This is a genomic window from Pleomorphomonas sp. PLEO, assembly GCF_041320595.1.
Classification (GTDB): Bacteria; Pseudomonadota; Alphaproteobacteria; order Rhizobiales; family Pleomorphomonadaceae; genus Pleomorphomonas.
Genome location: NZ_CP166625.1, coordinates 5054103 through 5111773, shown reverse-complemented (window position 1 = coordinate 5111773; position 57671 = coordinate 5054103). Strand labels below are relative to the sequence as shown.

Annotated in this window: 52 protein-coding genes (2 of these 52 cut by a window edge); 16 read left to right on the top strand and 36 right to left on the bottom strand. The window is 62.2% G+C overall.

The window, feature by feature from the left end; genetic code table 11:
• Positions 1-508, bottom strand: partial view of a hypothetical protein gene (locus AB6N07_RS23625; protein ID WP_370675482.1) — the start only. Its footprint begins 1181 nt before the window's first position; 508 of the gene's 1689 nt are visible here — the first part of the coding sequence; the start codon lies at positions 506-508; its stop codon lies beyond the left edge, outside the window.
• 184 nt (positions 509-692) lie between these two features.
• Between AB6N07_RS23625 and AB6N07_RS23620 the strand changes: the two genes are divergently transcribed.
• Complete coding sequence (locus AB6N07_RS23620) at positions 693-1685, top strand: LacI family DNA-binding transcriptional regulator (RefSeq protein ID WP_370675481.1); 993 nt, start codon at positions 693-695, stop codon at positions 1683-1685.
• A gap of 126 nt (positions 1686-1811) precedes the next feature.
• On the opposite strand, the gene AB6N07_RS23615 is transcribed toward AB6N07_RS23620, so the two are convergent.
• From AB6N07_RS23615 to AB6N07_RS23580, 8 genes are all read right to left on the bottom strand, one after another.
• Positions 1812-2609, bottom strand: a complete 798-nt coding sequence (locus AB6N07_RS23615) for a transporter substrate-binding domain-containing protein (protein ID WP_370675480.1) — start codon at positions 2607-2609, stop codon at positions 1812-1814.
• Between the two features lie 16 nt (positions 2610-2625).
• On the bottom strand, positions 2626-3543 hold the full coding sequence (locus AB6N07_RS23610; protein ID WP_370675479.1) for an isoaspartyl peptidase/L-asparaginase: 918 nt from the start codon (positions 3541-3543) through the stop codon (positions 2626-2628).
• A 3-nt stretch (positions 3544-3546) separates the two neighbouring features.
• Positions 3547-4281 (bottom strand): amino acid ABC transporter ATP-binding protein, encoded by a 735-nt coding sequence (locus AB6N07_RS23605; RefSeq protein WP_370675478.1) that lies wholly within the window; start codon positions 4279-4281, stop codon positions 3547-3549.
• Positions 4281-4952, bottom strand: a complete 672-nt coding sequence (locus tag AB6N07_RS23600) for an amino acid ABC transporter permease (protein WP_370675477.1) — start codon at positions 4950-4952, stop codon at positions 4281-4283. Before AB6N07_RS23600 ends, AB6N07_RS23605 begins: the two co-directional genes overlap by 1 nt.
• Positions 4952-5614 carry an amino acid ABC transporter permease gene (locus tag AB6N07_RS23595; protein WP_370675476.1) on the bottom strand — a complete coding sequence of 221 codons (663 nt, stop codon included), beginning with the start codon at positions 5612-5614 and terminating at the stop codon, positions 4952-4954. The genes AB6N07_RS23600 and AB6N07_RS23595 overlap by 1 nt, the downstream gene beginning before the upstream one ends.
• A gap of 283 nt (positions 5615-5897) precedes the next feature.
• Complete coding sequence (locus AB6N07_RS23590) at positions 5898-8978, bottom strand: efflux RND transporter permease subunit (RefSeq protein ID WP_370675475.1); 3081 nt, start codon at positions 8976-8978, stop codon at positions 5898-5900.
• Positions 8979-8987: 9 nt separating this feature from the next.
• Entirely contained in the window at positions 8988-10109 is a 1122-nt protein-coding gene (locus AB6N07_RS23585; RefSeq protein WP_370675474.1) for an efflux RND transporter periplasmic adaptor subunit, read from the bottom strand.
• The gene (locus tag AB6N07_RS23580) at positions 10106-11704 is read right to left on the bottom strand and encodes an efflux transporter outer membrane subunit (RefSeq protein WP_370675473.1); all 1599 of its coding nucleotides are present in this window, start codon (positions 11702-11704) and stop codon (positions 10106-10108) included. Before AB6N07_RS23580 ends, AB6N07_RS23585 begins: the two co-directional genes overlap by 4 nt.
• 112 nt (positions 11705-11816) lie before the next feature.
• Between AB6N07_RS23580 and AB6N07_RS23575 the strand changes: the two genes are divergently transcribed.
• Entirely contained in the window at positions 11817-12488 is a 672-nt protein-coding gene (locus AB6N07_RS23575) for a TetR/AcrR family transcriptional regulator (protein WP_370675472.1), read from the top strand.
• A gap of 93 nt (positions 12489-12581) precedes the next feature.
• Here AB6N07_RS23575 and AB6N07_RS23570 read toward each other — a convergent pair whose 3' ends face one another.
• From AB6N07_RS23570 to AB6N07_RS23530, 9 genes are all read right to left on the bottom strand, one after another.
• Entirely contained in the window at positions 12582-13505 is a 924-nt protein-coding gene (locus AB6N07_RS23570) for a LysR family transcriptional regulator (protein ID WP_370675471.1), read from the bottom strand.
• Between the two features lie 71 nt (positions 13506-13576).
• A complete protein-coding gene (locus AB6N07_RS23565; RefSeq protein WP_370675470.1) occupies positions 13577-14551 on the bottom strand; it encodes a quinone oxidoreductase in 975 nt (324 codons plus the stop codon).
• A gap of 14 nt (positions 14552-14565) precedes the next feature.
• Positions 14566-14970: a carboxymuconolactone decarboxylase family protein gene (locus AB6N07_RS23560; protein WP_370675469.1), complete on the bottom strand. Its 405-nt coding sequence runs from the start codon at positions 14968-14970 to the stop codon at positions 14566-14568.
• 9 nt (positions 14971-14979) lie between these two features.
• A complete protein-coding gene (locus AB6N07_RS23555) occupies positions 14980-15825 on the bottom strand; it encodes a branched-chain amino acid aminotransferase (protein ID WP_370675468.1) in 846 nt (281 codons plus the stop codon).
• A 35-nt stretch (positions 15826-15860) separates the two neighbouring features.
• Entirely contained in the window at positions 15861-17348 is a 1488-nt protein-coding gene (locus AB6N07_RS23550) for a sugar ABC transporter ATP-binding protein (RefSeq protein ID WP_370675467.1), read from the bottom strand.
• Positions 17345-18424: a hypothetical protein gene (locus tag AB6N07_RS23545; protein ID WP_370675466.1), complete on the bottom strand. Its 1080-nt coding sequence runs from the start codon at positions 18422-18424 to the stop codon at positions 17345-17347. The genes AB6N07_RS23550 and AB6N07_RS23545 overlap by 4 nt, the downstream gene beginning before the upstream one ends.
• 2 nt (positions 18425-18426) lie before the next feature.
• Complete coding sequence (locus tag AB6N07_RS23540; protein WP_370675465.1) at positions 18427-20577, bottom strand: ABC transporter permease; 2151 nt, start codon at positions 20575-20577, stop codon at positions 18427-18429.
• 157 nt (positions 20578-20734) lie between these two features.
• Complete coding sequence (locus AB6N07_RS23535) at positions 20735-21766, bottom strand: sugar ABC transporter substrate-binding protein (protein WP_370675464.1); 1032 nt, start codon at positions 21764-21766, stop codon at positions 20735-20737.
• Positions 21767-21895: 129 nt separating this feature from the next.
• On the bottom strand, positions 21896-22876 hold the full coding sequence (locus AB6N07_RS23530; RefSeq protein ID WP_370675463.1) for an ABC transporter permease: 981 nt from the start codon (positions 22874-22876) through the stop codon (positions 21896-21898).
• 518 nt (positions 22877-23394) lie between these two features.
• On the opposite strand from AB6N07_RS23530, the gene AB6N07_RS23525 reads away from it, so the two are divergent.
• Positions 23395-24411 (top strand): LacI family DNA-binding transcriptional regulator, encoded by a 1017-nt coding sequence (locus AB6N07_RS23525; RefSeq protein ID WP_370678310.1) that lies wholly within the window; start codon positions 23395-23397, stop codon positions 24409-24411.
• Between the two features lie 78 nt (positions 24412-24489).
• Here the strand turns inward: AB6N07_RS23525 and AB6N07_RS23520 are convergent, their stop codons facing one another.
• The 12 genes from AB6N07_RS23520 to AB6N07_RS23465 all read right to left on the bottom strand — a co-directional run bounded on the left by AB6N07_RS23520 (position 24490) and on the right by AB6N07_RS23465 (position 38256).
• Positions 24490-25662: an aldose 1-epimerase family protein gene (locus AB6N07_RS23520; protein WP_370675462.1), complete on the bottom strand. Its 1173-nt coding sequence runs from the start codon at positions 25660-25662 to the stop codon at positions 24490-24492.
• Positions 25663-25688: 26 nt separating this feature from the next.
• On the bottom strand, positions 25689-26966 hold the full coding sequence (locus AB6N07_RS23515; RefSeq protein ID WP_370675461.1) for a D-tagatose-bisphosphate aldolase, class II, non-catalytic subunit: 1278 nt from the start codon (positions 26964-26966) through the stop codon (positions 25689-25691).
• Positions 26967-26970: 4 nt separating this feature from the next.
• The gene (locus tag AB6N07_RS23510; RefSeq protein ID WP_370675460.1) at positions 26971-27918 is read right to left on the bottom strand and encodes a sugar kinase; all 948 of its coding nucleotides are present in this window, start codon (positions 27916-27918) and stop codon (positions 26971-26973) included.
• Positions 27918-28886 carry an ABC transporter permease gene (locus AB6N07_RS23505; RefSeq protein ID WP_370675459.1) on the bottom strand — a complete coding sequence of 323 codons (969 nt, stop codon included), beginning with the start codon at positions 28884-28886 and terminating at the stop codon, positions 27918-27920. Before AB6N07_RS23505 ends, AB6N07_RS23510 begins: the two co-directional genes overlap by 1 nt.
• Positions 28883-30397, bottom strand: coding sequence for a sugar ABC transporter ATP-binding protein (locus AB6N07_RS23500; RefSeq protein ID WP_370675458.1), 1515 nt, complete (start codon positions 30395-30397; stop codon positions 28883-28885). The genes AB6N07_RS23505 and AB6N07_RS23500 overlap by 4 nt, the downstream gene beginning before the upstream one ends.
• A gap of 191 nt (positions 30398-30588) precedes the next feature.
• Positions 30589-31479: a substrate-binding domain-containing protein gene (locus AB6N07_RS23495; RefSeq protein WP_370675457.1), complete on the bottom strand. Its 891-nt coding sequence runs from the start codon at positions 31477-31479 to the stop codon at positions 30589-30591.
• Between the two features lie 409 nt (positions 31480-31888).
• Positions 31889-32956, bottom strand: a complete 1068-nt coding sequence (locus AB6N07_RS23490) for an ABC transporter ATP-binding protein (RefSeq protein WP_370675456.1) — start codon at positions 32954-32956, stop codon at positions 31889-31891.
• Between the two features lie 11 nt (positions 32957-32967).
• Entirely contained in the window at positions 32968-33801 is an 834-nt protein-coding gene (locus AB6N07_RS23485; RefSeq protein ID WP_370675455.1) for a carbohydrate ABC transporter permease, read from the bottom strand.
• A 3-nt stretch (positions 33802-33804) separates the two neighbouring features.
• Positions 33805-34740: a carbohydrate ABC transporter permease gene (locus AB6N07_RS23480; RefSeq protein ID WP_370675454.1), complete on the bottom strand. Its 936-nt coding sequence runs from the start codon at positions 34738-34740 to the stop codon at positions 33805-33807.
• A gap of 196 nt (positions 34741-34936) precedes the next feature.
• Positions 34937-36199 (bottom strand): sugar ABC transporter substrate-binding protein, encoded by a 1263-nt coding sequence (locus AB6N07_RS23475; RefSeq protein WP_370675453.1) that lies wholly within the window; start codon positions 36197-36199, stop codon positions 34937-34939.
• A gap of 177 nt (positions 36200-36376) precedes the next feature.
• Complete coding sequence (locus tag AB6N07_RS23470) at positions 36377-37546, bottom strand: PLP-dependent transferase (RefSeq protein WP_370675452.1); 1170 nt, start codon at positions 37544-37546, stop codon at positions 36377-36379.
• Positions 37543-38256: a FadR/GntR family transcriptional regulator gene (locus AB6N07_RS23465; RefSeq protein WP_370675451.1), complete on the bottom strand. Its 714-nt coding sequence runs from the start codon at positions 38254-38256 to the stop codon at positions 37543-37545. Before AB6N07_RS23465 ends, AB6N07_RS23470 begins: the two co-directional genes overlap by 4 nt.
• Positions 38257-38662: 406 nt before the next feature.
• Here AB6N07_RS23465 and AB6N07_RS23460 point away from each other — a divergent pair, with 406 nt between their 5' ends.
• From AB6N07_RS23460 to AB6N07_RS23420, 9 genes are all read left to right on the top strand, one after another.
• Complete coding sequence (locus AB6N07_RS23460; RefSeq protein ID WP_370678309.1) at positions 38663-39223, top strand: cupin domain-containing protein; 561 nt, start codon at positions 38663-38665, stop codon at positions 39221-39223.
• Between the two features lie 388 nt (positions 39224-39611).
• Positions 39612-40547 carry a substrate-binding domain-containing protein gene (locus tag AB6N07_RS23455; RefSeq protein ID WP_370675450.1) on the top strand — a complete coding sequence of 312 codons (936 nt, stop codon included), beginning with the start codon at positions 39612-39614 and terminating at the stop codon, positions 40545-40547.
• Positions 40548-40695: 148 nt separating this feature from the next.
• Positions 40696-41493, top strand: coding sequence for an ATP-binding cassette domain-containing protein (locus tag AB6N07_RS23450; RefSeq protein WP_370675449.1), 798 nt, complete (start codon positions 40696-40698; stop codon positions 41491-41493).
• A complete protein-coding gene (locus AB6N07_RS23445; RefSeq protein ID WP_370675448.1) occupies positions 41490-42497 on the top strand; it encodes an ABC transporter permease in 1008 nt (335 codons plus the stop codon). The genes AB6N07_RS23450 and AB6N07_RS23445 overlap by 4 nt, the downstream gene beginning before the upstream one ends.
• 2 nt (positions 42498-42499) lie before the next feature.
• Entirely contained in the window at positions 42500-43588 is a 1089-nt protein-coding gene (locus tag AB6N07_RS23440; RefSeq protein ID WP_370675447.1) for a phosphotriesterase, read from the top strand.
• A gap of 36 nt (positions 43589-43624) precedes the next feature.
• The gene (locus AB6N07_RS23435; RefSeq protein ID WP_370675446.1) at positions 43625-44392 is read left to right on the top strand and encodes a glutamine amidotransferase; all 768 of its coding nucleotides are present in this window, start codon (positions 43625-43627) and stop codon (positions 44390-44392) included.
• A 3-nt stretch (positions 44393-44395) separates the two neighbouring features.
• Positions 44396-45292 (top strand): PfkB family carbohydrate kinase, encoded by an 897-nt coding sequence (locus tag AB6N07_RS23430; protein ID WP_370675445.1) that lies wholly within the window; start codon positions 44396-44398, stop codon positions 45290-45292.
• Positions 45289-46131, top strand: coding sequence for a BtpA/SgcQ family protein (locus tag AB6N07_RS23425; protein ID WP_370675444.1), 843 nt, complete (start codon positions 45289-45291; stop codon positions 46129-46131). Before AB6N07_RS23430 ends, AB6N07_RS23425 begins: the two co-directional genes overlap by 4 nt.
• The gene (locus tag AB6N07_RS23420; protein ID WP_370675443.1) at positions 46128-47384 is read left to right on the top strand and encodes a Zn-dependent hydrolase; all 1257 of its coding nucleotides are present in this window, start codon (positions 46128-46130) and stop codon (positions 47382-47384) included. Before AB6N07_RS23425 ends, AB6N07_RS23420 begins: the two co-directional genes overlap by 4 nt.
• Before the next feature lie 47 nt (positions 47385-47431).
• On the opposite strand, the gene AB6N07_RS23415 is transcribed toward AB6N07_RS23420, so the two are convergent.
• The 5 genes from AB6N07_RS23415 to AB6N07_RS23395 form a co-directional block, all read right to left on the bottom strand.
• Positions 47432-48580, bottom strand: a complete 1149-nt coding sequence (locus AB6N07_RS23415) for a DUF1501 domain-containing protein (RefSeq protein WP_370675442.1) — start codon at positions 48578-48580, stop codon at positions 47432-47434.
• 4 nt (positions 48581-48584) lie between these two features.
• Positions 48585-49973 carry a DUF1800 family protein gene (locus AB6N07_RS23410; RefSeq protein ID WP_370675441.1) on the bottom strand — a complete coding sequence of 463 codons (1389 nt, stop codon included), beginning with the start codon at positions 49971-49973 and terminating at the stop codon, positions 48585-48587.
• Positions 49974-50038: 65 nt separating this feature from the next.
• Positions 50039-50497 (bottom strand): periplasmic heavy metal sensor, encoded by a 459-nt coding sequence (locus AB6N07_RS23405; RefSeq protein WP_370675440.1) that lies wholly within the window; start codon positions 50495-50497, stop codon positions 50039-50041.
• Positions 50494-50913, bottom strand: coding sequence for a hypothetical protein (locus AB6N07_RS23400; RefSeq protein ID WP_370675439.1), 420 nt, complete (start codon positions 50911-50913; stop codon positions 50494-50496). The genes AB6N07_RS23405 and AB6N07_RS23400 overlap by 4 nt, the downstream gene beginning before the upstream one ends.
• Positions 50910-51455, bottom strand: a complete 546-nt coding sequence (locus AB6N07_RS23395; protein WP_370675438.1) for an RNA polymerase sigma factor — start codon at positions 51453-51455, stop codon at positions 50910-50912. Before AB6N07_RS23395 ends, AB6N07_RS23400 begins: the two co-directional genes overlap by 4 nt.
• A gap of 381 nt (positions 51456-51836) precedes the next feature.
• On the opposite strand from AB6N07_RS23395, the gene chrA reads away from it, so the two are divergent.
• Together chrA and AB6N07_RS23385 are read left to right on the top strand one after the other, a co-directional pair.
• Positions 51837-53054 (top strand): chromate efflux transporter, encoded by a 1218-nt coding sequence (gene chrA, locus AB6N07_RS23390; protein ID WP_370675437.1) that lies wholly within the window; start codon positions 51837-51839, stop codon positions 53052-53054.
• A gap of 328 nt (positions 53055-53382) precedes the next feature.
• A complete protein-coding gene (locus AB6N07_RS23385; protein ID WP_370675436.1) occupies positions 53383-55614 on the top strand; it encodes a methyl-accepting chemotaxis protein in 2232 nt (743 codons plus the stop codon).
• 57 nt (positions 55615-55671) lie between these two features.
• Here the strand turns inward: AB6N07_RS23385 and AB6N07_RS23380 are convergent, their stop codons facing one another.
• Entirely contained in the window at positions 55672-56070 is a 399-nt protein-coding gene (locus tag AB6N07_RS23380; protein ID WP_370675435.1) for a hypothetical protein, read from the bottom strand.
• A 551-nt stretch (positions 56071-56621) separates the two neighbouring features.
• On the opposite strand from AB6N07_RS23380, the gene AB6N07_RS23375 reads away from it, so the two are divergent.
• Together AB6N07_RS23375 and AB6N07_RS23370 are read left to right on the top strand one after the other, a co-directional pair.
• Positions 56622-57167 carry an NAD(P)H-dependent oxidoreductase subunit E gene (locus AB6N07_RS23375; RefSeq protein WP_370675434.1) on the top strand — a complete coding sequence of 182 codons (546 nt, stop codon included), beginning with the start codon at positions 56622-56624 and terminating at the stop codon, positions 57165-57167.
• A 42-nt stretch (positions 57168-57209) separates the two neighbouring features.
• Positions 57210-57671, top strand: the start of a protein-coding gene (locus tag AB6N07_RS23370; RefSeq protein ID WP_370675433.1) for an NADH-ubiquinone oxidoreductase-F iron-sulfur binding region domain-containing protein. The gene runs 1194 nt beyond the window's last position; only the first 462 of its 1656 coding nucleotides appear in the window; its start codon is at positions 57210-57212; its stop codon lies off the right edge, out of view.

Here is a 57671-nt window from a genome sequence, read left to right as displayed (position 1 = left end):
TGGCGCAGGCCGCCGCAAGCTGGGTGCTCAGTTCGCCGACCTTTGCGGCAAAAACATCAATCTGCCCGATCGCCGATCCAACGTATTTGTCGACATCGTCAGCAAATTGGCCGAACTCGGTCACGCCGGCACCGGCAATCCTGGTTTGCATGGCGCAGGTCGTGAGATAACGCAGTGAGCGCTGCATGTCGCGCGTGCGCGGCGTGATGGCTTCGCCGTCGGCGAGGACCGATGCGAGGCGCCGCCCGGCGGCGGCCTCGCTTTCCACGAGATCGGTGAGGCCCTTCAGCGTCGCGGTTAGCCGGGCGGCTGCTTCTTCGCAGGCCTGGTCATCAAGGGCGCCAGTGACGCCTTCGATCGCGGCAAGAAGGCGGGCGACGATGTCATAGGCCGCCATGAGCGCCCTGCCACCCTCAACGAAACGTTCCTCAATCCGCGAACGAGCAGCCTCGAGCTGATCGGATACCGCACGCAGATCAGGTTGGCGGGACACTTCGTCGGAATTCACGCTTCTACTCCTGTCTTGAACCCATGATTCCAGAAAAGAGTGAAATAACGGTTCACCCCCAGCCGTCGTTTGTTCAGAGGGAATACCTTGACCTATTGAGAAAAGCGGGGCGCAACATGCTTTCCACTTTACTTCCAATCATGCGATAAGCTCTTGCATCCACTCCGGAACGGACCCTGCCACCATGACCGAAAAGCCGCCTCGCGAGGGCAAACGCCCGACGATCGCCGATGTGGCGCGTGTGGCCGGGGTGGCACCGGCCATCGTGTCGCGGGCACTGTCGCCGAGCCGCCGGCCGGTGTCGCTTGAGAAGAAGGAACGGGTGCTGAAGGCAGCGGCCGAGCTCGGCTATCACCAGAACCCACTGGCGCGCGGCCTTGCCACCAAGTCGATCGACCTTGTCGCTGTCATCATCAATTACCTCAGCGACCTCTCCGACCTCGACCTGTTCGATCCGCTGCTCGAAGCCATCCAGTCGCTCGGCAAGCAGGCCATCCTGATCCGTGTCGGCCGCACCAAGCGCATCGACGACTTCCTTCGCAATTCGCTGAGCTACCACGTGCATGCCGCGCTGGTATTCTCCGACTTCGCCGATGCCGGCGAGGTGCGCGCCCTCTTCCACAGTGACAACGTACTGATGCTGAACGGTCGCGCCGATGCCGAGAGCGCCCGCATCCATATCGACGAAGAGAGCGGTATCGGCGAACTGGTGCGACACGCCCGCGACCGTGGCGTTGGCAGCGCCGTTCTGGTTACCGGCCGTGCCAGCTCGCTGGTTGAGGAGGCGCGAATCAACGCCTATCGGTCGGCCTGTGCCGCTGCCGGTATCCGCCTTCTTCTGGAGATCGGCGGCGACTATTCCTATGACTCGGGTGCCAAGGCGGCAGCGGCCATTGCCGGTGTCCTGCCGGACGCCGTGTTTTGTACCTCCGACTCCATGGCGATGGGCGTGATGGACAGCCTCGGCCGAGTGGGCCGGCGGCCGCCGACCGACTACCTGCTTTACGGCTTCGACGCTGTCGAAAAGGGCAATTTCGCCGCCTACGATATTTCCAGCGTCGGGTTCGACCGGTCGGAGCTGGTTGCCAGCATCCTGGCCTATCTCAAGGCGCCGGAGGAGTTTCCAGCCATGGGACTGGACATTCCGACGCGCTTCATCGCCCGCGGTACCGGTTGAATTTCCCAATATGAAAGCCCGGCGTCAGCTTATGCAGGCGCCGCTGCTGCAAAAAAACTCGGCGCCGGTTTTCACCGACGCCGAGGCGCGTCTGCGGTCCATAAATGGCGGTCTATTGCCGCCTTCTTACCAGAGCGGGGTCAGCGTCGGCGGGTTGGCCTTCTCGCCCCACCACTTCTTGTAGTTGGCCTGATAGGCGCCCGACTGGATGTAATCGGAGACGAACATGTCGACCCAGCGCTGGAAGTCAGGGTCCCCCTGGGCAATGGCGATGCCGATCGGGTCGTTGGAATACAGGCCCGGCAGGGTGACCAGCGACGGGTCCTTGGTGGCGAGGTAGTCGAGCATCGACGAGTCCTCGATGCCGGCGTCAACGCGCTTCTGCTTGAGCAGCAGCACGCCATCCGGCGAGAAGTTGTCGGTGTAGACCAGCTCGGCGGTCGGCACGGCGCTCTTCAGGAAAGTCTCACCGGTGGTGCCGCGACCGACGACGACCTTCTTGCCGGCCAAGCCTTCCAGCGTGGTGATGCCGGCATCGGCCTGCACGATGATGCGGAGACCCGCGCGGTTATAGGGGATCGAGAAGCTGACCGCCTTGGCGCGGGCCAGCGTCGCCGACGTGTTGGCGACCACCAGATCGAGCTGATTGGCCACCAGCATGGAGACGCGGGCGTCGCCCGAGACGTCGGTGAACTCGGGCTTCACGCCGAGCTTTTCGGCCAGCATGGTGGCGACATCGACGTCGTAGCCAACCGGATTGTTCTTGTCGTCGCGGAAGCCGATAGGCTCACCACCCAGCGATACGCCGATGCGGATGGTACCAGCGTCGAGGATTTCCTGCAGCTTGGAGCCGGCGCTGGCCGCGCTCGCCAGCGTCAAGCAGACGGCCGCGGCGGCAAGAGTTGTCTTCAGAAACCTGTGCATGATGTGTCTCCTCTAGTCAAAGCTGTTCCGATTGCCGCCGCTCCGGTGCGGGCATGCCGGGTTCCCAGAACCAATAGGAGACCGGCTTGCTCGCCCTGAGCGTGACGACGCGATGCTTGTTTTTATTGTCGAGCGCATGGATGACCACCTCGCCGATGAAGCCACCCTTGAGGGCGAGGAGGTCCTCGGCGGCGCGCTCTACCGCCGCATCGAGGGAAAGGCCGAATTTCAGTCCCTGCACCACGGCATGCGAGGTGACGCAGCGCATGGTCATCTCGCCGGTGTGCGTGCAGGCGGCGACGCCATAGCGGCTGTCGGCGTAGAAACCGGCGCCGGGAATCGGACTGTCGCCAAGCCGTCCCGGATACTTCCAGGCCCAGCCGGACGTCGAGGTGGCAACGGCCGCGTTTCCGCCCGCGTCGACGCCGAGGAACACGGTGGTGTCGCGCACCCGCTCGGGATCAGTGATGGCGTTGGAGAGCGGGATGAGCGGTATGTTCGGGAAGGCGGCCCGCGCCTTGTCGTCGAGCAGGTCGTCGAGCTTTTCGCGCCAGACCCGCTTGCTGTCGGGATAGAGCACGTCGTCCTCAGTGAAACCGATTTCACTTGCGAAACGACGAGCGCCTTCGCCGGTCAACATGACGTGCGGCAGGCGGCGCATTACCTCGCGCGCCAGCGCGGCCACGTGCAGCGTTCGCGGCACCGCGCCGACCGCGCCGACGGAAAGCGTGGTGCCGTCCATCACAGCGCCATCACATTCCATGTCGCCAACCATGTTGGGCCAGCCGCCGTAGCCGACAGAGCGGACGCTCGGCGCCGCCTCAACGTGGCCAATGCCCTCGACCAGCGCGTCAAGCGCGGCTCCCCCGGCCAGAAGGGTATCGACGGCATGGGAAAAACCGGGCTCGGCCTCGGTATTGGCAAGCAAAATCAAGGCTCAGTCCTTTTTCATCTTGGACAGGAACTGCCGGATGCGCGGCACGGCAAGGCCGCCATCCTCGGCAAAGAATTCCGCCGTTGGCAGATCGACGATCAGTTCGCCCTGCTCGAGGAATACGATGCGGCTGGAGATGTGGCGGGCGAATTCGATCTCATGGGTGACGAACACCATGGTCGTGCCCTCGGCGGCGAGTCCGGCGAGGATGCGCAGCACGTCGCCGGTCATCTCCGGGTCGAGGGCCGAGGTTACTTCGTCAAGCAGCAGATAGCGCGGCTGCATGGCAAGTGCCCGGCAGATGCCGACGCGCTGGCGTTGTCCACCGGATAACTGCTGCGGATAGGCATCGGCCTGCGCCGACAGGCCGACCCGGTCGAGCAGCGCACGGGCACGCGCCTCGGCTTCCGCCTTCGGCAGCTTCAGCACTTCGATCGGAGCGAGGGTGATATTTCCAAGCGCCGTCATGTGCGGATAAAGGTTGAACAGTTGGAAGACGGTAGCCGATGCTCGACGGGCGGCGACAAGGCCGGCCTTGGTGGAGACGTCATGGCCATCGACAGTGATCTGTCCGCCGGACAGCGTCTCCAGTCCGTTGATGCAGCGGATCAAGGTCGACTTGCCGGAGCCGGAAGCCCCGAGGATGGTCACGACCTCGCCCGGCTCGACCCGAAGGTTGACGCGCTTCAGCACGAGCGTCTCGCCGAAGCGCTTCTCGACGTTTTCGGCGACGATCATCAGATGCCTCCCCATTTGACGGACTTGCGGAGCGCCGCCTCGATGCGGCCGCCGGCATGAGCAAGTGCCTTTGCTGCGAGATAATAGATGAGCCCAATCACCGCCCAGACGATGAAGGGCTGCAGCGTCCTGAGGTTCAGGATGTTGCCGATCTTGGTGAGGTCGAACACGCCAATGACTGAGATCAGCGAGGTCACCTGCAACTGGTTGACCAGGATGCCGACCAGCGGTCCGACGGCGAAGGCGGCGGCCTGCGGCGCGATGACGAGCCGCAAAATCTGGGACCGGTTAAGGCCGAATACCTTGGCCGCTTCGATCTGATCGCGATCGACGGATTCGATCCCGGAGCGGAAGACAACGAAAGCGAAGGCGGCGGTGTTGAGGCTGATGGTCAGTGTCGCCGCCTCGACCGGTGTCATCCTAATATGCAGGAAGGCGGGAATGCCGAAGAACACCAGGAACAACTGAACCAGCACCGGCGAATTCTTCAGCGCCTCGGTCATGACGACGATGACCGGTCGACAGCCCGGCAGCCGGTAGTGGTGGACGACGGCCAGCAAAAGCCCGATCGCCAATCCGATCAGCGTCGTGCCGATGAACAGAGCCAGCGTGACACCAAGCCCTTGCAGCAGAAGAATGATGTCATAGGGGGTGAAATCGGCGTAGCGCATCAGCCCCCCGTCATGAAGCGGTTGAGGCGGTGATGCACCGCCGAGATGGCGAAGGAGAGCAGCGTCGTCAGCGATGCGTAGAGCACCAGGAGCACCGCATAGACCTCGAACGGCTTGAAGGTGGTGGCAGCGACGATCTTGGCGGTACCGGTCAGTTCATTGACGGTGATGGTGGACAGGATCGACGAGGTTAGAACCAGGTTAATCAGCACCGAGCCCATTGGTCGCACCGAGACGCGCATGGCAATCGGCAGTACGATGCGGGTGAAGATCTTGAAACGGCTGAGGCCAGATACCTTGGCGGCATCGATCACCCCGGCATCGACAGTCAGGATGCCCGATAGGATGACATCGGAGACGAAGGCGCCACCGGCGATCGACATGGCAATGACGCCGGTCTCGAAGGCGCCAACGTAGATTCCGAGTTCAGGCAGACCGTAGAAGAAGAAAAACAACTGAACGAGGAAGGGCACGTTGCGGAACACGTCGCCGTAGGCGTTGGCAATGCCGCGTACCAACCGATTATCCGACGAGCGTAATGAGGCCGTCAGCGCGCCGAGCAGCACCGCGCCGGCAATCGCCAGCAGGCAAGCAGCCACAGTCAGGGCAAAGCCCTGCAACAGAAAGCCGATGTAGGGCTCGATCACCCTCCAGAAACGCACCAGTGTTCCCCCGCCGTTATGATTGTGAAAGCGGTTTCACTTTTTTTACGGACGATTGCGGAGGCTGTCAAGCAAGGGGCGGAAGTCGGTCGGGGAGATGGGATGTTCCAGCGAAAGTACGCCGGTTCGCAGGATGCCGAGTGGCGATGGTGGCCGCCAGAGCGTCGGATAACGCGTCATCGTCGTGGGTTGTCAGGAGGGGCGCGCTTGGGCGCCTTCCCTCGCACTCGGCCGCGTTCAAGAGGCGGGGAGGTCACCCCGGGGAGCTCCCGGGGTGACGGTTTCATATTGCAGTAGGCGCAGCTTCGACTTCATCCGCGCTGCGGGGTTTGTCCGATTTGGCAATCAGGACGTAGACCGTAGGCACCACGAACAGAGTGAAAAAAGTTCCGATCGTCAGCCCGCTGGCAATCACCAAGCCCATGGCGTAGCGGGAGGCTGCGCCCGCGCCGGAGGACAAGATCAGCGGAACGACGCCGAGCACCATGGCCGCCGTGGTCATCAGGATCGGCCGCAGCCGGATCTCCGCCGCTTCGACGATGGCCTCGCGCTTGGATTTACCGGCGGCTCGATGTTCGTTGGCGACTTCAAGCATCAGAATACCGTGCTTGCTGACGAGCCCCATCAAGGTCACCAGTCCAACCTGAGTGTAGATGTTGATGCTGGCACCACCAACACCGAGACTGATGAAGATCAGCGCGCCGAACAGCGACATGGGGATCGAAACCAGGATCACCAGCGGGTCACGGAAGCTGTTGAACAGAGCTGCCAGCGCCAGGAAGATGATGATCACCGCGAAGGCGAATGTCGTGACGAACCCGCCCGACTCCTTGATCTGCTGTCGCGACTGTCCGCCGTAGTCAACCGAATAGCCCGGCGGCAACGACTTGGCGGCCAGATCCTGCAGCGTCTGGAGCGCCTCGCCCATGGCAACGCCCGGCATCGCGACGCCCGAGATGGTGGCCGCGTTGACTTGTTGGAAGTGGTTGAGCGACTGCGGCGTAGCGACGGTCTCCACATGCGCGACGGTCGAGAGCGGAATGCTCTGCCCGTCGCTGGTCTTGATATGATAGTTGAGCACGTCGTCTACATTCAGGCGCGACATCTGCTGCACCTGCGGAATGACCTTGTAGGATCTGCCATCAAGGCTGAAGTAGCCGGTGTTGTTACCACCGAGCATGGTGGCGAGCCCCCCACCGATGCTCGACATGTTCAGCCCCATCTGGGCGACCTTTTCACGATCGAACACGATCCGCGCCTGCGGCTGATCGAACTTGAGATCGGTATCGAGGAAGATGAACCGTCCAGTTTTCAACGCGTCGGCGATGAACTGGTTTGAGACGTCGTTGAGGTCCTTGAACTCCTTGGTGGTCGAAAGCACGAACTGGATCGGCAGGCCGTTGCTGCCGGGCAGTGGTGCCGGCTGGAAAGCCACGGTTCTGACACCGGCGATGCCATTCAACTCTGACTGGACCGCGGGCTGCAGCGTCTTGGTCGTTGCCGCCCGCTGGTCCCAGGGTTTGAGGACCCAGCCGGCGATGGATTGTCCTGGCATTTCGATCTGGAAAACCAGCTCGGTTTCAGGGTGTTTAGACAAGGCCTGATAGGCCTGTTCGGAGTAAAACTGGCGTTGCCGTAGCGTCGCGGTGGGCGAAGCTGTCGTCAACGTCATGATGACGCCTTGGTCCTCTTCGGGAGCAAGCTCGCTGGTCGAGGACGTATAAAGCCAGTAGATACTGCTGAGGACGATGGCACCGAAGACGAGGACCACAGAGACCGAATTCAGGGTGCCTTCAAGCAGCCGGCGATAGCCGTGGCTCAGCCGTTCCATGGTCCGATCGATCAGATGCACGAAACGCGCCTCAAAAGACGAGCTGTCGCGCGGGATGGGCCGGAGCAGGTAGGCGCAGTTCATCGGCGACAACGTCAGCGCGATCACCGCCGAAACAGCCACGGCACTGGCGAGCGTAAAGGCGAATTCCGTGAAGAGCGCGCCGGTAAGCCCTCCCTGGAAGCCGACGGGCACATAAACGGCGATGAGCACCACGGTCATGGCGATGATGGGGCTGGCCAGAGACCGCGCCGCCGCCAGTGCGGCGTCGAACGGCTTCATGCCTTCGTCCATATGGCGGTTGACGCCTTCCACGACGATGATCGCATCATCGACGACCAGACCGATGGCTAGCACCAGTGCCAACAGGGTCAATAGGTTGATGGAAAAGCCCATCACCAGCATCAGGGCAAAGGTACCGATCAGTGACAGCGGGATAGCCACGATGGGAATCAGAACCGAGCGCCAGGAGCCGAGGAAGAGGAAGACCACCACGGTCACGATCAGTCCGGCTTCGAAAAGCGTGTGCACCACTTCGCTGATCGAACTGTTCACGAAGTCGGTGGAATCATAGATGATCTGCCCGGAGAGACCTGTCGGCAGTTGCGCCGTGATATCAGGCAGCAGGGCTTTGACGCCGTTGATGGTGTTGAGAAGGTTGGCGCTCGGCGCCACCTGGATGCCGATGGCGACGGCTGGCTGGTTGTTAAAGCTAATGCTCGAATCGTAGTCGTCGTTGCCCAGCGTCACGTTGGCCACGTCGCTCAGATGGATGATGGCGCCGTCGCTCTCCTTGACGACCAGGTTCCTGTATTCTTCAAGCGAGTGCAGGTTGGTTGATGAAGTGAGATTGATCTGAACGAGTTGCCCCTTGGTGGTGCCGAGGCCGGAGATGTAGTCGTTGCTGGTGAGAGCGCTCGACACGTCGGTCGCGCTCAGTCCGTAAGCGGCGAGCTTGATCGGATCGAGCCATGCCCTGAGTGCGAATTTCTTGCCGCCGACCACCTCGGCCGTCTGCACGCCTGCCACCGCCTGCAGGCGTGGCTGCACGACGCGTGTCAGATAATCGGTTATCTGATTGGCATTGAGCGCCGTGCTCGCAAAGCCGATGTACATGGAATCGATTGTTTGGCCGACCTTCAGCGCCAAGGTCGGTTGCTCGGCGCCTGACGGCAGCTGGTTCAACACCGAATTCACCTTGGTGTTGATTTCGGTCAGCGCCTTGCCGGAGTCGTAGTTGAGCCGGAGGTTGACGGTGATCGTGCTGACGCCGGTCTGGCTGGTTGACGTCATGTAGTCGATGCCGTTGGCTTGGGCGATCGCGTTCTCTAGCGGTGTGGTGATGAACCCGGCGATGATATCGGAATCGGCGCCCGCGTAGGTCGTCGTGACGGTTACGATCGCGTTCTGGGTCTCCGGATATTGCAGAATCGGGAGCGAGGTCATCGACCGCAAGCCGAGCACCAGGATCAGCGCGCTGACCACCAAGGCAAGGACGGGCCGACGTACGAAGATGTCGGTAAAGCTCTTCATGGCAGCGTCCTATTGGTCGGTGACGACGGGGGTGTCTTCGGACGTCGGAACGTGGCTGTTGTCGACCACGACAGGGGTGCCGTTACCAAGCTTGATCTGACCGGCCACCACCACCTCGTCGCCGGGCTTGATGCCGTCCGTGATGGAGACGTTGTCGCCACGCACGTTGCCGGTCTTGACGAAGGTTTGGCGAACAGCTCGCTGCTTTTGTCCATCGGCGCTCTTGTCGACGACGAAGGCGATGCTTCCGTAAGGGTTATAAACGATCGCTGTCTGCGGCAGGGTCACCAGCTTCATGCTGGAACCGGTGGCGATTTCCACACGACCGAACATGCCCGGCAATAACAGGCCGTCCGTGTTGTCCATCGTGGCGCGCACCAGCACGTTCCTCGATGAACTATCGACTTTGGGGCTGATGGCGGATACCTGCCCGGTAAAAGTCTTTGCCGGATAGGCATCGACGGTCATGGCGATTGCCTGTCCGGTCTTCAGTTGGCTGATCGTCTGCTGCGGCAGGTACATGTCGACATACAGAACATCGAGCGACTGCAGGGTGACGATCGTCGTTCCGGCGGTCAGGTATTGACCGAGATCGGCCGAACGAATGCCGAGGCGGCCGGCGAACGGTGCTCTGAGCGTCTTCTGGTCGATGATCGCCTGTTGCTGGTCGGCGAGCGCCTGCGCATTCTTCAGATTAGCCTCGTCGGCGTCGACGGTGGCTTGACTGACGGCATTGATCTTCAGCTGTTGTCGGTCGCGATTGAAAGTGATGCGATAATTGTCGGTGGTCGCTTGCAGCGACGCCAGCTTGGCCACGTCCTCGTGGGCGATAAGCCTCAAAAGGGTTTGGCCGGCCGCGACCGTGTCGCCGGACTTGAAGCTGATATCCTCGACGATGCCGGAGGCCTGCAAGGCCAGATCGGCGCCGTTGGCGGCCTTCAAGGTTCCGACCGCTTCAATTTTGTCCTGCCAGTCCGTGAAATTGGCCACAGTGGTCGAAACGGTCTGCGGCGGATTGGCGATGCTGGCCATGACCTTTTGGATCATACCGGCCTTGAAGACCTGGAAACCGTAGAGGCCGCCCAGCACCGTGCCGGTCGCGAGCAACATGATCGTCATGCGCTTGATCATCGCGCCTGTTCCTTCTGGTTCTGAGCATTGTTTGTGGTTTGGATGCTGGCAACGGCGTCGGGACCGGCGAAATAGCCGGGCTTGGTGCGCGGTTGCGACTGATCGGTCTGGTCGTTGCGGTTCCACCAGCCTCCGCCCAAAGCCTGATAAAGGGCGACGGTGTCGGTGTAGCGGGTTGCCTGAGCCTTGACCCGAGCGATGACCGCGTTTTGATAGGTCTGCTGAGCGTTGGAGACGGTGGGGTAGTCGACAGCGCCCGTCTTGTATTGTTCCTGCGCCATGGCCAGGCTGTCGCGGGCCGCTTTTTCGGACGCCGATTGGGCTTGCAGTGTCTTGGCGTCGAATTGAACGGCCCGGAGAGCGTTGGCGACGTCTTGGAAGGCGGAGTTTACGGTGCTTTTGTAGAGAGCGAGGCTCTGTTCGTACTGGGCGACGGAGGCCTCTTTCTTGTGGAATAGACTGCCACCGTCCAGCAGCTTTTGGCTCACGCTGGCAGCAACGCTCCAGCCCAGAGCATCGCTGGAAAACAGCGAGCTGGTTTTTGCCGCGCTCGTGCTGGCACTGCCGCTGAGGCTGACCTGCGGCAAGAGGTTGGCAATCGAGACGCCGACGCTTGCCGTCGCTTCATGCAGCGACGCTTCGGCGGCCTTTATGTCCGGGCGCTGGCGAACCAGGTTCGACGGCAGGCTGACCGGCAGCGAACGTGGCAGCCGCAGCGACGACAGCTCGACGCTTTCACCGCGGTCCTGGCTGGGCAGGCGGCCAAGATAAACCATCAGAGCATTACGCTCTTGTGCCAACTGCTTCTGCAGCGGCGGCAAGTCGGCCTCGGTCTGCGCCAGCGTGGACTGTTGCGACAGCACGTCGGAATTGGGCTTGGCGCCGAGGTTGAACTGCTGCCGAATGCGCGTCAGCTGATCGCGTTGCAGACGGATGATGTCCTCGGTGGCCTTGATCTGAGCCTTGAGTGAGGCTTCCGTCAGAGCCGCGTTCACGACATTTGCTGTGAGCGACAGGTAAGTCGCTTCGAGTTCGAATTGCTGATAGTCGGCCTCGGCCCATTTTTCTTCGATTTGGCGCCGTTCCCCACCAAAAAGGTCCAAAGAATAGGAGACGCTGACCGAGGCATCATAGAGATTGTAGACCGATGACGGCGTGCTCCCGCTTGCGGCGCTGCCTTCGCGTGTGGCGGAGTTGCTCGTGGAAACCTGCGGGAATAGACCGCCCTGTTCCGCCAGGGCCGACTCGCGGGCGGCACGTAAGGCATATTGCGCGGCTGCCACGTCAGGATGGTTGCGGATCGCCTCGTCGACGAAAGCGTTGATTTGCTTTGATCCGAACAGCGTCCACCAAGCTGCGTCGACATCGTGTCCATAGGCAAACTGCTGGGCCTGCCCGCCAGCGATCCCGCTGACCGAGGTGGTGCCGCTCAGTTTATCCGCCGTGTAGCCGAGGACATTAGGCGCGGGCGGTGTGCCGAAATCCGGGCCCATTGTGCAGCCGGCCAGCAGAAGCGCGGTCGACCAGCCAACGAGTTGTCCCGGCCCTAGCCAGGATCTGCGCGAGTTGCCTAGCAGGGGTATCGGCTCGTCCATGATGCTCCATTCTGATCTAAACCGTTCAGTTCAATTTGCCGAATTTGACAATGGTGTCAAAAGGAGTCAACGCAAACTGTGTGACGCAGTTGTCAAAACGGAGTGAAGACCGATGGAAGTCGTGGCAGACGCCCGGCCATCCCGCCCCGCCTCTTTCCACAAAAAGGGGCGAGGTCGCGAGGGTGAAAAATTCAGGCTGGTGCTGGATACCGCGCGGTCTGTCTTTCTTGAATACGGCTACGATCGTGCCAGCATGGACCTGATCGCGCATGAGGCTGGCGTGTCGAAGGCAACCGTCTATGCGTATTTCGAAACCAAACAACAGCTGCTGTTCACACTTGTGCAGGAAGAGTGTAAGGCTGTTGCTCCTGCTTTATTGTCTCCGGTGGTATTTCCAATTCAGGATATTGAAGATGAACTCCGGAATATTGCCCGGAATTTTACAAGCATATTTCTAAATAACCGGGGGGTGGAATTTTATCGTCTTATTATTTCCATAGTGAAGCAATTCCCCGAAGTCGCCACCATATTCATGGAGGCAGGCCCAGGCCACCATCAGGCTGAAATTGCAGCTTTTTTCAACGAAGCCGTCCAGCAGGGGCTGTTGCAAATCGATGATGTAAATTTGGCCGTAAAACAGTTTCTCGGGCTTGTAGCCGCTGATTTGCCGCTGACCTGGTTACTTGCGATGCGGCCAGATTCTTTAGAACAATATGAAGCACTGATTAATAGTGGAGTCCGACTCTTTCTCAAATATTACGGAATCGACCAGAAGCGTTTATAAAAAATATCCAATAGAAGGAAAAATGAAATGGCCTGAATGCCATTTACTGCCGGAAGTCTATCTCCGGCCATAGTGGGCGAAGAGTAGTCGCGGTCAGGCAACCGCGGCAGTACCCGAGTTGCCGTCTTGCTCCCGCGCGATATGAGCCGCCAGTGCGTCGACGAAGCGACGGCCATAGGCGGGCAGAGGCGTCGAGCGTGACCAGATAGCGGAAATTTCGAACTCGACTGGCCGCCCCTCAATAGCAATTGGCCGCACCGTGAGGTTGGTTTTCAGCGCCCGGATCGACGAGGGCAGTACGGCGACCCCGACGTTGCCGATCGCCATGGAAAACACGGTGTGCGGCGAGCCGCTTTCGAGGGCGATGCGGGGATCGAGGCCGGTCAGTCGGCAGGCGGCGTCGAACATTTCCCGGCTGACGTGGCGACGATTGAGCAGCAGCAGAGGGTGAGCACAGACCTCGGCTATGTCGATCGGCGCGCCACCACTGCCAATGCGTTCCGCGGCGCCAATAGCCAGCACTGCGAGATGGCAAAGAGGTTTTGCATCGACGTCTGGCCGGCGGGCGTAGCTCGAGGCGTTGATGGTGAGCTGCACCACGCCCGACATCAGCTTGGCATCGAGGTCAGCGCCGCCACCTTCCTCAAGGCGAATATCGACACGTGGGTGCTCGGCCTGCCATTCACGCAAGAAATCCGGGAAATAGCGCTCGATGAGCTGCGAGCAGGCGCCGACCTTAAGCACGCCCGCCTCGCCCTTCTTCAATTCCTCGGCGGAGAGGCGCAGGTTCTTGGTGGCGATCAGAACTTCGTTGATGCGGGCGCGCAGCGCTTCGCCTTCGGGTGACACGCGGATCTTCTTGCCCATCCGCTCGAACAGCTCCACCCCCAGCGTCTGCTCGATGCTCTGGATCTGGCGTGATAGCGCCGACTGGGTGATCGACAGCTTGTCGGCGGCAATGGTGAAGCTGCCGCATTCGGCGACCGTCATGAAGCTCTGCAGCAGCCTGTCGTCCATGGCCCGCTCCCGGTTGGGGATGAGCCTTACGTCCTACACGCCCCGGCCGCCCCTCTCAAGGGACGGCTGCCTTATACCGTGAGAACCGATGCGCCGGTCGTTGCCCGTCCCTCGAGGGCGCGATGGGCATCAGCGGCCGCCACCAGCGGGAAGCGCTGGCGCACTTCGGCCGTCACCGCGCCGGAGGCGAGGCGGCCGAAAAGGTCGGCGGCGCGTGCCTCCAGTTCAGCCCGCTCCTCGATGAAGTGGAACAACATGGGTCGGGAGGCGGAAAGCGAGCCACCCTGAGCCAGCATGGACAGCGAAAAGCCTTCGATCGGCCCCGACGACTGGCCAAAGGAGACGAAGGCGCCGCGCTTCCTCAGACATTTCAGTGAGCCGGCCCAAGTGTCACGACCGACGCTGTCGTAGACCACATCGCAGCCGCGGCCATCGGTCACACCAAGCGCCGTCGCCACGAAGTCGTCGCGGCGGTAGTCGATGACATGGTCATAGCCATGCGCGAGGGCGAGTTCGGCCTTTTCCGGCGAGCCGACGGTGCCGATGGTCGTGGCGCCGAGCGCCTTCAGCCACTGCCCCATCAGAAGACCAACGCCACCGGCCGCCGCATGCACCAGCGCCACGTCGCCGGCTTTCACCTGGAAGGTTGAGGTCACGAGATACTGTACCGTCAGCCCCTTCAGCATGACGGTGGCGGCAATCTCATCGGAAACGCCATCGGGCAGCTTCACCAGCCGGTCGGCGGCTATAATGCGCCGTTCGCGGTATGCGCCGAGCGGGGTCGTATAGGCGACGCGGTCACCCGGCTTCAGCCCCTCCACGTTCGTGCCGATGCTTTCCACAACACCGGCCGCTTCGGCGCCGACGACGAGCGGTGCCTCCGGCCAGGCATAGAGGCCGGACCGATAATAGGTATCGATGAAGTTGACGCCGACGGCGGTGTGACGCACGACGACTTCGCCGGCTGCCGGCGCGCGGTCGGCAACTTCCTCCCAGCTCAGCGCCTCCGGACCACCGGGAGCGTCGAGCAGCATGGCTTTCGACATTTTTGTCTACCCCGTCAGACCTGGAATTCCGGATCGACCGGGATCTGCAACGCCTGCACGACGGCGTTGGTCTCCGAGGCCATGCCGATCACCGACAGGAGTTCGGCGTGCATGCCCTCCGTCATGCCCTTGGCTTTGGCCTGAGCGGTGTGCGAGTGGATGCAATAGCTGCAGCCGTTCACCGTGGATACGGCGACGTAGATCATCTCCTTGACCACCGGTGACAGCTCGCCCGGCGCCACCATCACTTCCTTCAGACTCGCCCAGGTGCGTTCGAGCAACTGCGGCTGGTTGGCGAGGCCGCGCCAGAAATTGTTGACGAAATCAGACTTGCGGGTGGCGCGGATATCGTCAAACACCGCCTTGATGCGCGGGTTGGCTTCGACTTCGGCGTCGGTCCAGAGTTTCACGGTCGTCATGATCTATCCTCAGCGATGGGCCCAGGCCCAATAGAGTTCGCGCGCCTTGCGTCCCTTGGGGCCGAAGGCCAGCGTCTTGTCGTCAAAGCCGATCACCGGCACCACCTTGGAGATATTGCCGGTCGAGAAGATCTCGTCGGCGGCGCGGAAGTCGTCGACCGACAGCGTGATCTCGTGGACGGTCTCGCCAGCCTCGCGCAGCAGGCCGATGACGCGCTTGCGGGTGATGCCAGCCAGGAACGTTCCGTTCGGAACCGGCGTGAAATATTCACCGCCTTTCACCAGGAAGACGTTGGCGGTGGCGAGCTCGGCGACGTTGCCGGCGAAGTCTTGCACCAGCGCGTTGTGGAAACCCTTGCCGCGCGCCTCGCGGATCATGCGGGCGTTGTTGGGATACAGGCACGCCGCCTTGGCATTGGTCGGCATGCATTCCACCGTCGGGCGACGGAAGCGTGTCGTGGTGATGGTGAAGCCCTTCGGCTCGACCATCGGCATTTCCTCTAGGCAGAGCGCGAAGTCGGTCGAGGCGGGGTCGGGGGCAACCACCGAGGAGTCGCCTTCCTCGGCCCAGTACATTGGCCGGATGTAGACGGCCGGATTCGGTCCGAACTTCTTCAGGCCATCCTGCGTCAGGCCGATGATTTCGGCGTCGGTGAGCGTCGGTTCGAGGCCGAGGTTCTTGGCCGACTGGTTGACGCGCGCCGCGTGCAGGTCGAGGTCGGGCGCAACGCCTTCGAAAGCGCGGGCGCCATCGAACACGAGCGAGCCCAGCCAGGTGGCGTGCGAGTTGGCGCCGAGCACGCGCACGTCGCCCTCGTGCCAGGCGCCGTGATAGTAGGTCCAGATACGGGACATCGTCTTGGCTTTCCTCTTGTCGTTGCGCTCTGTCTTCAGTGGACGGAGGCGTACATGATGCGCTCCTCGCTGGCGTCCAGCGGGGAGAATTCCTCGACCACTCGACCCTGGCGGCAGACCAAGATGCGGTCGGAGAGTTTCAGGATTTCCGGCAGATAGGAGGAGATCACCACCACCGCCAGGCCATCGTCGGCAAGCTTTTCGATCAGGTGATGGATCTCGGCGATCGCCGCCACATCGACGCCGCGCGTCGGTTCGTCGAAGATGACGAGGCGCGGCTTCTGAACGAGCCCCTTGCCGATCACCACCTTCTGCTGATTTCCGCCGGAGAGTTCGACGACGCGGGCATCCGGATTGATGGCGCGGATCGATAGCGTCCGGCTCCAGCTTTCGGCGAGGCGAGTCATCTCGGCCCGGCTGACGACCGGTAGCTTGTTCTGGTCGGCGGCCAGGTGGCCCGAATAGAAATTCTCGGCAATCGACATGGTCTCGAAGAAGCCTTCGAGCTTCCTGTCCTCGGTGACATAGACGATGCCGTCGCGCATTGCCGGCCTTGGTGTGTTGTAGCGCACCGGCTGGCCGTCGAGCGCCACCTCGCCACCCCGGTTGAAGTCGCGTTTCATCACGCCGGCAACGATCTTGGCCGTCTCGGTGCGCCCCGAGCCAACCAAACCGAATAGGCCGGTGATCTGGCCGGAGAAGATCGAGAACGAGGTGTTCTTGACGATCGCCCCCATGGATAGGTCCTGGACCGACAGCACCTTGTCGCCCGCCGGGCGAACGGCCGTCCTACGCGCCGCCTCGCCGCTGGCGAGTGTACGGCCGACCATGGCGCGGACGATGCTCTCGCGCGTGAAGTTGGCCGTGACGTCGGTGATGACGCGAGTGCCGTCGCGCATCACGGTGATGCGGTCGGAAATCTGCAGCGCTTCCTCAAGGGCATGGCTGATGAAGATCACCGCCACCTTGCGTTCCTTGAGCCGCCGGATGAGGGCGAAGAAATGCCGCTTCTCCTCCGGCGTCAGCGTCGCCGTCGGCTCGTCGAAAATGATGATGCGCGCTTTCAGGCGCACGGCACGGGCGATCTCCACCATCTGACGCTTGGCGGCGCCGAGAGTGGCGACCGTCGCCGTCGGGTCGACGGTGAAATTGAGCGATTGCAGGAATTGCTGCGCCGAAATGGCGACGCCGCGCAGCCGATTCAGGAACTTCTCATCACCGAGATACAGGTTCTGCGCCACCGTCATCGACGGCACCAGCGAGGTTTCCTGAAATACCATGGCGATGCCCTGCTTCAGCGCATCGGCCGGGCCGCTGAAGCTGACCGGCTTGCCATCCAGCAGGATCTCGCCCGACGACGGTGACACCACGCCGGCGATCATCTTGGTCAGTGTCGACTTGCCGGCGCCATTTTCGCCGAGAAGGGCATGGACTTCACCCTCGGCGATGTCGAAATCAACGGCGTCGACGGCGAGGTTGCCGCGATAGCTTTTGGATAGGGCGCGCGTTTCGATCAGCGTCATGCCGCACCTGTCTCGATTTCGAGGACGACATTGCCGCCGCGAGACGCGGCGAACAGTACGCCGCCAATTTCCGCCATGTCGCGAATGCCGTGACGGCGGCCGTCGGCTCGGCTGTGCAGGCTGCATATTGGCCGGAAATGATCGTCGAGGCGGGCGATCAGGCCATAGGAGCGCCCTGGCGCCCAGGGCTTGCGGACGCCCATGGTGACGACGCCTCCGCACTGCAGCGGTTCGAGGAAAGAGTTGCCCGAACTCATCTGCGGCGCGATCCAGAGATCGCGAGGAACCGTAGCCATCATGTCCTCGCGATAGGCACGCTCGGTGAGGACCAGCTCGACGAGGCGGTTGCGGGGCGCCATCAGCGCCAGCCACGCACCGCCACCGGTCGCGCGCGCCAGCCGGGCCGGATATCCCGGCAGGTTGGACAGCACCGGCTGCGGCTTTGACCGGCCATCGCCGGTGATGCGCAAGAGCCTATGGCGCGAAGCTTCCGAGACGATCACCGATCGGTCGGGCTCGATCAGCAGACCGGCCGGCCAGGCGAGGCCTTCGGCAAGAATGCGGCCGTCGCCCTCGACAAGATCAAGCCGCAATACGGCGCCACTTGCCCCTTGCGCCATCAAATCGCTCTGCCAGTCGTCGGCGGAAAAGCGGGCTGAGCCATCGGCGATATAAAGGACGCCTTCTCCAAGCGTCGCGAGAGCCGTTGGCGCATGAATGCGGCGTCCGGCCACTTCGGTAATGACGCGACCGTCGAAACGACCGCCAGACAGGCGAACTTCACCGGCCACGAGGCCAACGGCGAGGCCACCGTCAGGGAAGGCCGCCAGAGCCGAGATCGCAGTTTCGAAGCGGATGAGCGGTACTGGAGCGCCACCTTCCAGCGGGAAGGCGAGGAGGTCGGCTCCGGAGGCAACCAAAAGCCGACCCTCATGAACGAGCAATGCCTCGGGGTGCGCCGCCTCGGAGAAGGTCTCGGCGGTCTCAAGAAGCGTGTTGGGCCGGAAGGCACCATCCATCGGGGGAATGGTAACGGCCTTGCCGCGGAAGGGATCGAGAAGGGCATCCCACCACATGTTCAAGCCCTCCCTTCAACATGAACGGCTTCTGGCTTGCCGGACCAGTAGGATTTCCAACTCGTCCATTCCGGATCGGCACCGGGAATCTTGAACCGGCCGATACGGTTGTTGAGGATGCCGCCGATGAACAGCTCGCCCTTGTGCTCGCGCATTGAGGTGACCATCGGATGGTTCATGCCGGTGAGGTCGCCGAGTGTGCCGACGATGCGCCCGGTCTCGTCGAACTTGATGACGCCGCCGCTGTTGATGTTGGGGAACAGCCAGTCGTCGCCCGGCAGGCGGCGGGTCATCCGCTTGCGAAAGCCGGGGTGGCGTAGCGACAAGTCGAAAGTGGGGGTGCGCACGCCGAGCCAGGCCATCCAGTAGCTTCCGTCGGAGGCGCGGTTGATGTTGTCGGGGTAGCCGGGCATGTCGGCGATCAGGCATTCCATGGTGCCGGCCTTCGGCCCTTCGATCCAGTAGCGGTGCACCGAGCAGGCCCAGCTTTCGGCGATCAGGATCGAACGGCCGTCATGGGCAAGGCAGACGCCGTTGGCGTAGCGCAGCCCGTCATGCACCGTCTTCGTCTTGCCGGTTTTCGGATCGTAGACGAGGAGGCGGCCGGTCGGGCGGCTCTCGATGGAATCGAGCACCCAGTCGTGGGCGTCATAGCGGGTGGTGGAATCGGTGAACCAGACGCGGCCGTCCGGGCCGATGTCGCAATCGTTGGGATCGCGCAGGCGGGCGTCGTCAACGACGGACAGCCAGGAGCGGTTGGTCTCCGTGGAAAGCCGCGTCACTTCGCCATCCCTGGCGATCGAGTAGAGCCCCATGGCGCCGACGCAGGTCTTAATCGATCCGTCGCGGTCCATGGCAAGACCGAGCGGGAAGCCGCCGATATGGGCGAACACTTCCGAGCGCTTGTAGTCGGGCCCGAACCAGCGGACGATTTCGCCATGCCGGGTGCCGGCATAGAGGTTACCGTCCTCGTCGAGGATCACGTCCTCCGGTCCCTCAACCTGTCCAAGGGCGATGGGGGAGGCCTCGGACAAGCGATTGTTGAGGGCATAGGCGCCGCCGCTGTTCGGCAGTGCCGATTCCTCTCCGCTCATGCGGTGGTGGGTGGGTGCCACGTAGACCTCGGCCAGCACCTTATGCCGGTTCTTCGCCCAGCGGATGTCGAGCACCACGGCAAAGGCCAGCATGAAGCCAAGCACCAATTGATTGGAGCCCGTGCCATAGCCCAGACGGATCAGGCCGTTGGTCATCGTCAGTACGGCGATGGCGCCCATCAGGCCCTTGGCAACCGAACCGCGGCCTCCGCCCAGCGAATTGCCGCCGACAACGGCGGCGGTCAGCGCAGCCAACTCAAGACCGGCGCCGGTGCCAGGACCTGCCCCCGACAAACGAGCCGCAAACAGGAAGCCAGCGATGCCGGCGCTGAGGCCGGAGATGACGTAAGTGAGAAACACCGTGCGGCGCACGGGAATGCCGGCGTTATAGGCCGAGCGGCGCGAGCCACCAACGGCGGAGATATGCCAGCCGAGCCGCGAGCGGCTGAGCAGCACGTGGGCGAGGAGGGCGAAGGCGCCGGCGATCAGGATCGACACAGGCAGGCCACCAAGAGAGCCGGTGCCGATATAGTCGAACTGGTCGTTGAGGACCGGCGACATCTGCAGCTGTTTGCCCCAGGAGATGATCAGGATGTCATAGAGTGATCGGCCCATGATCAAGGTGACCAGGGTCGTCAGGAAGGCGCGCAGGCGCAGATAGCCGATCAATATGCCATTGAAGGCGCCGCACAGACCGCCGGTGGCGATCGCCAAGACAAGGGCGAGCGAGGCCGGAAGCTCCCACAGATAAATGCCGACCACCGACATGAACACGGACAGTGCGTAGATCGAGCCGACGGAAAGATCGATGCCGCCACCCAGCATGACGATGGTGAGGCCGATGACCACAATCAGGAATTCGCCGAGCTGGCGCGTCGTGTCGAGCAGGCTGGCGGGCGCAAAGAAGCCGTTGATCGCCGTGCCGAAGATAATGATCACGGCGGAGAGCAACAGGAAGGGCACGAGGTTGTCGGCCCAGCGTTTGGTTAGGATTTCGCCGACGAGGTGGGAGGGGATCGCGTTGTAGATGAGGCGCGACAGGCTCTCGGGTAGGCGCATGGAAACTTCCACCTGATCGATCGGCCGGCCGCCACGGCCGGTCCGGGATGCTTGGGCGTCCTTTAGGAAGAACGATAGATGGAGGCGGCCGCTGGCTCGGCCGCCTCCGCTTTAGGCGCGTCATCCTCCCGGCTCGAAGAGGGAGAGTTCGCGCGCCCTACTTGGCGAGCGCCGCCTCGGCGGCCTGCACGTCTTTGAGACTCCAGCAAGTGCCGGGCTTGAGGTCCGCCTTGGTGGTGGCGGTCTCCAGCGTGTAGATCCAGCTCTTGGCCTGGCCGGGCTTGAGGCCGGACTGGAGCAGGAACTTGAGCAGCGCAGAGATGTCGCGCGACTGGCCCTTGACGTCGGTCATGACCACGGCGTGGAATGTGCCATCCTCAAGCGCCTTGCAGTCGAGCTCTTCGCCGCCGCCGGTGGTAACCAGCTTGACCTTGCCGGTGAGGCCGGCGTCGCGGATCGCGGCGGCGGTGCCGGCGGCCGTGTTGTCCCAGAAGTCGATGACGGAGCAGACTTCCGGATGCTGCTGCAGCAGCGTCGTCGCCACGTTGCGGGCCGTGGTGACGTCCCAGTTGCTATCGGGGGCACCAACGATCTCGAAGTCCGGATGGTCCTTCAGAACCTTGGCGATGCCGGCATACTGATCGAGCGACGACGAGTTGACCTGATCGCCCTGGATAAGACCGATCTTCTTGGACGAGCCCTCGCCGCAGGCTGCGACGGCTGCCTTGGCTTCGAGCTCGCCGAGCGTTTCCCAGTTGGAACCCACGAAGGCATCGGAAGCGAAGTTGGAGCGGTTGTCGACCTGGATCACGAAGATGCCGGCGTCCTGCGCGCGCTTGAACAGCTTGGAGTAGGACGTGAGGTCGGGGGTGTGGACGAGGATCGCCGCCGGCTTGTCGGCCGAAGAGATGAGATCGGTGATCGCCTGGGCGCCGGCCGCCGTATCCCAGTTGGGATCGCGGGTTTCCCACACGCCGCCGAAGCCGCGCACTTCGCTGCCGATATAGTGGTTCCAGCCCTGTGCGAGGTCGAAGCCGAGGGCGAGCGGGATCAGCACCACCTTCTTGCCGGCGAGCGCCGACTGGACGAAGGCCGGGCCGGGATCGCCGGTTTCCTGGGCGAACGCGGGCAGGGTGGAAAGGCAGAGGGCAGCGGCGAGCGTCCGCGCCAGCATTGTCTTGATCGTCATGAGTGGTTCCTTTTCAAGGGTTTCCGACCCGGTGAGTGCATCGCTTCGCCCCCCTCGAGCCAAGCGATGAATTTCCAATTCCTGTCCATTTTCCGGTGGTTGCATCGCGTGGCGACCGCCGGAAGAGGATCATATGTCTCCCTGCTGTCCGACTTGTTCGTCGCGCGGGTTGAGGCGGCTGTCGATGATGAGGGCGACGAGCAGGATCGTCGCCTTGATGAGGTTCTGGTAGATGTTGGGCAGGTCGAGAATGGTCATGCCATTCAGCATGATGCCGATCAGCAGGGCGCCGATGACGACGTTGCGCATGCCGCCCTTGCCGCCCGAAAGCCCGATGCCGCCGATCACCACGACCAGGATGACGTCATAGAGCAGCGTCGAGTTGACGACCCGGGTGTTGATCGACTGCAGGCCGGCGGCGGTGATGAGGCCGGCGAGCCAGGCGACCAGCGCCGAGACCACATACTGGCCGATGATCATCGGCCGAACCGGAATGCCCATGGTGCGGGCGGCCTGATAGTTGTCGCCCATGTAGTAGACGTAGCGGCCGAACTTGGTGAAGCGCAGCACCAGGAAACTCAGGAAAGCGGCGACGGCGAACATCACCACTTCGATCGGCATGTGGGCGAGCCGCGCCTGTCCGAACTCCAGAATGAACGACGCCGATGGCGGCACCGGCACGGCGTCCTGCGCAATGAAGCGCGAGCGGACGAGACCAAACACGAAGCTCGCTGTGGCCAGTGTGGCGAACACCGCCGGCACCTCGGCGTAGGCGATCAGAAGGCCGTTGATGATCCCGACCGCGACCACGCCGGCAAACACGATGGCCGTGGCGATGAGCGGCGGCGTACCGGCGTTCATCATGGCAAGCTGCCAGGCGGTGGCCATCGCCATCACCGCCACCATGGAAAGGTCGATGCCTCGGCCGATCACCACGATGCCCATGCCAACGGCCAGAATGCCGAGCACCGATACCGAACGCAGGATCGCCACCAGATTGTTCGGCGCCAGGAAGCCGTTCAGAAGGGCGGCATAGGCAACGAACAACACGATGGCGAACAGGAAGACAATGCGCTCCTGGCTGAGCGTTCCGGACTTAAGGACGGACATGCCGCCACACTCTCTCTGCTGAAAACAAAGTCAGCCTAAAAGGCCGGCATAAATGCGTCCAATGCAAATTTCGGATCGAAATGGATGCGGAATGGGAATGCATGCGGTAAATCACGCAAGGAACGCAAACTTCGTTCGGCGTTGGCGATCTTTCCGGAATGGCTTTGCGCCGAAAAGGCGATTGCGAGACTTAAGTTTTTAGGGTCTGGCTAATAGAGACGTTCCCTTCGTCCCCGGCTTCTTCGATGGTATGCTTTGGCCTAGGCATGCTCGTATCCGCAGCATCATTGGCGGCCCTGGCCCTCAATATGAAGGGCAATTTTTACGCGTGAAAAATTATAACTTGACGCAGGAAATGTCGGCTGCGAAATTCGCCAGTTGAAAAGCGCACTTGGTCTTGCCGGCTTGCGGCGGCCAATCTGACGATTGGCGTCCCGCCATGGAAGCATCTACAATGGTTGTAGTGCTCCGGTTGTGGGTGGAACGGGGATGGCAGAGTGACCACGACGATCCGTACGATGGAAGAGTTTTCCGATTACGTCGGACTGTCTCGCCCAACCGTCTCCCGCTATTTTAACGACCCCAATTCCGTTCGCCGTCAAACCCGGGAAGCCATCGAGAAAGCCATCAAGGAATCCGGCTTCCGGCCGAACCTGTTCGCTGTGAACCTCAACCGTCGGCGTACCAATATCCTCGGCATCATCATCCCCAACTCGACCGACGTGTTCTACATGGCACTGACCCGGCGGATAGAGGTATTGGCCGAGCAAGCGGGCTATCTGGCCTTCGTGTTGTCGTCGGATGGCAAACCGAAACTCGAAGAGCGGGCGATCGAGACCTTCAAGGCGATGAATGTCGCCGGTGCGGTCATCGCTCCGCTGGGCGTGCAGTCCCATCACGACAAGCTTGCCAGGCTCGGCGCCAGCATCCCGCTGATCTACGTCGACTCGCAGCTCGATGCCGCTTCGGCCTTTGTTGGCACCAACAACCGACAGAGCTTTCGCCTCATCGTCGACTATCTGTCACGCTCCGGCGACGCGCCTTGCTATTTCGGCATGCCCTCGGTCAACCGCAACGCCATCGAGCGCCGCGATGCCTACGGTGCGGCCATGGAAGAGTTGAAGCTTGAGCCGCGTTACGTGGCGACGCTGCCGGACACCTCATGGGATTTCGAGCGTTTCGGCTTTACGGAAGCCGTGCGTATCCTCGGCGATGAGGGATTTCCCACCCGCACCGTGCTGTGCGCCAATGACCGTATTGCTTTCGGTGTGCTGGCCGCCGCCTACCAGGCCGGTCTCAAGGTCGGCCGTGGCGACGATTGCGACCTGCGTGTCGCCGGTCACGACGATCACCCGCTGTCACGCTATACCTGCCCGCCGCTGACCACCGTGGCGCAGAACTATAATGAGATCGGCCGCATCGCCGTCGAGCTGCTGCTGCACAAGATCAATGCCCGCTTTGATCAGGATATCGAGCCGCGGCCGAACGAGCGGGTGCTGCTCAACGCCGAGATCATGCTGCGCACCTCGGCCTGAGGGCCGTCTTCGTCCCCCCAAAAGAAACCCTCTCCACGCGTCGGCGTGAAGAGGGTGGCGGCTAGCGGTTTGTCATTTTCAGGCTTTTGTCTGGCTACGCAGGATCGGCTCTTTATGAACGGTGACGTTGACACCCGCCTTGAGCTTGTCGATGCGAGCGGCGCAGGCCGCGACGGCGGCCTTGTCGGTCAGAAGATCGAAACGCATGCGGAAGCGGGCCTCGGCGCCCGGCTCCAATGTCTTGAGCCGGCCGGCAGCCCGCTCGACCGGTAGCGGATAGGGGTAGTTGGACCCCGGCTCGAGACCGGTCACATAGCCCTGCTTGTCGGTATCGGTGTTCTTCCACAGCGAAAAAGCCGGCATCTCTCCGATATGATAGGCAATGGAAAAGCCGAGTGTTTCCGTGGCATTGATCAGGGCCACTTCCGTGCGCCCGTCGGCACCGGCTGCCAACTCACAGGCGTAGAGCATCTCATCGAAATCGCGCGTCGGACCACGATAGCGGTCCCAGGTGGCAAGGTCCGGCTTGGCGGCGTCGTTGAACGGCGTGACGTGGGTGAACGGCCCGATAACGCGGGCGCCTTCCTCCAGCACGGGACGACCGACATTGGTGTGGTAGATCACTTCATAGAAATGGGCGTAATCGGCGCGGTTGACGAGCCGGTCGTCGAGCGAGAAGCCGGTATCGCCGGGCACGACGGTCAGCTCCGTCCAGGTTTCGAACTCGACGTTCTTGAACGCTTTTTCCTTGATCAGGCCACAGAGCGTGATGCGATGCGGTGCCTCGCGCGAGATGCGCACCTCGACCTTGGAGGCCGGCGTATTCCCCGCTCGGCCGTGCAGCGTATAAACCTTGTCACCATCGACGATCGGATGGCCGGTCCACTCGTAGCCGCAGCGCACCATCAGCTCGTTAAAGCCTTCCAGCCAGCCGAGGCCGTTGCGTTCGCCAAGGCGAATGAATGAGGGATGCACGACTTCGTCAACCGGGGATGCCCAGCCAAAGTTGATGCCGTCGAGGCCCGCCCTCAGGATGCCCATGCCGCGCGTAGGGATCACCGTCACCGAGAGCCGACCGGACCGGATGGTGATGAGCGTGCTGCCTTCTTGCCGGCCGCCGCGCAGGGTCTTTTTCACGATCTCGAACGGCGTGCTGCTCTTGATTCCGAGCTCGCTGGAGGTAACCGACCAATCGGCGACCTCAAGCCCGCCGGCCGTGTCGGTCAGCGTGAAGATGATGTCATCCTGCATATTTGCATGTCCCGTATTGCCTGCCTTTAGAGGCAGGCTTTGAAATAGTCGTCGAGGACGAGGTCGACCATGGCGAGCGACAGGCCATGGGCGGTGGGTTCGACGCGGCCGCGCCGGACGCCCTCGTAGACGCCGCGAAGATACTGGCTGATCAGCGTCTCGGGTATTGTGGTGTTGCCGAACAGGGCGAGCAATTCCTCGGCCGCCTTGGCGATCTCCGGCTCCGGCCAGTAGTAGCGGATGCGATCGGAATAGCTGAAGTGCCGCTGTAGCCGCTGCTCGTCGGGCGTGCCGAAATAGTATTTGGCCCAGTTGTCGGGATGGGCGAGCATCACCCGTTCGAAGGTGGCGACAAGCGTCTCCTTGCGATGGCCGGCGAACAGCACCTCGGCGATGTGGTCGAGGCCGTAGAGCGCTTCGCGTAGCGCAAAGGTCAGGGCCGGACCGACCTTCAGGATGGAAAAGCCGTTGTCGACCAGCGCCTTCAGTGCTTCCGGCGTCTGGTAGTCGGTGGAATGGGCCTCAAACACGAAGCCCTTGAGGTCGGCGAGCACGGCCGAGAGGCGCGCGGCCTTTTCGGCATCGAAGGCGACGACGTTGTGGTTGCCGAACTCGACGCCGGGCTGCACCACGGCGCCGACGGCGCGCTCGAAGGCACCGGCGATGCCGGCCTTGGCGAAGGCCGCGCGGTGGACGGCGATGGTCTCGCGCGCCGCCTCGGGCTTGGTAACTTCAAGCTCCTCGATCTCTTCCATGGCGCCGCCGGGGATCGGCACTTCGGTGCCGACGATATAGACCGGCTTGACGACAGCGTTCTTGGTCGCGGCCTCGGCGACGGCAGCGAGCGAAGCGGCTCGTTCGGCGGTCAGCGCGTCGGCGAGAGCCACTGGTTCTCCAGCGCAGCCCATCGAGGTGTCGAGATGCAGCTTGGTGAAGCCGGCCTTGGCGAAGGCGTCGATCATCACCTTGGCCTTGTCCATGGCCTCAGTGGCCGGCAGCTTCTTCCACGGGTTGGGGCCGAGATGGTCGCCGCCGAGGATGACGTTCTCGAACGGGAAGCCGACGCGCTTGGCGATTGCCGCGACGAAGTCCCGGAAATCCCGCGGCGTCATGCCGGTGTAGCCGCCGTCCTGGTTAACCTGATTGCAGGTCGCCTCGATCAGCACCGGCAGGCCGAGGGCGGAGGCACGGCGCATCGCCGCCTCGATCACCACCGGATGGGCCGAGCAGATCGAGGGAATGCCGCGCAAGCCGGAGGTACGGAAGCGCCAGGTGGAAATGTCGCTGAGCGGGTTCATGGCCATGTCTTCAGCTCCTTTGTTCGGCGATCAATGCGTCGAGTTCGGCGCGTGTCGACGCGCCCTCCATCGGGCCGGATCTGGTGACGGCCTTGGCGCCGGCCGCATTGGCGTAGCGAAGCGCCATCTCGGGATCGGCCCCGGCAAGCCAGAATGTGACGAAGGTGGCGCCGAAGCAGTCACCGGCACCGGTGGGGTCGACTTCCGTCACCTGGAAGCCCGGCAGACTGATTTCACCGGTTGCATCGAAATAGCTGGCGCCGGCAGCGCCACGCTTCAAAACGACGGCCTTGATGCCACTCTTCAGGAGGTTGGCGATCGCTTTTTTCTCGCTGTCGGCTGGCGAGAACAGGAACAACTCCTCGCCGCTCGGCAGGAACAGGTCGGTCTCGGCCAGAACAATGGCAAGCGCCTCGCGCATGCCAGGGCTGTTCAGGATCTCGGCGCGAAGGTTGGGGTCGAACGAAACCGTGCCCCCCTTGGCCTTTATCGTCCGCGTCGCCGTCAGCACGGCCTCCACCACGCTCGGCGCGTAGAGCGAGGAGCCCATGACATGCATGTGGGTGCAAGTCTCGATGAGCGCGGTGGCCGGGCCCTTGAGCTCGATGCTGCCACAGGCGCTATGGCGGATGTTGAAGACGAAGTTGCGACCGCCATCCTCGCGATAGCGCACGAAGGCGCTGCCGGTGGTACCCAGCGGATCGACTTCGATGCCGGACACATCGACGCCGTCGCGCGTCAGCCGGTCCAGATTGACGTGGCCGAAATCGTCGTCACCAACTCGCGAGATGATCGCCGACGCTTGCCCGAGCTTGCCCACCTGATCGATGAAGATGGCCGGCGCGCCGGAGGGAAAGGGACCGATCAGCTTGACCGGCTCGCGAAAGCCATCGCCACGCTCGGTGGCGACGATTTCCACCAGCACTTCGCCGATGGTGAGAACCTTGCTTTGACGCATTATTGCTTGGCCCGCTTGGAGCGAACGTCGAGCCAGACGGCCAGCAGAATGACCAAGCCCTTGACGATCAACTGGTAGAAGTAGGGAACGGACAGCATGTTCATGCCGTTGTTCATGATGCCGATGATCAGGGCGCCGATGATGGTGCCGATCATGGTGCCGACGCCGCCGGCAAGGCTGGTGCCACCGAGCACCGCCGCCGCGATGGCATCGAGTTCATAGCTGGTGCCAGCGTTGGTCTGCGCCGAATAGAGGCGCGACGACAGCAGGATGCCGGAGATCGCCGCCATGATGCCGGAGATCATGAAGATGGTGATCTTGACCCGGTCGACCTTGATGCCCGAGTAGACGGCCGCTTCACGATTGCCACCGGTGAGATAGGCGCGGCGACCAAAGGTCGTCTTCGACAGCAGCACGTGATTGAAGGCGAACAGCACCACCACGATCCAGATGATGATCGGCAGACCGAGGAAACTCTCGGCGCCGATAGCAATCCAGGTGGGGTCTTCGATCATCGCCGGTGCGCCGTTGGTCGGCAGGCTGACGAGGCCTCGGAAGATGCCCATGGTCGCCACCGTCACGATGAACGATGGCAGCCCCAGCTTGGCGATAAGCACGCCGTTGGCAAGGCCCATAGCCGCGCCGGCAAGCAGTGTCAGGACAAGCGTCGGCACGAAGCCGAACCCGGCAAGGAAGGCCTGAGCCGCGGCCATGCCGGCGACGGCGATGATCGAACCGATGGACAGGTCGATCTCGCCGAGCAGGATCACCCAGGTCATGCCGAAGGCGGCGATGGCGATCACCGCGATCTGCTGCAGCACGTTCATGAAGTTGGCGATCGTCATGAAGCGCGGGTTCATCACCGAGAAGATGATGCAGAGGACAATCAGGGAGACCAGGATGCCGCCATACTGCCGGAGCAGTTTGACATAAGGCTTCTGGGCGGTTGCGTGTTTCTCATCGCTCATGACGTGATACCTGTCGCGTGGACCATGACCGTCTGTGGGGTAGCTCCGCCGGGCAGCGTGGCGCTGAGCCGGCCCTCGTGCATGACAACGAGGCGATCGCTCATCCCGAGGACTTCCGGCAGCTCGGAGGAGACCAGCAGGATCGCCGTGCCCTCGGCCGCCAGTTGGCGGATGATCTTGTAGATTTCGAATTTTGCGCCGACGTCGACGCCGCGCGTCGGCTCGTCGAGGATCAGGATGCGCGGCTGGGTCAGCAGCCACTTGGCGAGCACCGCCTTCTGCTGGTTACCGCCGGACAGCGCGCCGACCGGCGTTTCGACTGATGCCGTCTTGATAGTAAGCCGGCTTACTTCGTCGTTCGCTGCCTTGCGTTCCTCGCGTTTGCGCATGAAGCCGAGCGCGGCGGCGAAGCGGCCAAGCGCCGCCATGGATATGTTCCACTCGACGCTGTGGGCGAGGACGAGGCCCTCTTCCTTGCGGTTCTCGGTGACGAAGGCGATCCGTCGGCCGATGGCGTCGACCGGCGAGGTGATGGTTGCCGGCTCGCCGTCGATGAGGATGCTACCCGAGGCCTGCTTCATGCCGAACAGCGCGTTCATAACCTCAGAGCGACCGGAGCCAATCAGGCCGAAGAAGCCGAGGATTTCGCCCTTCCGAACCTTGAAGGAAACACCCTTGAACTCACCCTCGCGGCTGAGGCCCTCGACGGAAAGGATCGGCGCTTCACTCTCGGCCGGGGCGGGCTTGAGACGGGGCGGGTAGATCTCGTCCATCTGCCGGCCCACCATCATGGCGATCAGCTCATCGATGGTGACCGTTTCGCGCTGACGAGTGGCTATGTATTCGCCGTCGCGGATGACGGTGATGTCGTCGGAAAGCCGCATGATTTCTTCCATGCGGTGCGAGATGTAGATGATGGCGACGCCCTTGGCTTTGAGCCGGTCGATGATCGAGAACAGAATATCCGTCTCGGCCTCGGTCAGCGAGGAGGTCGGCTCATCGAGAATGACAAGACGGGGAGCATCGATGGACAGCCCTTTGGCGATTTCGACCAGCTGGCGCTGGGCCATGGAGAGATTGCCGACCTTTTCGGTGACATCGATCGGCAGGCCGAGGTCGCGGACGATCTCGGCGGCGCGACGCTCAAGCGCTTGATCGTTGATAAAGCCATAGACGGACGGTTCGCGCGTCGCCAGGATGTTCTCGGCCACCGTCATGTTGTTGCACAGGCTGAGTTCCTGGAAAACGATGGTGAGGCCCCTGGCTGCCGCTTCCTGCGGATTTTCCGGCTTATAGGGCGCGCCACAGAACTCCACGCTTCCGCTGGTGGCGTGGTAGACGCCGGCCAGGATCTTCATCAGCGTCGATTTGCCGGCGCCGTTCTCGCCGAGCAGCGTATGAACGCGGCCGGCGCGCACTTCGAGGTGCATGTTCTTCAGCGCGGCAACCGGGCCGAACAGCTTGGATACGTTATTGATATTGAGAATGACGTCGCTGGTCGCGGCCGACATGCCCGCCTCCTTTCCGACGCGAATACCCTCGGCCGCGACGAACGCCGGACCGGCCGAGGGAGGGAAGACGCGGGGCCGCTGTCGATCAAGGGGCGACCGGACGGGGCGGACCCTTGCTCTCATGCTTCCGCTAGGTGCAAAAAGTCTATCGACCTTTTGGCGGATGCGGCCCCGCGCACTTGCGGTTCACGTCACTTGCGAGTGTAGACGCCCGGCTCGATCGGCTGCTCGGCCGGCACGTCCTTGCCAGCGATGACGTCGATGGCCGTATCGACGGCCCGCTTGCCCATCTCACCGGGGAACTGCTGGATGACGCCAACCATCACTGGATTGGTGTCGACGGCCTTGCGGGCTTCTTCCATGCCGTCGAAGCCGATCACCTTGACCTGGTTCTCAAGACCGGCCGACTTCACCGCCACGGCGGCGGCCAGCGCGGCGTCGTCGCCGAAGCCGAAGATGCCCTGGATGTCGGGATTGGCCTGCAGCATGTTCTGCGCGGCGGCCAGGGCCTCGGCGCGGGTGATGCCGGTCTGCTGGGCGACGATCTCGACGTCCTTGTGCTCGCCGATGGCCTTCTTGAAGCCATCGATGCGGTTCACCACCGACTGTACGGTCGGATAGTCGATGATGGCGACCTTGCCCTTGTCACCGAGCTCCTTGGCCATAAGCTCGCCGGCCTTGACGCCGCCAGCATAGTTGTCGGTGCCGATATAGGACGTGACCTTCACGTCGGTTGCGGGCACGTCGACGGTGATGACCTTGATGCCGGCCTTCTGGGCCTTCTCGATCACGGCCTTGACGCCCTTGCTGTCGACCGGCGACAGCACGATGACGTCGACGCCCTTGACGATGAAGTCCTCGACGTCGGAGAGCTGCTTGTTGAGGTCCTGATTGGCGATGGCCAACTCGAGCGGAACGTTCTTGGCGGTGGCCTCGGCCTTCATGGCGTCGGCGAGCTCAATGTAGAACGGATGCTGCTGGGTGAGCAGCGAAGCGCCGATACCGGCGGCCATTGCCGACGTGGCGAGAAAAGCGAAGGTGGAGCCGGCGAGAGCCAGGCGAGCGAGCGAACGAATAGTCATTGTGTTCCTCCCACATGGCCGCCGCTCCGATCCATCCTCGTGGTCGGAAGACATGTCGGCCGTTGTTGAACTATCGGGCGAAAACCAGTCTCGCGCGAAGCGAAACTTCGCCCGTTCGGGCCCAGACGGGCCTGACGACGAACGCGCTTCGACAGAGGTTTCTCTCCGTCTCAGCGAGGTCAACACATCATGGAATGTTGCCGCATGTCAACATAGAAATTTTACGCGCGTAATAATTTCGAGCACTGTACGAAATGTTGAAATGGAGAGGGCCGCATGGTTTGACGCCGTTTTTGAGGGGCGCGAAAGTTTCCCGCGTCATCAATGGTGAACGGGTCGACCGCAAACGTGCAAACGGCCGGAGTCGCGTGACTCCGGCCGTCGATGGCTCTACCCAAAGATTATCTATTCATCCCAGGCGGTTTGTCGTCTCGCGATCGAAAACGTGTAGCCGGGCACCGTCGAGGGCGATGTGCAGCGGCTGGCCAACCACAGCGACGCCGCGCTCCAGCGTATAGATCTTGAGGTCCTGACCCAGCAGGCGAACATGCACGATGGTGCCGAAGCCGGTCGGCTCCACCAGATCGACGCGCGCCGCGTAGCTACCGGCCTCCGGGCCGGCGACGATGCGCACGTGTTCAGGTCGAACGCCGACAGTCACCGCCTGTCCCTCGGAAAGATGAAGGCCACCGGGAATGGCGATCTGGCTGCCGTCGTCCGTCTCGATGACGCCGGCCCGGCAATGTCCCTCGACGAAATTCATGGCTGGTGAACCAATGAAGCCGGCAACGAACAGGTTGGCCGGCCGATCGTAGAGATCAAGCGGATTGCCGACCTGCTGGATGATGCCACCGTGCATGGCGACGATGCGGTCGGCGAGCGTCATCGCCTCGATCTGGTCGTGGGTGACGTAGACCGAGGTAGCGCCGATCGACTTGTGCAGTCGCTTGATTTCCGCTCGCATTTGCTCGCGCAGCCGGGCGTCGAGATTGCTGAGCGGTTCGTCGAATAGGAAGGCTTTGGGATGGCGCACGATCGCCCGGCCCATGGCAACGCGCTGACGCTGACCGCCGGACAATGCCTTGGGGCGACGCTCCAAGAGGGGATCGAGCCCCAGCTTGCCGGCCGCCGCCCCCACCGCCTCGGCGATCCTCTCCCGGGTCGTCTTCCTGAGCTTCAGGCTGTAGCTCATATTGTCGGCCACCGTCATGTGCGGATAAAGCGCATAGGACTGAAAGACCATTGCGATGTCGCGATCCTTGGGCGCGACTTCGTTGATGCGGCGACCGTCGATGCGGATCTCGCCGGCGGTAATATCCTCAAGGCCGGCGATCATCCGGAGCAACGTCGATTTGCCGCAACCTGACGGACCAACCAGCACGACGAATTCGCCATCGCCGATCGAAAGGTCGATGTCGTGCAGGACCGGCACGGTGCCGAAGGTTTTGGTGATTGCCTCTATGGTGATGGAAGCCATGAAAATGCTCCTCAGCCTTTCACCGCGCCGGCCGTCAGGCCCTGCACGAGATAGCGCTGGATCAGAAGGAAGAACAGGCAGGCCGGGATCAGTGCCAGCACGCCGGCGGCCATCATCTGCCCGAAGTCGACGGAGAACTTGGAGACGAAGGACAGGAGCCCAACCGGGAAGGTGGTCGCCTTTTCGCCTGAGATCAGCATCAGCGCGAACAGCAGTTCGCTCCATGCCGCCGTGAAGACGAACCCGAGTGTCGCGGCGATGCCGGGCAGCGTCAGCGGCAGGATAATCTGCCGAAACGCGGTGAACCGCGTGGCGCCGTCGATCATCGCCGCGTCCTCGAGATCCTTCGGAATACCGTCGAAGAAAGACTGCATCAGGAAGGTGGCAAACGGCACGTTGAAGGCGACATAGACGATGACGAGGCCGGTGAGGCTGTTGGTGAGTCCGAGCGGCGATAGCATCTTGAACATCGGCGCGATCAGCATGACCAGCGGGAACATCTGCGTCAGAAGCAGCAGACCGACGATCCAGTATTTGCCGCGGAAGACGAAGCGCGACATGGCGTAGCCGGCGAGCGATGAGACGATGGTGACGATGATTGCCGTCGACGCCGAGACGATCGTCGAGTTGAGGAAGAAGGTCGGGAAGCTCGAGTGGGTCAGGACGAACTTGTAGTGTTCAAGGCTCGCCTGCGACGGCCACATCCGGATACCCTCGGTGTAGAGCAGGCTGGTGGGCGTCACCGACACCTTGAGCAGCCAGAACAGCGGAAACAGGGCGAAGGCCACATAGGCAAGGACGGCCAGCCTGTGCAACACGGTCAGGACAATGCGCTTTCTGGTCATCGGTCAGTGCCTCGACAGCATGGTTTGGCGCAGGATGACGATCAGCATCGAATAGGCGAGCAGCAGCACCAGGAGCACCAGCGCGATCGCCGAGGCGTAGCCGAAGTCGAGCCGGCGAAAGGCCTGGGTGAATATGTAGCTCGCCACGATCTGGGTCCGGTCGGCCGGACCGCCGTTGGTCATGACGATGATCAGGTCGGCGAAATTGGCGATCCACACCGTCCGCAGCAGGATGGAGATGGCCATGGTCGGCGCCAGGAAGGGCACGGTGATCGACCGGAAGCGTTCGATCGGACCGGCGCCATCGATCTCCGCCGCCTCATAGAGATCCTTGGGGATCGCCTGCAACGCCGCCAGCATGGTGATGGCGAAGAAGGGGATTCCCCACCAGACGTTGGCGATGATTGGCCCCCACATGGCCGTTTTCGGATCGGAAAGAATGTTGCTGGGCTCCGACATTATGCCCAGCGCGTAGAGCCAGTGGGGGATCGGCCCGACGACCGGGTTGAACATCCAGGCCCAGTCGAGGCCCGACAGGAAGCTCGGCACCGCCCAGGGAAGGAAGCAAAGTGCCTGCGCCAGCGCTCGCCCCTTGAACGGTTGGTTGAGCAGCAAGGCCAGGATCAAACCGAACAGGAATTGCAGGATGACCGAGCTGAATGTCCACCACAGCGTATTGACCAGCGCACCGCGAAAGGCGCTGTCACTGGCGAGCTCGCGAAAATGCTTGAGGCCGACGAAGGCGCCGCTGAACGGGTTGAGCAACCGGATGTCGCGGAAGGCGTAGGAAACGCCGAGCGCCAGCGGCACCAGCATGATGGCGACGATCAAGATCAGCACAGGTGCTGAATAGAGCCATGGCTCTAGATATGCGGCGATCTTTTGCTTCGCCGTTCGGCGGTCGCCATTGGGCGGCGCGGCCGCGTAAGTGGAGGTCATCGGACAGAAACTCGCATAGGTTCGCAGACGGACGCTTGGCATGAGCCGAGGCACGAGGGCTCGATCGCCGCCGCGACAAGTGGCTGGCAGATCGCATCGAACTCCGGCGACGCGCGCGCCACCGGAGGTCCAAGCTTGGCGCGTTCGCCTTCCGATCAGGCCAGTAAGCCCGATCGAAAGGTGTTTTGACGCGTCGTTACTTGCTGGCGAGGAACTTCTGCTGCGCCGCCGTCATGTAGTCGGCCCACTGCTTGGCGAGCTCGTCCGGGGAGATCTCGCCGAGAAGGGCTTGCTGGCTGGTCTTGATCACCAGCGAGTCCTTGAAGAAGGCAAACTCCTCAAGATACGTCGGCATCACCGTCGGGGTGACGTTGGGGTCGGCGAGTTCCGCGAACCAGCCCTTGAACTGGTCTCCGGCGTAGAACGGATCGCTCTCGGCCGCCTTGTGGATCGGCAGGGCGCCAATGCGCTTGTTCCAGGCGATATTGCCTTCCGGGCTGTCGAGCGTAGCGATCAGCTTCCAGGAGAGATCCTTGTGCTCGGAGTTGGCGAACATCGACCAGCCGCCGTAGCCAATGGTTGGGAACGCCTTGCCGTCCGGGCCCTTCGGGAACGGCATCACACCATAGTCCTCAGGCTTCATGCGCTCGGCGATCGAAATCAAGGCGTCCGGATCCTGGTCGAGGAAGGCGCAGGTGCCCGAATAGAACCCGCCGACGACTTCGTTGAAGCCCCAGTTGATGCTGTCCTTGGGGGCGAGGCCGTCCTTGTAGAGGTCGACGACGTACTTGATGCCCTTGGCCCAGCCTGGGTCGGCGAAGGTCGAGGTGCCGTCCGGCTTGAAGAAGGTGTTGTTGCCGGCCATCGAGGCGCCGAACATGACCCAACCATTGAGGCCGCCCGGGCCACCACGCAGACAGTACCCATACTTGCCCGGCAGCTTCGACACCTTCTCGGAAGCGGCGCGGAACTCGTCGAGCGTCTTCGGCGGCTCGGTAACGCCGGCCTCGGCGAGCAGCTTCTTGTTGTAGAACATCGCCCGAAGATAGAAGCCGTAGGGCAGCTGATAGACGGTGTTCTTGGTCAGTCGCCCCATCTCAAGCGTGCGCGGGGTCAGGCCGGCGGTGTATTCCCATTTGGCCAGATATGGCTCGAGGCTCTCGAGGGCGCCGTTATTTGAGTAGAGCGCCACCCAGTTGTCCGGCATCTCCACGACGTCGGGCGTCTCGCCGGCCGAAACCATCGTGGCGAATTTCTCGAAGGCTTGCCCCCAAGGCAGGGAGATGATCTCCACCTTGGTGCCGGGGTTGGCATCCTCGAACGTCTTGACGATGCCCTTGAGCGTTTCGGTCCGCTCGGGGCTGGTGATCACCTCGACGAGTTTCAACGTCGTATCGGCAAGGGCCGTGCCCGCCATAAGCAGCGTCGACAGCGACGCGATAGCCAAAATCCTGTTCATGAAGTTCCCCTTTCCTTGGTTGCCACATAAGGGCGGGGTGTTGGAGGCCCCGCCGTGCGGTCTTTCTGTTGTCCGGCCGGCTCTCCCGGCCGATCAGGCATCGGCGCCCCTGATTTTTATATGCACCGATGCCCTTTGCCGGCCCCTCCAAGCCGGTGAATCGTTGAGGTAACTCTCCTAGATACGTGCCGCGTCGATGGCGCCGCCGAGGTCGGCCCATAGCGCTTCGGCGCCTTCGAGGCCGACATGCAGGCGAACCACGCGCGGGCTGATGCCGAAGTCCACCGCCGAGTTAGGTCCGGCGGCCTGGTTGTGAACGACGGTCGCCGGAACGACGAGGCTCTCGTGCCCGCCCCAACTGACGCCGAGCTTGAACAGCTTCAGCTGGTCGGCAAACTTCGGAATGTCGACGCCCTCGGTGAAGGTGAACGAGAACAGGCCCGACGTGCCGAAAAGGCCGGGTGGGAGAGTGTTTCCGAGGCCAGGGTGCAGGACATTCTCGATGAGCGGATGGGCGGCCAGCTTGCGGGCGACATGGAGCGCTGCCGCTTCATGCGCCTTCATGCGGGCCGGCAGCGTCCTGAGGCCGCGGATCAACAGCCAAGCGTCGAACGGCGATAATTTGCCGCCGAGATAGGGATAGGTCGTTGAGCGGATCCTGCCGAGTAGCGCCTTCGAGCCGGTCACCACGCCGGCAACCACGTCCGAGTGGCCGCCGATATATTTGGAGGCGGAATGCAGAACCAGGTCGACGCCGAGTGACAGCGGCTGCTGGAAAACTGGGGACGCCCAACTGTTGTCGATCGCCGTGACGACGCCGTGCTTGCGGGCCAGCACCGCGAGGGAGGCGACGTCGAGCGCATCCATCGACCAGCTCGTCGGGCTTTCGAGATAAAACAGGGCGGCGCCGGGCAGCTCGCGGGCCACAGCGGCTTCATCACGACCGTCGACATAGACAGTGTGAACGCCGTACTGCTTCAGCAGAATTTCAAACAGGCGATAAGCGTCCGGGTAAACGTGGCGGACGCAGAGCAGCTTGTCGCCGGGCCGGACGAACGTCATCACCGTCGAGGAAATCGCCGCCATGCCGGACGCAAAGCCGATGGCATCCTCGCCGCCTTCCAGCCGCGCGATCATGTCCTCGAAATGGCGAACGGTCGGGTTGAGTCCGCGGCTGTAAGTTGGCCGCGTTATCTTGCCCATGTAGGTCTGGTTCATCTCGTCATAGGACGAGAAGGTGAACAGCGACGTCTGGACGATCGGCGGCACGACGGCGTCGTAGGCGTTCACTTCATCATGGGCGACGATCAAGCTGGCGCGCTTGATCGGGTCGGCTTCCTCATTCATCTGGACATGTCCTTGATGTCTTCCTCGACAATTTCGAGGATCGCGTAAGTCTTCTCGCGCGCCAGAGCGACGTTGCGGGCGACGATCGCCTCGAATAGTTCGCGGTGGAACGGGAAGGACCGCCGGGCGAAGTCCGGCCGGTCGAATGGTTGATCGAAGAAACTTTCGAACGTCTCCCGCATCTGCTCGAGCAGGCGGGGGAAAAGCGGGTTGTGAGTGGCGTCGTAGATCGACAGGTGAAAGGCGAGATCTTCCCGGCCGGCAGTGCCTTTATCGAGATGGACACGCTCCATCTCGGCCAGCGTTGCGTCCATCAGCGGGACGTCCTCACGCGTATGCTTGAGGGCAGCCACCGCCGATGCTTCCACTTCGATGCCGCGTCGCACCTCCAGCGTTTGTAGCAGCGCGTCCCTCAGGTGTGACATGTCCAGCGATAGCGGCATGTGGACCGTGCCGGGCGTGATCGTTCGCATGAGGAAGGTGCCGGAACCAACGCGCGGCTCGGCCACGCCGAGCGCCTGCAACTGCCGGATCACTTCTCGTACGGTCGATCGCCCGACACCGAGCGCCACGGATAGTTCGCGTTCGGTCGGCAGTTTGTCGCCCGGCTTCATACCGGCGCGTTCGATGTGATCGGCGAGCGCGTTCATGACGCTGCGGACCCGGTCGACACGCGGAATTCGCTCCAGGGAAGAGATGTCGCCGGCCATCCGTCCGCCATTCGCTCGATCGGGCCAAGGCCCAGAAAATTGGTCTGATATCTGACATTAGGGGGGCGATCCTGGAACCTGTCAAGTAGCCCCGGATGCAGGATGGGCATGACTCGAAATTGTGCGAGATCGTGCTTCTCTCTGCGGTGGTGGGGCGCCACATTGACGAATGCCGCGAGTTGAGTCTCAATCCGAACGGCTTGGCCTGTGGGTCGCGGTTCGGCTGGTTGCCGGTTGCGAGTCGCGAGTGGGTCGGAGGGCGCGGGCCGGTTCGGCGCGCTTGAGTTCGCCCCAAGCGGACGTCCGTGGGGCAATGATGGTCGGCCAGGAAAGTGCTTTGATGAAGACGGACGATACGGTCCTCGTTGATACCCCCAGCGCTCTGTCCGACGACGTCCGGCACGGCATGCCGATCGGCCTCGGTACGCGCCTCAAGCTGGCGCGCCAGACGCGCGGCATGACGCTGAAGGCGCTGGCGCAGGCCGCCAACTGCTCGGAAAGCCTGCTATCGAAGATCGAGAACGGTAAGGCGTCGCCATCGCTGCCCATGCTGCACCGGATCATTAAGGTGCTCGACAAGAATATCGGCTGGTTCTTCGAGGAATCGCACGGCGAGGAGGGGATGATCTTCCGGGCCGGCACACGGCCGGTGCTGACGCTCGATCCGCTCCGTCGCGGCCGAGGCATCGCTCTTGAGCGGATTATTCCCTATTCGCCCGGCCATCTCCTGCAGTGCAACATCCACCACGTCGAGGTGGGGGGCGAGAGCGCCGGTCCCATCCAACACGTTGGTGAGGAAGTCGGCTACGTCATAGCCGGCGAGGTCGAGTTGATCGTCGGTGAGCGCAAATTTCATTTGATGGAAGGCGATGCCTTCGCCTTCAATTCCGATCTGCCGCATCATTATCGCAATGCCGGCGATCGTCGGGCCAGCATTTTCTGGGTCAACACGCCGGCAACCTTCTAGGACCAGCCGGATTTACGCGGATTTCTTGGTTTGCCCGGTGAGTTTATAAGCCGGCAAAATACAGTCTGCCTTACACATAGCTCCTGTGCGAAACGAAAGTGCCGTTTTGCTGGGCTTGCTTCGTTGCCCGCTGTCGCATGTCGGTCGACAGCGGTACGGGCCTTTCAGGCAGGAAAGCGGGCAAGTTCGATTTGGATCAGGGGCGCATCGTTTTTGTTCCCTGAAGCGTCTTGAAGGCGTCGCGTTGGGCGCCTGAAAATTGGCCGGATTGCTGCCCAAAACGTCATTCAAGTTACTTGACAGAAAATCAATGATCTTGAATTATCGCGCTGTGTCATCCGACACCAACAAGCCCCAAAGGGGCAAATAAACCAAAGGGGATTCCGAAATGCGTCTTTCCAGGATTCTCGCGGGCAGCGCCCTCGCGACCATTTTCGCCGCTAGCCTGTCGCCGGCCTCCGCCGAAACTTTTGCGCTCGTCAATATCAACCAGCAAGCGCTGTTCTTCAACCAGATCAACGATGGCGCCACGGCCGCCGCCAAGGCGGCGGGTGTCGATCTCGTCATCTATAACGCCAACAATGTTCCCTCGGCTCAGAACGACGCCATCGAGAACTATATCACCCAGAAGGTCGATGGCATCATTCTGGTGGCCATCGACGTCAACGGCGTCAAGCCGGCGATTACCGCCGCCAAGGCCGCCGGCATTCCGGTGATCGCCATCGATGCCCAGATTCCGGGTGGCGATAATGTCGCCTTCGTGGGTGTCGACAATACCAAGGCCGGCGAGGACATCGGCAAGTTCTACGCCGATTACGTCAAGGCCAGCATGGGCGGCAAGGCGACGGTGGGTGTCGTTGGCGCCCTCAACTCGTTCATCCAGAATCAGCGTCTCGACGGTTTCAAGAAGGCAGTGACGGCCAGCGGCGTCGACGTCAAATTCCTCGATACGGTCGACGGTCAGAACGTTCAGGATGTGGCGCTGTCGGCTTCGGAAAATCTGATGACTGCCAACCCGACCATGAGCACGCTCTACGCCACCGGCGAGCCGGCGCTGGTCGGCGCGGTCTCCGCCGTCACCGCCCAGAGCCATACCGACAGCGTCAAGGTGTTCGGCTGGGACCTCACCAAGCAAGCCGCCCAGGGCATCGAGGAAGGCTGGGTCGTCGCCGTCGTCCAGCAGGACCCGGCCGGCGAGGGCAAGGCGGCCGTCGAAGCGCTGAAGACGCTCAAGGCGGGTGGTAAAGTCGAGCCGATCATCAATGTCCCGGTGACCATCGTCACCAAGGACAACGTGGCCGGCTTCAAGTCGATGTTCCAGTGATCTGAGCTGGTGAATGGTCGGATCGCCGGGGTCATCCACGGCGTCCTGCTCATCGTTGCTTCCCGTCGGTTGCCGTCCAGGCCGACCGACGGGATGCCGTTCCCCATGGAATGCGCTACCCCAAGGCCATTCCCGAGCGGATTTCAGCATGACGGAAACCTCGCCCTATCGCGTTCGGATGACCGGCATCTCCAAACGCTATCATCCCATTCAAGTCCTCGACGACGTATCGCTGACGCTCAAGCCCGGCGAAGTGCTCGGCCTCGTCGGAGACAACGGCGCCGGAAAATCGACGCTCAGCAAGGTTCTTTCCGGTGCCATCATTCCAGATGCCGGCAGCATCGAAATTGATGGCGAGGTCGTCAGCTTCGCTTCGCCCGCCGACGCCCGCGCCGCCCGTGTTGAGATGGTCTATCAGGACCTGTCGCTCTGCGACACGGTGGACGTCGCCGGCAATCTGTTCCTCGGCCGCGAACCGCGTCGCCGCGTCGCTGGCCTGTCGTTTCTCGACAAGACGCGCATGCATGCCGAGGCGCGCGCCATGCTCGACCGCCTCGGCATCGTCATCGCCGACACCCGCCTCAAGGTCGAGAACCTCTCCGGCGGTCAGCGGCAATCGATCGCCATCGGTCGCGCCGCGTCTTTCGATCCGCGCGTGCTGATCATGGACGAGCCGACGGCGGCACTGGCCGTCGCCGAAGTGGAAGCCGTGCTCGACCTGATCCGCGCCGTCAGCGCGCGTGGTGTTTCGGTAATCCTGATCACCCACCGCCTGCAGGATCTGTTCCTGGTCTGTGATCGCATCCAGGTGATGTACGAGGGACGCAACGTCGCTGAACGGCACGTTTCGGAAACCAGCATCGAGGAGGTGGTGAACCTGATCGTCGGGCGCAAGTTCACAGCCCGATCGGCCGGGGCGACCGACAGCGCGGGAGTTACGGCATGAGCGACAGTGCCATCAAACAGCAAGTGCCTTCGCGCCTCGTCAAGGCAAGCTGGCATGAAAAGGCGGTCGCCCGGGGCGGCGTCGTCTCCATTGCCTTGTTCTTCGCCGTGGTCTGCATCGTCTTTTCGCTGTCGACCGACGCTTTCCTGACCACCCCCAACCTCCTCAACATCGTCCGTCAGTCGGCACCGCTATTGATCGTCGCCTCGGCCATGACCTTCGTCATCACCACCGGCGGCATCGACCTCTCCGTCGGTTCGGTGCTGGCGTTGACGGCCACGCTGTCGGCGGTGCTGCTGCAATGGGGAGTGCCTTGGCCGGTGGTCGTGTTCGCTCTCCTCTGCCTTGGCGCCGCCGTCGGCGCTTTGCAGGGCTTTTTCATCGCCTTTGAAGGCATCCCCGCTTTCATTGTCACACTGGCCGGCTTGTCGGTCATCCGTGGCATCGCGCTTCTGATCACCGGCGGCTATTCCATTCCCGTCGATCCGGCCAGCGGCTTCAATGTCATCGGCCGCGCCTGGTTCATCGGCGTGCCGGTGCCGGCGCTGATCGCGGTCGTCGTGTTGGTCATCGCCTATCTCGTCTTCAACGAGACGGCCTTCGGCCGCTACGTCACCGGCGTCGGCGCCAATGCCGAAGCGGTGCGGCGGGCCGGCGTCAATACTCGCCTCGTCACGCTGATGGTCTACGTGCTGACCAGCGCGGCGGCGGCGCTCGCCGGTATCATCCTTGCCTCGCGGCTCGGCTCCGGCTCGTCCAACTCCGGCCAGGGTTTCGAACTCGACGTCATCGCCGCCGTGGTGCTAGGCGGCACGTCACTTTTCGGGGGGCGTGGCTCGGTGGTTGGCACCGTGCTGGGTGCGCTGACCGTGGCGGTGATTGCCAATGGCCTGATCCTCGCCCATCTGTCGCCCTTCCTGACGCCGATCGTGACCGGCCTGATCATCCTTGTCGCCATCTGGCTGAATTTCCGCCTGTTCAAGGGCGGATCCAGGAGCCGTTGATCATGGATCATCTGTTCGCAGGCAAGCCGGCCGACCGGTCGCCGATTGGTATCCGGTCGGGCATGGTGATGACGGTCACCGGGCCGATGCCGGTCGAGGAGATGGGCGTCACGCTGATGCACGAGCATATCCTGCTCGATGGTGCCAAGGCGTGGCGTTGTCCTTGCGATATCGACGACGAGGGACGTCGCGTTTCCGAGCAGCCGGTGAATATCGAGATCATCGGCGAACTCAGAATGAACCCCTACCTCAACCGTGACAACGTATCGCTCGACGATGCCGATCTCGCCCTGCGCGAGCTTGAGCGCTACCGCCACTTCGGTGGCAACACGGTGGTCGACGCCACCACCATCGGCATCGGTCGCGACCCGGAAGCGCTCGCCCGCATCGCTCGCCTGTCGGGCCTCAAGATCGTCATGGGGACCGGCTTCTATCTCGAATTCAGCCACCCCGACTGGATGCGGGCGATGGATGTCGAAGCTATCGCCCAATTCATTGTCGACGATGTTGGTGGCGGCGACACGCAACCGCCGGTGATGGCCGGCATCATCGGCGAGATCGGCGTCTCCAAGGATTTCACCGAAGCTGAGCGCCGATCGCTACGTGGCGCGGCGCGTGCTTCGGCGCGCACCGGCGTGCCGCTGACCATCCACCTGCCGGGCTGGGAACGGCTCGCTCACGAGGTTCTCGATGTGGTGGAATCGGAAGGCGCCGACCTCCGCCACACCGTGCTCTGTCACATGAATCCGAGCTGGGACGACACGACCTATCAGACATCGCTCGCCGCGCGCGGCGCCTTCATCGAATACGATATGATCGGTATGGATTACTATTACGCCGACCAGGACGCCCAGTCGCCATCCGACGAGGATAACGCCCGTGGCATCCTCAACCTGGTCGACAAGGGCTACGCCGATCGGGTGCTGATGTCGCAGGACGTGTTTCTCAAGATGATGCTGACCCGCTATGGCGGCTTCGGCTATGCCCACGTACTGCGCCACTTCGTACCGCGCTTGAGGCGCCATGGTCTCGACGAGGCGGTGATCGACCGCATGCTCAAAGACAATCCAAAATCGGTGTTCTCCGCCTGACGGACGCCTTTTCCACCTACTGCCGAGGAAAGCAAAATGACCAAGAAGATCCTGCTGGCCGGCGAATCCTGGGTTTCGACCGCCACCCACATCAAGGGCTTCGACCAGTTCGCAACCGTCACCTACCATACCGGCGCCGATGAACTGTTGAGGGCACTGAAAGGTGGACCGTTCGACGTTACCTTCATGCCCTCGCACGAGGCGCAGCGTGATTTTCCGCAGACCATGGAAGCGCTGTCGGCCTATGACGCGGTGGTGCTGTCCGACATCGGCGCCAATACGCTGCTGCTCCACCCGGACACCTGGATCAAGTCGCAGACGACGCCCAACCGGTTGAAGCTGATCCGCGACTATGTCCGCAATGGCGGCGGCCTTCTGATGTTCGGCGGTTACTATTCCTTCCAGGGCATCAATGGCGGCGCCCGCTATCGCAAGACGGCTGTCGAGGAAGTGCTGCCGGTTACCTGCCTTCCCTACGACGACCGCGTCGAGGTGCCGGAAGGTTTTTCGGCAGTGGTCAGCGGCAAGGCCAGCCATCCGATCCTGAAGGGTCTCGGCGGCGATTGGCCGGTGCTACTCGGCTTCAACGAAGTCGAGGTCAAGCCGGGTGCCGAGGTACTGGCTACGGTGTCATCCGAATATGGTGCGCTGCCGCTGCTCGTCACCGGAACTTACGGCAAGGGGCGGTCGGTTGCCTGGACCTCGGACGTTGGCCCACATTGGCTGTCGCCAGATTTCGTCGCTTGGAAGGGCTACAAGACGCTGTTCGAGCAGATGCTGGCCTGGGCGACCGGACGGGACTGATCCATGGCGCTCTACGTGGTCGGCAACGTCTGCGTCGACGACACCTTCTATGTCGATCGGCTGCCGCGGCCCGGCGAGACGGTGAACACCGTCGCGACGGCGCGCGGGGTTGGCGGCAAGGGCGCCAACCAGGCGGTGGCGGCTGCGCGTACCGGCGCCGACGTTGTTTTTCGCGCCGCGCTGGGCGCCGATCCCGATGCGGTCTTCGTGCGGGCGGCGCTCACCGCCGAGCTATCGCTCAACGGGCTCGTCGTGCTCGACACGCCGACTGATCGGTCGACGATCCTTGTCGACCGGGCAGGCGAGAACGTCGTCGTGACCGCCGCCGCCTCTGCCAGGGCTTTTGATCCCATGGAGCTTTCCTCATGGCCGGGGAGGGGGGACCACCTGCTGATGCAAGGTAATCTCGCCCCGGACATCACCAAAGCCTGCCTGGACGCGGCCCGCGACCGGGGCGCCACTACCGTTTTCAATCCCAGTCCGCTTGGGTCCGCTCCCGTACCGGAGGTCGATGTCATCATCGTCAACACTATCGAGGCTGAGGCGCTGGCCGGTTGCACCGATCCGGCTGAGGCGGCTCGTCGTCTGTCGCGGGATGGCGCTGCGAGCGCGGTCGTCACGCTCGGTGCCGGTGGCGCCATGTTTATTGCCTGGCAAACCAAGCAGGTAGAACGCGTCGCCGCTCCCGTGGTGACGGCGATCGACACGAGCGGAGCCGGCGACGTCTTCGCCGGTGTGATGTCTGGATGTCTCGCCCATGGCCTGCCGCTCTCTGACGCCGTAGCCGTTGGTGTCCGCGCGGCGGCTATTGCCGTCACCCGACGCGGGACGCTTGCCGCCTGTCCGAGCCGTTCAGAAATTGCCGCCCTGATCGGCGGACCTTCGAGGAAGTTCTCATGACCGAAGCCGCAACACCGGTCGGCCAGACAGCCGGCGACGCTCTCCAGCAACTGTTCGGACGGACCAAGGTGGTGATCGGCGTCGTCCACTTGGCGCCGCTGCCCGGCTCGCCACGCCATGATGGCGGCCCAGTCGAGGAGATTTACCAACGCGGTCTCGCCGACGCGCGCGCCTATCTCACTGGTGGTTGCGATGGCGTCATCGTCGAGAACCATGGTGATGTGCCCTTCTCGAAGCCTGACGATATCGGCCCCGAGACAGCCGCCCACATGGCGGTCATCGCTGATCGTATCCGTCGCGAACTCGGCCGACCGATTGGCATCAACGTGCTGGCCAACGCGGCTCTGCCCGCGCTAGCGGTTGCAAGTGCCTCCGGTGCCGGTTTCATCCGCGTCAATCAGTGGGCCAATGCCTACGTCGCCAACGAGGGCTTCATCGAGGGCGAAGCGGCGCGTGCCATGCGCTATCGCGCCCGCCTCAGGGCGAACGGCGTGCTGATATTCGCCGATGCGCATGTCAAACACGGCGCACACGCCATCGTCGCTGACCGGCCGGTCGAGGAACTGGTGCGCGATCTCGCCTTCTTCGACGCCGACGCGGTGATCGCCACCGGTCAGCGTACCGGACACGCCGCCGACCTCGGCTACATCAGGCTGATCAAGGACGCCTCGCATTTGCCGACGCTGGTCGGCAGCGGCGTCACGCCAGACAACGCCCGTGACATCCTGGGTATTGTCGACGGCGTCATCATTGCCAGCGCCCTGAAATATGACGGCGTCTGGTGGAACACTGTCGATCCCGATCGCGTCAAGACCTTCATGGCCGGGCTCCGACCATGACCCGTGGTCCTGTGATCGATGGCCGCCGTTTGCTCGCTCACCTCGATGCTTTCGCGGCGATCGGTGCCACGCCGGCTGGAGGCGTCAACAGGCCGGCGCTCGGTCCCCACGACAGGGCGGCGCGAGCGCTGCTGGCCGAACTCGGCGCGGCGCGCGGCTTTTCGGTCTTCCAAGACGCAGCCGCCAATCTATTCCTGCGGCGAGCCGGTGCCGATAACGACCGCCCTCCCATGCTGATCGGCAGTCATCTCGACAGCCAGCCAACCGGTGGACGCTTCGATGGTGCACTCGGCACGCTCGCCGCGCTCGAGGTGCTGGAAACGTTGGAAGACCAGAAGATCGTCACGGCCGGTCCGGTCGAGCTGGTGGCCTGGACCAACGAGGAGGGCAGCCGCTTTTCGCCCGGCGCATTTGGTTCGCAGGTCTATGCCCACGGTGCTTTCCCCGCAGGGTGGCAGGACGCGGTGGATAGCAACGGCGCCCGCCTCACCGACGAGTTGGCGGCGACGCTAACGGCCTTGCCCGCGGCCGCCGAAAGGCCATTCGGCGGTCGGTTTACAGGTTATCTCGAATTGCACATCGAACAGGGGCCGCTGCTCGAACGCGATGGCGCGCTGATCGGCGTTGTAGAAGGGATCCAGGGCACTCGCTGGCTTGAGGTTTCCATTGAGGGGCAGGTGGCGCATGCCGGCACGACGCCACTTGCAGATCGCCATGACGCCATGGCGGTGGCCGCGACCATCATTGCCCGTCTGCAGGAAACGGTGATGCCGGCCGATGCCGATGCGCGCCTCACCGTCGGCCGCCTCTCGCTCACGCCGGGCGCTGTCAACGTCATCCCGGGCGAGGTCACCTTCTCCATCGATCTACGCCATCCGAATGGTCCTGAAATCGAACGGCTTGAGGCCGAGATCATTGGATTGACGGCCGAGACCGCGGCCAGCGGCGGTTGCCATGCCTCGGTGAGAACAAGCATGGATGTGGCGCCGGCGCGCTTTGACCGGCGGTTGATCGGCATTGTCGAAGATAGCGCAAAACAGCGCGCCTTTCCCTGCCGGCGAATGTTCTCCGGTGCCTTCCATGATGCGTTGTTCATGGCTCGCCTCGGGCCGGCGGCGATGATCTTCGTGCCCTGCCGTGGCGGTCTCAGCCACAACGAGGCGGAATATGTCGAGCCGCATCAGGTGATCGCCGGCGCGCAGGTGCTGTGTGACGCCACGCTGGAGGCGGTGGCTGCGTTAGCGACGGCATGACTTATCAGGCCGATCGCTGTGTGTGATACCGCTTGGTGTGAAAGCTTTCAGGCAGTCACCAGGCCGGCCAGCTTGTGGTTGAAGGGACGCCCTGGAAACAGCGTCCGCATTGTTTTTTCCGGATCCAGTCCGAGGCTTTCCGCCGCGACTACGGCGATGAGCGCGTCGAGGTCGAGCGTCGGTGTGAGGTCTCGTCCCTCATAAAGGTGCCCTGTCGCAAGGCCAGGCCAGTCTGAAAGCACCCGCCCGCCCTGAACCGAACCGCCAGCCAACATGGCGGCAGAGGCGGTGCCGTGGTCGGTTCCATCGGTCCCATTGGCCGCGGCGGTACGACCGAATTCCGTCGCCACCAGCACGGTGGTCTTCTTCCAGACATCACCCAGGCCATCACGCAACGCGCCGATCATCTGGTCGAGTCCATGCAATTGGCTGCTGAGACGCTGCTTCTGAGCGTCATGCGTGTCCCAGCCAGAGGTCTCTATCATGGCAATGCGTGGCCCATTTGGGCTGCCGAGAAAGACCGCCGCCGTTTTGCCAACGGTAGCGGGGTCCTGTCGCGCACTCACCGCCTTGGCCAGCCCTCGGTTTTCCATGGCTCTGTTCCAGAGTGCGTGGAGTTCGGGGTCGGCATCATAAAGTGCACCGACCCGCTTCAGAAGGTCGTCTGGCGCTTCCGGCAAACTTGATGGCGCATAGGAATTAACCGGAGCCGCCCCGCGCAAGGCGAGCGGAATGGTCGGAGCAAAGGCAATCGCCTCTTCCCGGCTCTTCGGCATGAGAGAGGATAACCTGTTCAGCCAGCCGTCGCGCAATTGGTAGGGGTTTGATCCGCCGCTTTCCAGCACGTTCTGCCCATCGAAATGCGAACGCTCGCGATAGGGAGACGCGACTGCCTGGACGAACAGCGACTGTTTCTCCTGATAGAAACCGGCGAGCCGTTCCAATGACGGGTGCAGGGCAAACATACCGTCGAGCTTGTGCATGTCCTTCGGATCGATCGCCAGCGAGCCACGCAAGCCGGCCAGGGCCGGATCTCCATGCGGGATAACCGTATCGAGCCCGTCGGCGGCACCGCGTTGGATGATGAAAACGAAGCGGCGATCCGTCTCGACGTTGGCGAAAACCATGCTCGGAGCGAAAACGAGCGTACTGGCGCCGAGCGCCGCCCCTCGCAGGAAATTTCGGCGGTCCATCATGGGGCTATCTCCTCTGGAATTCCGGCGAAACAAGCAAAAGCGCAAGCGCTGTGGCGGGGGATTCTGCCCGGGCGATTTCGGTCGCTGTCGTCTTTGACAGCGACGGGCCGAGAAGTGCGCTGGCTGCCGCGCGCGCATCTAGTGTCGGGTCGGCTTTGCGGGCGAGCCGCTGCGCAACCTCGACACGGCGGACCAGCACGTCGGGCGCCACCCAGCTGGCGGCGATGTCGTCGTAACCGGCCGGCGACTGTGGCCGCCAAACCGGTTGGCCAAGCTGCTTTTCCGTCTGCGCCATCGTCGTTGTGACGTCCGGGGGCGATCCCAGCGCCCGGAGGGCCGAAACGCTCCATTCCCAAGGTGTCTTGAATTTGCTGGCTTTCGACGTCCAGGCTTCGGGCGCACTTATCAGCGCCCGATAGACGGTCGGCAGGTCACCTTGTGACTGAAGAAAGGCCGATTGCAGCCGCTTGACCAGGGCGAGCGGTGGCTCGTCGGCGACAAAGTGCCGGGCGAGTTTTGTAGCGACATGGGTCGCCGTCGCCTTGCTGTGCGCGGCGTCGCCCAACACGGCCTCCGCTTGGTCCATCCCCTGCTGACTGTATGTCCTGCCGAGGATTGTGCGCGGGCCGGGTTCGTGAAACTGCGGCCTGAACTCGAACGCGCCAGCCTGGGCTTCATCGCCTCCGTCTTGTCCGGCGACCGTCCACCCGGTCATTGCGAATGCGAACTGGGTGACGTCCTTCTGGCTATACCCGGTACGGACACCCAGCGTATGCAGCTCCAAGATTTCGCGGGCCAGATTTTCATTGATGCCGGGCTTGCGTGACGGGTCTTTTTCGGCAGCGCGTTTGGCGCGGATACTGTTGGGCCCGATGGAGCGGTTCTGGTTGAGATAGAGCAGCATGGCCGGATGCTTCTCAACAGCCAAGAGCATGTCCTCGAACGGGCCAAGCACATGCGGCCGGATCGCCTCGCGCTCGAACGAGCCGGCGAGAGCTACCATCAGTGGCTCGTCGGCGGAGAGGGCGAAATGGTTGGCCCAGAAGTGTACGAGGCGCTCGACGAACGGCGCTTGGGTGGTCAGCGCCGACAGCCCTCGGGCGCCGATCTCGGAATCGTACAGTTTCTGGCCGCGCTTTCGCAGCTCCTGCCGCGCCTCCGCGCGTTTTGCCTCCGATAGGCTGCGTATTTCGGCGCTGTCCTCGCGATAGGTCGTAAATATCTTGTCCGATGACGGAAGCTCCGCCATCGCGGCTGGCTTGGCCTCGAAGGTTTCGAATTGCCCGAGCAACCAGCCTTTTGGATCGTCTGGGCTTTTGTCGCCTGGACGAGCGCCGAGGCCGAAGCGGTTCAGCGCAATAAAGGCGTGCTCGCCGTCAGAGGGAATGCTCACGCAAGCCTCCTTCCAGTTGAAGATGATCCTTGAACGGGAAGAAGTCCCCGTTCCGTCGAACGACCCTATTTTTTTGTGTCACGCGGCAGCATCTGTCCGCGCGAAGAAAGCCCCTCGATGAGGATGGCACGGCTTTGGGGATCCAGACTTTCCGCAAAATCCACCACGGCTGCTTCAAGGCGGGCGCGAGCCCTCGTATCGGCGGCACGGGTCATTTCAAGCGTCGAGTCAATGGTGCCACGGTCGAGATTGGGCGCCTTCAGCAAGTTGGCGAGTTTGTCACGCTCTTCGCGCGCTATTTGCGAGTCTGGCTGTGCGTCGCGCCTGGCCGTTGCCACCACTTGGCGGAACGTTTGGCGTTGGTCTGGGTCCAGCGCTTGGGCCGCCGCCGCGAGCCCTTGCCCCGCCTGTTGGGGTGGGGTGGGCGCCGGCTGCCAGAACCACCCGCCCGCCGCCGCGCCAAGGATGAAGATATTGAGCGCAAGCGATGTGGCAAGCGCGGTTTTAAGGGTGCCGTCGTTCATTGGGTTTCACCCAGGTCGAAATAACCGACACCGACGTCGAAGCTGGTGAGAATCGGTTGTTCGTCTTCATCAATGAGAGGCTGTGCCGAGGGAGCATAGACTGTCATCAGGAACGCACCTGCGATTGCTCCCGCGAGGCCCGCGCCAACGATACCGAGACCTTGAAGGAGCCAAATCCATGGCAGCCGATGGAACTGCGGGCGAGAGGCGATGACAGCGCCCATCAACGCGCTGTCCGGAAGGGCGACATGATAAGTGCCCAAAAGATGGTCAAGGCCGGCCTCGCGAGCCAGCAGTTCCCGCGTTTCGATGTTCTCGCGCGCAAAAATCTCAGCCGCCGCGCGCTCTTTCTCGGGCCAGCGCTGTGGTGCGGCGCCGTAGGCCTCGACGATCTGGCGGAATCTCTCAGGGGTCATGGCCGATCTCCGGCGAGGCTGGCTCGTAGGTTGCGGCGAGCACGTGCCAGTAGACTCTCGAGCGCCTCGACACTGATCCCCATGAGTGTGGCAGCTTCGATGTTGCCGAGGTCTTGGTAATATTGCAGCACAATCGCTTCCTTCTGCCGATCCGGCAACGCGTCGATCGCCGCCTTGATCGCGTCGCGCTCTTCCCTCATGGCGATGCCGCTGTCCGGTCGGGCGCCGGGGTCGGCGCGTTCCGGCGGTTGGGCAACATAGATCTCGCGCCGCTTGCGCAGGCGGTCCATACACAGGTTGAGCGCCACCCGGTGTATCCAGGTATCGAACAGCGCCTCGCCGCTGCGCCATTTGCCGGCTTGGCGCCAGATCCGCAGGAAGACGTCCTGCGCCACATCCTCGGCCTCCGCCCGATCGCCGAGCACTCGGCTGGCAAGGCCAAGCAGGCGTGGAAGCTTGCGCGCGACCATCTCCCGGACGGCGCCCTTGTCGCCGCTGGCCACGCGCTCAAGCAGCGCCTCGTCTGGATCATTGTTCGTCAATGCTCCCGCTTCTCGCTAGGTAATTGGTTGTCGCTCGGGGGGGCTTGGGACAGACCAGCTTCCCGGTTGAACGGTCGTAACTTACCGATCCGTCGTCCCACTGCGAAAAACATGCGGACGCTTATCGTTATTCCGCCAACAGCAGCCGGCTTTGGAGCGCAAGTTTCGATGACCGGCGCGATTGTCCGAATCTTGGAAGAACTTTTTGTTCGTTTGTTGTCTGAAATAAGCGAATACTTGCGGTGCGTCGCATATCGCTGAGCACCGGCGTCGATACCGCGCAGGCCGGGCCACTTGCCGTCGGCCTTCGGAAGGTGCTGTCACCGGCTTGTCACTGACCGCCATCATGACGGTGTGGCAAATGGGAATGGTGAGATACCGATGGCAACCCAAGGTGTTGGCTCAGGCGAGGAAGGTGCGCGCGGAAGCGCCGTGGAGGTCTTCTCCGCCTTTCTCAAACTGGGCCTGACGTCCTTCGGTGGCCCCATTGCCCATCTGGGATATTTCCGAGAGGAACTGGTCGTTCGCCGACGCTGGCTGGGCGACCATGCCTATGCCGACCTTGTCGCTCTTTGCCAGTTCCTGCCGGGCCCAACCTCCAGCCAGGTCGGATTCGCCCTGGGCTTGATGCGAGCCGGTTGGCTGGGCGCCTTCTCCGCCTTCTTGGCTTTCACCTTGCCGTCGGCGCTGATTCTCGTGGCTTTCGCGCTGGCTGCGCCAACAATTGGCGGGCCTGTGGGACAGGGCGCCCTTCATGGCTTGAAGGTCGTCGCCGTTGCCATCGTGGCGCAGGCAGTTTGGGGCATGGCCAGAAACCTGTGTCCTGATCGACAACGATCGGCAATCGCCGTTGCCGCCGTTGCCTTGTTGGCCTTTGCGCCCGGTGGCACCGGCATGTTGGCGGCGATTGCACTCGGCGCGGCGGCCGGACTTGCTCTTGGGCTAGGGGAGGCCAAGCCTACTAGCGGTCACGTCGCGGTGCCGGTGTCTCGATGGCTGGCTGGTGGAGCCATCCTGGTTTTTATCGCCCTGCTGGTCTTGTTGCCACTGCTGGCCGAGCAATCGCACATGCTTGCCGTCGTCGATCGCTTTTATCGGGCAGGAGCGCTCGTCTTCGGCGGTGGTCATGTCGTGCTGCCGCTTCTCGACGCCGAAGTGGTGCAAAGCGGTTGGGTAACGCGTGATGCCTTTCTTGCCGGTTACGGCGCAGCGCAGGCCATGCCCGGACCGCTTTTTACCTTCGCAGCCTATCTCGGGGCAGTTTTGGCGCCAGGGCCGAACGGTCTCACTGGTGCTGGACTTGCCTTGGCGGCCATCTTTCTTCCTGGGTTCTTGGTGCTCATCGGTGTTCTGCCCTTCTGGGATCAATTTCGCACCAAATCCTCCGCGCAATCCCTGATGCGCGGGGCAAATGCGGCTGTCGTCGGTATCTTGGGCGCCGCCCTCTACTCTCCGGTCTTTGCCAGCGCGATAGCTGACACGCGCGACTTCACCTTGGCGCTCATCGGCTTCGTGGCGCTTATGGTCTGGAAGGCTCCGCCGTGGCTCGTCGTTGGGCTGTCAGCGGTGGCAGGAGCAGGGATGATGCTGCTTGGCTGAGTAAGGCTATTGAGAATCGCAAATCGTGCAAGATGACTGAGATACAATCCAGGAATGCGTAAATCTGGAAATGACGATTCTTTTCCTCAAGCTTTCTCAAGAATTCATGAGTTTTCAAATATGCTATAATGACTATATCAATCGGCTTATTGATGAGTGAAAAATAAATACGCCGTTAATAAATCTACTTGAAAATATAACCGAATAAATATGCCACGCATTCGTGGGTCTCGGGCATCGGTGGCCCAATTTTGTCGCATATGCCTAAATATTGTGCCCGGGCTACCGAGATTACACGAGGGGCATATGGGCGGGACGGAGCAGACGAATGTCCATTCGCGGAAAATTGGCTATCGTTGTTGTCATGCTTCTTTTACCGCTTGGATTGATGTCCGGCTTGTTTGTATCGCAGAGCAAGAAGGACATCGCATTCGCCGACGCTGAGCTCGCCGGAACCGGCTGGCTTCGCCAAATGTGGCCGTCGTTGATCTCCTGGGCATCTGAACCCGATAGCAGCGATGCAAAAGTTCTGGAGGCTGCTAAGTCTCTCGCGTCGCCCGACTATTCGTCATCTGTGCGCGACGCGGCCAGCCGCCTTTCGCTGTCCGACAAAAAGCCACCCGAGATCGGATCTTCCTTCCGTGATCTGGCGACCGCGGCGGGTAACGACAGCAATCTGATCCTCGATCCGGATCTCGACAGCTTCTATGTCATGGACACGGTGGTCGTTCGTCTGCCCGACCTGATCACCCGCGCTGCCGAACTGGATATGCTGGCGCGCAGTCAATCGAAGCTTGATACTCTCGATGATGCTGCTCGTGCCGCCTTCATCGTGCTTTTGGGGCAGATCGAAACCGACATGAGCACGATCAAGGCGTCGGTTGATGTCGCCATGGCAAATAATGCTTCCGGCACCGTCGCCGCCGCACTTGACGGTCCGACCAAGTCGTTTGCCGACAGCGTTGGAACATTCGCGGGAACCGCCGACAAAGTCGCCGCCGATCTGCGCAATGACGCAATGCGCGCTTCCGCCGACGTTGCTGGGCTTGCGACTGCGAACAAGGCACTGGTCGCGGCGGCCGACCGTTATTGGCGGCAATCGGCCGACCAGCTTGACCAGTTGCTCGATGTGCGCGTTGCCGGCTTTTGGACCCGCATGCTTTCCATGCTCGGTCTCGCGCTTGGGATTGCCGTTCTCGCCATTGTTGCAGCCGTTCTCTTGTCGCGTTCGATCGTGCGCAGCATCAGCAGCCTTGATGGGCATATCCGAGAGCTCGGTGACGCCGATATTTCCACGGAACTTGTGGAGGCTAGCCGTACCGACGAGGTCGGCCAGTTGGCCCGCGCCGTCGCTTATTTCCGAGACCGGACGATTGAAAAACTCAACGAGGCCAATTCCGAGGAGCGACAGCGCGAGATTATCCAGAACAAGCGCAACGCTTTGGCGGAGGTGGCGGATCGTCTTCGCCTCTCGGTCAACTCCGTTGTGTCGGCGATCAACGCTGTGGTGAAAAATGTCAGAGTCGTCATTGAGGCCGTCGCCACCAATGCTTCGACGACGCGCACCGAACTCGACCGTTCGCTGAGCCAGCTTGACCTCACCAACAAAGACATGAACGTTGTTGTGTCGTCGGTCACCCAGCTCGCCACATCTATTTCCGAGATAGCGCAACAGACGACGCTTTCGGCCAAAGGCGCGACGACGGCTCGCACCCGCTCGGAGGCGGCCAAAGCTTTGGGAACCAAGCTTTCCGAAGCGTCAGAGCGAATTGGTCAGGTGACGACCTTGATTTCGGCCATCGCCCAGCAGACCAACCTCCTTGCTCTCAATGCGACCATCGAGGCGGCAAGGGCGGGCGATGCCGGCAAGGGCTTTGCCGTGGTCGCCGCCGAGGTCAAGCAATTGGCCAATCAGACGGCTGGTGCGACCGAGGAAATAACCCGTCAGGTCGAAGATATTCGCTCCGCCGCGCAGGAGGTTGCATCGTCGCTGGACGAAATTACTGGCTCGATCGAGGATATGTCTTCTCTCAGTGCAAAGATCGCCGGCGCGATGGAAAAGCAGAGCACGGCGACGTCGGAAATCAACGAAAGCCTGGATAGATCAACGGCGGCCAATCATGATGTTGTCGTCAGCCTCAACTGCTTGCCGCCTCTCGCTTCTCATACAGAAGAAGCGGCCGGAAAGCTGGCTGATATGAGCGCCACGCTGGTCAGCCAGGTTCAAAGTCTCGAGCATGAGGTGGATGCTCTCGTCCACGACCTGATGGATCAGCGTCGGCATGTTCGCAAGGAGACCAACGTCCTGTTGAATGTCGATGCCGCAAACGGTGCCAAACGTGCCATCCGACTGCATGACGTTTCGCGGTCCGGCATGCGCATGGCACAGATCGAGGGATTGGAACCGGGCGTGAAATGCCGCATAAACCACCCGACGCTGGGCGCTCTGGACGTCAAGGTGGTCTGGCGAAACGATCAGGCTATGGGCGTTCAGTTCATTGATCGTGTGCTGTCGGACCAAGAGGTGGATCAGTTGGTTGCCGGGCGGCTCGCCGCCTGATCGTTGCAGTCACGCGGGCAGCGCAAGTTCCCCCGGCAGGAGTGGGCGCGCAGGGCTTCAGAGATGGCCGATCGCGTCGACGAGCAGCTTGGCAAAAACGCTCCATCCTGCGCCCGTGAGCCAGATTAGGGTGAAAGCGCCGACTACGCCTCCGACGGTTCCGGAGACAATCCCGATCACGACGGCGCGCCAGAAGCCTCCCCACGCAGCGAGTACGGCCGACGTGGATGGTGCCGCCGCGGTGTCGTTGCGCCGCGAAGGTCGTTTGGCCGGCAAGGTTTTTTCCTGGCCGATCCGATCCATAGGCCCGAAGGCCAGGCCGGTTGTTTTTCGGCTGTCGGTTTCAAGACTGGGTTCGGTCTTGCGATATCCCGAAGCGTCTTGAGCAGACAGGTCGTCGGTCATATCGAGGAGCGGGCCGAGGTCCGGCTCGATGTCGCGTGCATGCAGGTTCATCGTGTGGCCCTTGTATCGTTGGTAGGGTCGATACGAGGTGTTTGCGGCATTTCTGCGGGCTACGCGGCACTTCCCCAGCGTGCTTGCCCAAGTGGCGCCTTGGCTTGTTCCTACGCTTGGCGAGGCGGGGGGGCGGCACGACGGGCCTGATATGGCTTTGCTGCGCCTGTTGTCCCGACGCATTCCATTACGTGAGCGTTTGGAGCTGACGACAAGGCCATTCCAGCATCTGTGCATCCAGAAAAGAAATGAGATGCCTGGATTATAGTAACGTTTCGATTCGGATACCGACGCTTCCGTATAGGGGACTATACTTCTTGATGAGCGAGCGGCGATGTGAAAGCCTTGCGAAGTAAGGCGAACGGCATTGGTCGTAATGTCTGGTGGGTCCCGAAAACATGACAATAAAAATCCTAATATTCGGGAGCAACCAGAGGGTGGACTGTTTGGAATGACTTCTCGTTAATTGGCGGAACAAAACTGACGCTTTGTTGTACGCCTTGCATTTAAATCGATTGAAATGACGACAAAAACTGCACGGACAAAAGAAGATGAGTGAAGATACCGCGGTGGATGACGTTGAATCCGAGGCCGAAGAGGCTCCGGAGGATGAAATCATCGTCCTAGCTCAGAAATGGAAGAAGAAAAAAGGCAGCCTGATCATGGCGTTGCATGAACTTCAGGGGCGACTTGGCTATGTGCCACGAGAATCTGCCATGAAGCTCGGTCGCGAGATGGGCGTGCCGCTTGCCAACATCTATGAGGTACTGACCTTCTATAACTACTTCAAGCTCGAAAGTCCGGGGAAATACATCATTTCGGTGTGCACCGGCACGGCCTGCCACATCAAGGGCTCGCCGAAGCTGTTGCATGGCGTTGAGGATGAGCTCGGGATCAAGGAAGGCCAAAGCACGCCTGACGGCGAATACCACCTTCAAGGGGTACGCTGCCTCGGCTGTTGCGGCCTTGCGCCGCTCGCTTCGGTCAACGGCAAGGTCTACGGCAAACAAGATGTCACCAACGCCCATGGGCTGCTCGAGCACGTCAAGCACGACCAGCCGATGCATGTTGCCGCCGAGTCCGCCGACGCCGAATAGGCCGCCGAAATCGAACCAATCCAGACATGAAGTAGGACCGTTATGAAGCCGGAAGAGCTTGAAGTGAAAGCTGCCGCCGAGCTTGCCAAACAGCAAGCGATGGAAGTGCGCCTGGTCTGCTGCTCGAGTACGGGCTGTCAGTCATCCGGCGCGGCGGATATCGTCGCGCGTATCAAGGCCGATATTGCAGCGAGAGGACTGGACGGCAAGGTTCAGGTTGGCGGTACGGGCTGTATGGGCCTGTGCAGCAAAGGGCCCTTGGTGCGCATGACCTGTAACGCGCATGAGGATGTCCTGTTCAGTGAAATGACACCTGATCTGGCGACACGCCTCGTCGAGGAAGTGGTCGCTCCGATCGCCAGTGGCGAAACGGTCGATAATCCGGTCGGGCCGCTTAGCGCCCACGTCGTCGATCTGCACGCCGCCTTCTTCGCCATGCAGGAGCGCGTCGTGCTCTCCAACAATGGCCATGCCGATCCCGAAAAACTCGCCGACTATCTCGTC

Coding starts and splice junctions, on each gene's coding strand:
- AB6N07_RS23620 (WP_370675481.1), top strand. CDS start 693: ATGACCGAAAAGCCGCCTCGCGAGGGCAAACGCCCGACGATCGCCGAT.
- AB6N07_RS23615 (WP_370675480.1), bottom strand. CDS start 2,609: ATGCACAGGTTTCTGAAGACAACTCTTGCCGCCGCGGCCGTCTGCTTG.
- AB6N07_RS23605 (WP_370675478.1), bottom strand. CDS start 4,281: ATGATCGTCGCCGAAAACGTCGAGAAGCGCTTCGGCGAGACGCTCGTG.
- AB6N07_RS23600 (WP_370675477.1), bottom strand. CDS start 4,952: ATGCGCTACGCCGATTTCACCCCCTATGACATCATTCTTCTGCTGCAA.
- AB6N07_RS23590 (WP_370675475.1), bottom strand. CDS start 8,978: ATGAAGAGCTTTACCGACATCTTCGTACGTCGGCCCGTCCTTGCCTTG.
- AB6N07_RS23585 (WP_370675474.1), bottom strand. CDS start 10,109: ATGATCAAGCGCATGACGATCATGTTGCTCGCGACCGGCACGGTGCTG.
- AB6N07_RS23580 (WP_370675473.1), bottom strand. CDS start 11,704: ATGGACGAGCCGATACCCCTGCTAGGCAACTCGCGCAGATCCTGGCTA.
- AB6N07_RS23575 (WP_370675472.1), top strand. CDS start 11,817: ATGGAAGTCGTGGCAGACGCCCGGCCATCCCGCCCCGCCTCTTTCCAC.
- AB6N07_RS23570 (WP_370675471.1), bottom strand. CDS start 13,505: ATGGACGACAGGCTGCTGCAGAGCTTCATGACGGTCGCCGAATGCGGC.
- AB6N07_RS23565 (WP_370675470.1), bottom strand. CDS start 14,551: ATGTCGAAAGCCATGCTGCTCGACGCTCCCGGTGGTCCGGAGGCGCTG.
- AB6N07_RS23560 (WP_370675469.1), bottom strand. CDS start 14,970: ATGACGACCGTGAAACTCTGGACCGACGCCGAAGTCGAAGCCAACCCG.
- AB6N07_RS23555 (WP_370675468.1), bottom strand. CDS start 15,825: ATGTCCCGTATCTGGACCTACTATCACGGCGCCTGGCACGAGGGCGAC.
- AB6N07_RS23550 (WP_370675467.1), bottom strand. CDS start 17,348: ATGACGCTGATCGAAACGCGCGCCCTATCCAAAAGCTATCGCGGCAAC.
- AB6N07_RS23545 (WP_370675466.1), bottom strand. CDS start 18,424: ATGTGGTGGGATGCCCTTCTCGATCCCTTCCGCGGCAAGGCCGTTACC.
- AB6N07_RS23540 (WP_370675465.1), bottom strand. CDS start 20,577: ATGCGCCTACCCGAGAGCCTGTCGCGCCTCATCTACAACGCGATCCCC.
- AB6N07_RS23535 (WP_370675464.1), bottom strand. CDS start 21,766: ATGACGATCAAGACAATGCTGGCGCGGACGCTCGCCGCTGCCCTCTGC.
- AB6N07_RS23530 (WP_370675463.1), bottom strand. CDS start 22,876: ATGTCCGTCCTTAAGTCCGGAACGCTCAGCCAGGAGCGCATTGTCTTC.
- AB6N07_RS23525 (WP_370678310.1), top strand. CDS start 23,395: ATGGAAGAGTTTTCCGATTACGTCGGACTGTCTCGCCCAACCGTCTCC.
- AB6N07_RS23520 (WP_370675462.1), bottom strand. CDS start 25,662: ATGCAGGATGACATCATCTTCACGCTGACCGACACGGCCGGCGGGCTT.
- AB6N07_RS23515 (WP_370675461.1), bottom strand. CDS start 26,966: ATGGCCATGAACCCGCTCAGCGACATTTCCACCTGGCGCTTCCGTACC.
- AB6N07_RS23510 (WP_370675460.1), bottom strand. CDS start 27,918: ATGCGTCAAAGCAAGGTTCTCACCATCGGCGAAGTGCTGGTGGAAATC.
- AB6N07_RS23505 (WP_370675459.1), bottom strand. CDS start 28,886: ATGAGCGATGAGAAACACGCAACCGCCCAGAAGCCTTATGTCAAACTG.
- AB6N07_RS23500 (WP_370675458.1), bottom strand. CDS start 30,397: ATGTCGGCCGCGACCAGCGACGTCATTCTCAATATCAATAACGTATCC.
- AB6N07_RS23495 (WP_370675457.1), bottom strand. CDS start 31,479: ATGACTATTCGTTCGCTCGCTCGCCTGGCTCTCGCCGGCTCCACCTTC.
- AB6N07_RS23490 (WP_370675456.1), bottom strand. CDS start 32,956: ATGGCTTCCATCACCATAGAGGCAATCACCAAAACCTTCGGCACCGTG.
- AB6N07_RS23485 (WP_370675455.1), bottom strand. CDS start 33,801: ATGACCAGAAAGCGCATTGTCCTGACCGTGTTGCACAGGCTGGCCGTC.
- AB6N07_RS23480 (WP_370675454.1), bottom strand. CDS start 34,740: ATGACCTCCACTTACGCGGCCGCGCCGCCCAATGGCGACCGCCGAACG.
- AB6N07_RS23475 (WP_370675453.1), bottom strand. CDS start 36,199: ATGAACAGGATTTTGGCTATCGCGTCGCTGTCGACGCTGCTTATGGCG.
- AB6N07_RS23470 (WP_370675452.1), bottom strand. CDS start 37,546: ATGAATGAGGAAGCCGACCCGATCAAGCGCGCCAGCTTGATCGTCGCC.
- AB6N07_RS23465 (WP_370675451.1), bottom strand. CDS start 38,256: ATGGCCGGCGACATCTCTTCCCTGGAGCGAATTCCGCGTGTCGACCGG.
- AB6N07_RS23460 (WP_370678309.1), top strand. CDS start 38,663: ATGCCGATCGGCCTCGGTACGCGCCTCAAGCTGGCGCGCCAGACGCGC.
- AB6N07_RS23455 (WP_370675450.1), top strand. CDS start 39,612: ATGCGTCTTTCCAGGATTCTCGCGGGCAGCGCCCTCGCGACCATTTTC.
- AB6N07_RS23450 (WP_370675449.1), top strand. CDS start 40,696: ATGACGGAAACCTCGCCCTATCGCGTTCGGATGACCGGCATCTCCAAA.
- AB6N07_RS23445 (WP_370675448.1), top strand. CDS start 41,490: ATGAGCGACAGTGCCATCAAACAGCAAGTGCCTTCGCGCCTCGTCAAG.
- AB6N07_RS23440 (WP_370675447.1), top strand. CDS start 42,500: ATGGATCATCTGTTCGCAGGCAAGCCGGCCGACCGGTCGCCGATTGGT.
- AB6N07_RS23435 (WP_370675446.1), top strand. CDS start 43,625: ATGACCAAGAAGATCCTGCTGGCCGGCGAATCCTGGGTTTCGACCGCC.
- AB6N07_RS23430 (WP_370675445.1), top strand. CDS start 44,396: ATGGCGCTCTACGTGGTCGGCAACGTCTGCGTCGACGACACCTTCTAT.
- AB6N07_RS23425 (WP_370675444.1), top strand. CDS start 45,289: ATGACCGAAGCCGCAACACCGGTCGGCCAGACAGCCGGCGACGCTCTC.
- AB6N07_RS23420 (WP_370675443.1), top strand. CDS start 46,128: ATGACCCGTGGTCCTGTGATCGATGGCCGCCGTTTGCTCGCTCACCTC.
- AB6N07_RS23415 (WP_370675442.1), bottom strand. CDS start 48,580: ATGATGGACCGCCGAAATTTCCTGCGAGGGGCGGCGCTCGGCGCCAGT.
- AB6N07_RS23405 (WP_370675440.1), bottom strand. CDS start 50,497: ATGAACGACGGCACCCTTAAAACCGCGCTTGCCACATCGCTTGCGCTC.
- AB6N07_RS23400 (WP_370675439.1), bottom strand. CDS start 50,913: ATGACCCCTGAGAGATTCCGCCAGATCGTCGAGGCCTACGGCGCCGCA.
- chrA (WP_370675437.1), top strand. CDS start 51,837: ATGGCAACCCAAGGTGTTGGCTCAGGCGAGGAAGGTGCGCGCGGAAGC.
- AB6N07_RS23385 (WP_370675436.1), top strand. CDS start 53,383: ATGTCCATTCGCGGAAAATTGGCTATCGTTGTTGTCATGCTTCTTTTA.
- AB6N07_RS23380 (WP_370675435.1), bottom strand. CDS start 56,070: ATGAACCTGCATGCACGCGACATCGAGCCGGACCTCGGCCCGCTCCTC.
- AB6N07_RS23375 (WP_370675434.1), top strand. CDS start 56,622: ATGAGTGAAGATACCGCGGTGGATGACGTTGAATCCGAGGCCGAAGAG.